The sequence below is a fragment of the Peribacillus psychrosaccharolyticus ATCC 23296 genome (assembly GCF_000305495.1).
GTDB classification, from domain to species: Bacteria; Bacillota; Bacilli; order Bacillales; family DSM-1321; genus Peribacillus; species Peribacillus psychrosaccharolyticus.
In genome coordinates, this window is the sequence record NZ_AJTN02000003.1 from 1 (window position 1) to 42,104 (window position 42,104).

The window sequence follows — 42,104 nt, forward strand, 5'->3', positions numbered from 1 at the left end:
GAACGGCTGAAGCTTTCGTGAAGTATGCAGCGATTTGTTTCCAGTCATTTGGAGATCGGGTGAAACATTGGATTACGTTTAATGAAACGGTTATGTTTTGTGGGTTAGGCTACTTAAAAGGAGCCCATCCGCCTGGTATTCAAAATGATGAGAAGAAGTATTTTCAAGCCACGCATTACGTGTTTTATGCACATGCAAAAGCCGTAGAAGTCTATAAGGAATTAAGACAGTACGGGGAGATTGGCATAACGCATGTATTCTTGCCAGCATACAGTGTCGATGATAAACAGGAAAATGTGATAGCTGCTCGACATGCGAATGAATATGAAACGTTTTGGTACTATGATCCAATCCTAAAAGGGACATATCCCACTTATGTGGTCGAGCAATTAAAGGAAAAGGGCTGGACACCAGATTGGACGGAAGAAGAGCTGAATACCTTACAAAGAAATGCCGAGAAAAATGATTTTATCGGTCTTAATTATTATCAACCGATTCGAGTAGAAAAAAACAATACAGTATTTTCATCCATGGAACATTCACGAGAAACATCTACGCTGGTTCCAGGCAGCCCTTCTTTTGACGGATATTATCGGACTGTTAAAATGGAGAACAAAACCTATACTAAATGGGGATGGGAAATTTCACCTCAAGGATTTTTAGATGGGCTGCATATGTTAAAAGCGCGTTATGGCGATATAAAAATGTATGTTACAGAAAATGGACTTGGGGATGAAGATCCGATCATAGATGGTGAAATCGTAGATGTCCCTCGGATAAAGTATATCGAGCAGCATTTAAAAGTGATTAAGCGGGCAATCAATGAAGGGATTCATTTAAAAGGGTATTATGCTTGGTCCGCTATTGATTTATTAAGCTGGCTAAACGGATATAAAAAGCAATATGGCTTTATTTACGTGGATCATCAGGATAATTTAAATCGAAAGAAAAAGCTTTCGTATCATTGGTATAAGGCTATTATTAAAACAAGAGGCGAAAAGCTGTAAGGGAGATTATATGGCCGTAAAATACAAAGAAATAGCGGATGAGTTAGAAAAGGATATTAGGGATGGAAAGTTTGACGAAACAAAAAAGCTTCCGACAGAAGAAGAACTGATTAAGAAGTATGAAGTGAGTCGAAATACGATCCGAAAAGCCGTTACTCAGTTGGTCAATCGAGGTCTTGTCTATCAAGTGCAGGGCAGTGGAATGTTTTTAAGGGAAAAATCGGAAACGGATTTTATTAATTTAGGCAGTCTTAGAGGGTTAACAAAAGATTTGACCTCGAAAAAAATTGAGACAAAAATTCTGGCTTTACACGTGGTTGAAGCAGATGAAGAAATAGCCAAACAATTACGTTGTGATACAGGAACAAAGCTTTATTATAGTAAGCGGTTGAGACTAGTAGAAAATGAACCGTTCTCGATTGAAATAAGTTATTTTAAAAAAGATATTGTCCCATATTTAAACGAAGATATTGCATCGAATTCAATCTATAGTTATCTTATCGAGGACTTAAAACTAAATATTGGCTTTGCGGATAAAGTCATTAATTGCGAAAAAATTAACGAGGAAAATGCGGACTTGCTCCAAGTTAATCCATTAGATCCGGCCTTAATTATTGAAAACACAGTATGTCTAACGAATGGAACGATCTTTGAATTATCTAAGTCACTTTTTCATTATCAAAAAGCAAAAATCTTAAATCGAATTAACTTTAAGTAAAGTACAGGCTTTCCAATTCGCTAACGTGATGGAAAGCTTTTTTCTTCTTTCAGGTTTATAATAATGTAAACGCTTTCTAGTTAGGAGATGGGAAAATGAAGATTGTGATAGCTCCAGATTCATTTAAGGGAAGTATCTCTAGTATGGATGCTGCATTGTCGATTGAACGAGGGATTTTGCATGCTTATCCTCAAGCGGAAACCGTCCTAGTACCTGTTGCAGATGGCGGCGAAGGAACAATGGAGAATTTAGTTGCAGCAACAGGTGGTCATAAAACCAAAGTCCATGTAATCGATCCTCTGAAAAAGCCATTTGAGGCTGAGTTTGGAGTACTTGGTGATCAGCAAACATGTATTATCGAGATAGCAGCTGCTTCAGGATTGAATTTAGTCAGCATCGGTGAACGCAATCCGTTAAAAGCAACGACTTACGGCACTGGACAACTCATTAAAGCTGCCTTAGATGAGGGATATAGAAACTTTATTCTTGCGTTAGGCGGCTCGGCAACGAATGACGGCGGAGCGGGAATGCTTCAAGCACTCGGTGTTGAATTAAAAAATAGCGCAGGGAAAGAACTAGATGTTGGCGGGGGTGAATTAGGTCAGCTTCAGCAGCTATCTACCGAAAATTTTGACCCCAGAATAGAAGAAAGTCAGTTTACCATTGCGTCAGATGTTGAGAATCCTTTTGTCGGTCCTACGGGTGCAACGTATGTATTCGGTCCCCAAAAAGGAGCGACAGAAGCGATGGTCAAGGTCCTGGATGCCAATCTTTTGCACTTTGCCAACAAAATTGAAGAAAAAATGGGAGTCAGACTTCATGACAGCCCAGGAGCAGGAGCAGCCGGTGGAATTGGCGGAGCCTTTCAGGCATTCTTCCCTTCAACATTGAGAAGAGGAGTAGATGTCGTGGTGGAGTATGCGAGACTTGAAGAACAGTTAGAAAATGCGGACCTTGTCATTACAGGAGAAGGGCAGGTCGATTTTCAAACTGCATATGGAAAAACACCAATGGGAGTAGCTCAATCAGCTAAAGCGAAAAATATACCGACCATCATCCTAGCAGGATCCTATGAAGGAAAGATTGATTCTCTCTACCAATATGGAGTGATTGGGGTATATAGCGTGATGAATAAGCCCATGACCTTGGACCAGGCAATGAAGGATGCGAGTCTATTACTAGAGAAAACAGCGGAACAAGTTTGCCGTACCTATTTTTTTAATAGAGCAGGAGACAGCTTGTGAAAACGTCCTAATGAGAGGCAGAAAAAATTTCCGATTCCTTATCAATATTTAGAAAAATGAGTTGATGCATCTGTAAGCTTTTGGGTACTAGATACCCTGCGCTTACAGATGTTTTTTATAGTTTGAAAGAGGCAAAGATGAATGTGATCTGGTGGAAAAGTTCAAAAAAATAATGTATTTGGTTATGAAGAGAATTATAGATTTTCTTATGATTAAAAGAATAATAGAGCAAAACTACAAAAAAGAGGAAAAAGAACTATGATTTTTTTGTTTTTAAAAACTAAACTCATACAAAAGACATGTTTTTAAAACTAAAATCATTTTAATTTGCTGATTGAGAAAAATGAATAATTCAAAAGTCATGAGAAATCAGTAACTCAAATTTCTTCGAATGAATCAAAAGTACCGGTGTTTGAATGACGGAAATTGGTGGATATTGACGAGGAAAGCAACTAATGATAATTAATATGTATGAGAAATATTCATAAAAATTGGAAATATTGGTTTTAGTTATAAAAATAGTAGGTATATAGAAATTATATGTACCATTTTTCGGAATAAAACGAATGATTATAGGGAATTTGAACTAGATATTGTCGAATTCAAAGCAGGTATTCAATTTTTGTAAAGGAGTTCAACTATGAGGAAAATGGTCATGATCATGTTAGGTGCTGTTTTATTAGCAGGCTGTCAAGATGGCCAATCTGTTGATAAGAAGAAGCCAGGTGAAACGGAGAGTATAAGTACAACTAATAACAGTGAAGATGAGGGGACAAAAGAGGATGAAAAAGTAGAGTTTCCAACCTCATCCACAGATGCTGTTGACATTGTTAAGCAACCTGAAGGGATAAAGGTAAAAGAGACAGATGCTGCTGAAAAGAGTGTTATGGAAAAGTTTCCAGCAGAAAATCTGACAAATGAAGAACTGGTTAATGGTCTCGTGTACTGGTTCGCTATGGATTATTCAAGCATTGATAAGTTGCTTACTGACTATGAGCCGAACTTCGCTGAATATGAAGGCAAAGAACAAGAAGAAAAAATACAGAATGTTGCCATTCATCTCGATTCAAGCGGAAGCATGATTGGTGCAGTAAGAGATGGTGTCAAGATGGATCTCGCTAAGAAGGCAATTCAATCGTTTGGAGAGGATTTTCCAGAGGATTCCTATCTTTCTCTTCGAACATATGGTCATAAGGGGAATAATGAAAATTCGGGAAAAAAATTATCCTGCTCAAGTACCGAATTGATGTATGAGCCAAGTCATTATGATGAAGGAACCTTCAATGAAGCACTTAATAAATTCAAGCCAACTGGGTGGACTCCTTTAGCGAATTCAGTAAAAGCAGGATATGAGGATTTAAAGGTTAAAGCAGATGAAAATACTAGTAATTCGTTATTTATTGTTAGTGATGGTATAGAAACATGTGGAGGTGATCCAGCTGCGGCTGCCAAGGAATTAGCGGATTCTGATTTAAAGGTTAAGGTGTATATTATTGGATTTAATGTAGATGATGAAGGACAAAAACAGCTGAAGGAAGCAGCAAAGGCTGGAAACGGTAAGTATTTTACGGTTAATTCGAAAATTGAATTAGAAAATAGCCTCACTAATCTTTTATCTGAAGCAAAAGCAGGCTATAAACGTAATTTTTCCTTATCTCAATACTATACAGCGACTAACTTTCATTCAGTAAAGTTAAGTAAAGAAGTGGATGAATTAAGAACAGAATTTATTGAAAGAATGCGTGATGAAACAACGTTCTACATAGAAGCAATCAATGAACTGAAAAATCAAGGAAAAATTGACAACGCCCAAGCAGAATCTGTAGAAAACATAGTTAATGAACGTCAGGAAAATGTATTAGCCTACATAACTCAATTAGCAGAAGAAGCCCAGATGAGAATTAAAAAGAAACTAGAAATCTTACAAGCAGAAGCTGATAAAAGATAGAGGAGTGACCTTATGCAAGTTATTGTGGATGAATCCTTAGGAATCCCTCAAGAATATTTGGATCCATCAGTTATTATTAGAAAAACAAAGTTAAAAAAAGATAAGACACTAACCGACTACTTTTCAAAAGAAAAGCAATCATTTTTTTATAGGACCCTGCCTGTATTGAGTAGAACACAGGAGGAAGAATTAGAAGAGGCTGGAGAATGGTTTAGTAAACATAAAGAGATTTTATATATCTATGATTCATTCACTACAGATACTGGGGTTTTAAAAAGATTGAAAAATTGGAATTTTCCAAATAATAGATTAATAACCGTTGACGGAGCAAATAATCGGGCATATGTGATTCACCTCCTGAAAAGTAAAAATGAAAGAGAAGAGCTGTTAACATTAATCTTTATGGATACTCAGACCTTTACCATTAGTAGTTACCCAAATTATAAAAAGAAATCAAAGTATTTTAAGTTAGTAAGAAAGATAAACAAGTATTTTTATTTAATTGATCATTCCTCAAATGAACTTATTGCAAAAGGAACAAAAGAAGAGTTAATGGATAAAATTGATCAACTTTATCCTTCGAAAATAAGTATTATTGCCTCTCCTAGATATCTAAATATTGAGAAGAGAGATAGTGAAATTTACAAAATTAATGAACACAGTTTGCCGTATAGTTCAGATAATATTGATATTTTAATTATGAATCAGCCTAACAGTTAATGAAGCTGATAATGGAGTGACAATTGGATGATAGATTCTAAGAGAAAAGCATTTATATTTTTAAGTATTTCTTTTTTACTTGCATTAGTTACTGCAGGCGTTATTTTAGTACAAATTAATCAAGCACAAGAAAAGCTGGGAAAAACAGTATTGGTTGCTGCCGCATCGAAAAGTATTACATCTTATCATGAAATAAAAGATTCGGACTTTAAATGGGTCGAAATGCCAGTTACAAGTGCATATAGTTCCTTTATTACAGACAAAAACGACTTATCAGAAGCGATTACCGTTATTAATGTAAAAGAAGGAGATTTACTGACTAAAAGTTTGGTCCGAAAAAAATTAGACATTCCTGATAATGAAAGAGTTGTATGGCTCAATGCTACTGAAATTGTTTTAGTTGATCAGCTAGTTGCTGAGGGTGATTTAGTAGATATTATCGTTGCCTATGAAACCCCAGAAGGGTTAAAAACAACCCGGGTTATGCAAAGTGTTCAAGTCGTACAAGTGGAAGAACAAGAAGAAGGCTCCCCTAGAGTAAAGGTATCCTTACCTGTAGATAAAGCAGAACTCTTAATTCATCATCAAAACTCTGGTAAACAAATACGGGTCCTTAGGGTAAATCAGGCACACTGAAAGTAGAAGGATAAGCTAAATTTCATGTTTGGAAGGATGCGAAAGCGTGAGTGTATACAAGGGCTTACTTATTACGAAGAATCAAGAATTACTAAATGACCATATACAGCAGCTAATCAGTGAGGAGAGTATTGATATCACAGTTATTGCTGAATGGAAACGAACCTTCCATGAACAACAATTTTTTCACTATATATTTGTTGACATAGATACGATTGATTTTCCTCATCAACAACAAGCTTCATCAGGCAGTATTTTAATTGCTCTTACAGAAAATCATGAATTTGATCTAGCACGATCTTGGTTAGTGGCAGGAGCAAAAGATGTGATAGTTCTTCCAAAAGAAGCAAGCAGGTTTAAACACCTGATTAGCAGAACGAGAGAGCAATATCAATTTCAGAAAGAAACAGAACATGGAATTGGAACAGGAGAAGTACATGCTTTTTATAGTGCTAAAGGGGGAAGCGGGAAAACCTTATTATCTGCAATCGCAGCGCAATCTTTAAGTATCCATCATGAATCAAAAGTCATCCTGATTGATTTAAATGCTCAATTTGGCAATATAGACGTTATTTTTGGTGTCCAGCCTTTTCGATCTTATTATGATTTAATTCCTGTTATGGGTGAAATGGATATTCGACATATCCAAAATGTATCCACTATTCATCAAGAAACAAAGGTTACGTTATTAACGGGCCCAGCTAATCCTGCGAAGTCCGAAAATTTACCGGATGAATTAATCGGGAAAATGATAAGGGTGGCAAGGAACCATTTTGACTATGTCATTCTAGATCTTCCATCAGCAATGAATAATATGACGTTTACCGGTTTAAATGACGCGACTCATATTCATTATATTATTACACCTGATAGTTTAGGAATGAGAGCTTACCAGTATACAGAGGATCTCTTTGAACGCTTTCAAATTGGCAGAGGTAAAGATTTATCATTAATTATCAATCGGTACCATGCGAAGTCTGAATTAACAAAGAAGGATATAGAAAAGATTGTTAATAAAGAAAGTAAAGGGAAGTTTAGTGCTGATTATTTTGCTATTCAACCTTTTATTAACATGGGTCAGAGTTTTTACAAAAAGAAAAAAGACAAAGGGAATACTAAGGTCTCAAAGGAAATGAAGAAATATATTGATGAACTAAAAAAGGGGTGATTATATGTCTTGGATTGAGAAAGCCTCGAGGACAGCAACTATTTCGATGCGTGCAGATTGGGATGTGAATCGATCTCAAACAGACATATGGATACGCCATTATAAAACAAGGCTTATTAAAGAAACGAATTTAGAAAATATCACGACGCTTGCTCCAATGGAAAGAAAAGTTACGATAGAACGGCTCGTAAAGCAAATGATAGAAGAAGAAAAGGTCATTATCCCTAACGAGCAAATTGATCAGATTATCCAGCAAATAATTAATGAATCTGTCGGATATGGTCCATTAGAAGTTTTGCTCAGAGATGAATCTATAACTGAAATTATGGTAAATGGTCCAAATGAAATATTTATTGAGCGAAACGGAAAATTAGAGAACACAGATGTCCATTTTAAGGATAACGATCATGTCAGACATATTATCGATAGAATAATTGCACCACTTGGAAGAAGGATAGACGAGAGCTCTCCAATGGTAGATGCTCGGCTCCAAGATGGCAGCCGTGTAAATGCAGTTATTCCTCCAATTAGTATTGACGGTCCATCAATCTCAATCCGTAAGTTTAGAAAAGATCCTTATTCTCTGGACGACTTAATAAACTTTGAAAGTTTATCAGATGAAATGGCTAGCTTTTTAAGAATGGCGGTTAAAGCTAAAACCAATATCCTTGTATCAGGTGGAACAGGAAGTGGGAAAACAACATTGTTAAACGTTTTATCTGATTCCATACCTGAAGGGGAACGAATAGTAACCATTGAGGATATGGCTGAATTAAGATTCTCTTATAACAATCTCATTAGGCTTGAAGCGAGACCTCCTAATATGGAAAGTAAAGGTGAAGTAACTATCCGTCACTTAGTGAAGAACGCACTTAGAATGCGTCCTGATCGAATTATTGTTGGAGAAGTTCGTGGTTCCGAGGCAATTGACATGCTTCAGGCAATGAACACTGGACATGAGGGATCATTAACAACTGTACATGCCAACACACCTAAAGATGCACTAGGCAGATTAGAAGCAATGGTTATTATGTCAGGTCTTCCGTTGACAGTAGACGTAATACGTGGATATTTCGTTGGGGCATTAGATTTAATCGTACAAACCTCGAGATTTACTGACGGAAAAAGGAGAATAGTTAATATATCTGAATTAGTAGAAGAAAAGGGAGACATGGTAGCAAAAGATATTTATCGTTTCAATCGTAAGGCTACTCTTTCAGACGGTTCAATTATTGGAGAATTCGTAGCAACGGGGTATATCCCTAAGGTTTATGAACGGTTTTTATCATTTGGTATTGAGTTTCCAAGAGAAAGATTTGAATCGGGGGCTGGAACATGAACCCAGCTTTGTGGCTGCTCGCGTCTTGTATTTTTTTCTTTTTATAAGTATTTACTTCTTTTTAAAAGCTAGAAAAATAAAAGGTACGGCTAAAAGAGTAGATGAATGGTATGAAAATGAAAGTACATTAGAGAGAAAAAGCTTTGTTTTAGTTATTGGCGATAAATTTGATCAGTCAGAGCTAGCGAAGGATTTACAAAGGAAACTCATTCAAGCCAACTTGTCTCTTAAACCTTCAGAATATCAAGGGATTTATATATTACTTTTAGCTCTAATGACTTTTATTTTTAATCAATTTCTAGGTTTGTACATTGTTATGTCACTTCTCATTGCTTTAATTATGATTGCGGTTGGTTCAAAATTTTTCTTGAAATCTAGAAAGAATAAGCGGACAGAGAGCTTCGAAAAACAACTTCCGGAAATATGCAGGATGATGTCAAACGGAATAAAAGCTGGTCAAACAATTCCCCAGGCGATTCAAATGGTGGGCAGGGATATGGATGCTCCAAGTGGACCAGAATTCAAAAAAATGCATGACCAATTTACATTGGGGGACAGTTTGGAGGTAGTAATGAATGACTTTAGAGAGCGGCTCATGAGTAATGACATCAATATATTTGTAAGTACAATTCTGATTCAACAAAGAGTCGGGGGAAACCTTGCGGAGGTACTTTCTACAATGGCAGAAACGCTTGAGGAAAGAAGCCGAGTTCATAAAGAAATCAGGACGGTAACAGCTGAAAGTCAAACAATCGCTTATATTTTAGTAGCTATGCCTTTCTTAATGATGCTGATGATGAATCTATTCATTAAAGGATTTTTAAATGTAATATTTACACCTTTTGGACTCCTATTGTTTGTTGGTTTTTCAAGCTTAGTATTTATGGCCTTTTTGTTAATTAGAAGACTTACTAATATAAGGGTGTAGTGGTATGAAACTAGTCGGTTTATTTTCATTAATTATGATGTTTTTTATTCTTCTTATGCTTTTTTTCGGATTTGTTTATCTCTACTTATTTATAGCTAAAAAACAAAGTCTATTAATCTATCAAGGATATAATTCTAAAAAAAGAAAAATCCAAAAAGACACTTAAAGACAAGATTTTAAGTTTGATAACAAGTTGGTCAGTAAAAGCTGGACCCATCGGTATAAAATACCCGTTTTTCGCCGATATCGATAAACATACTAAAATGCTGAAGGAGGCTGGAAATCCCTTGGATCTCCAGTTGCAGGATTTCTTTGGTTTACGTTTTGTACTTGGGTTTATGGGATTATTCTTCGGTACGGCCTACACAATTATTGGCCTTCCTTTTGGGTTACAGGTTCTTTTACTTTCTATAATTGGAGGGTTTCTAGGTCCGAGTGGATGGCTGCATTTAAAAGCAAAATATAGACAAGAAACAATTAGTATCATGATGCCAGATTTTCTTGATACGGTTAGTGTCACACTGCAAGCTGGTGTTAGTTTAGATGGAGCCTTAAGTCAGGTTACTATGCAATTCGAAGGACCGTTAAGTGAAGAAATTGAACAATTTAATAAGGAGGTGGAACTTGGTGTCCCAAGACTCTCAGCTTATCAAAGTTTAATAGATAGAAATTCCTCTAAAGAATTACACTCTCTAGTTAACAGCTTAATTCAAGGGAGTTCATTAGGGGTTCCTGTTTCAAAAACGTTTAAACTTCAAGCTGATGATTTACGATCTACCAGGGGTTTCACAGCAAAGGAAAAAGCAGCAAAAGCAAGTCCATTAATCACATTAGTTACCACTTTTTTTATTGCTCCGGCGGTATTTGGATTGATTATAGGTTTACTAGTATTGAATATTATTTATAATCCGGGGGCTTTTGGGTTAGATTCATTCTTTTTCTAAAAAATTGAGTATAGGAGTTGGATAATATGATGAAGAAAAGTTGGAATATCCTAAAGAGCAAAGTTGGATATTATGTGCAAAATGAAAGAGGGGCACAAGCTTTAGAATGGGTGGCTTTAGGACTGGTGGTCCTTGCCATTATGGGGGTAATTGCAACAGGAATTCAAGGGGATGCTTCACTTGGTAAAGCGATTATAGGTAAATTATCAGAAATGATTTCAGGATTGTGATTATTTGGTAAGTGAGGGCTGTAACTGAGAGGGTGAGCAAGTTGAAGAAACGAATTATATGCTGCTTAAAGAATGAAAAAGGGTCACAAGCCATTGAATTCCTTGCTATGTTTCCTCTCGTTATTCTGGCGATGCTCATCATTTGGCAGGTAGGGTTAATTGCTTTTTCCTTGGTTGTTGCTGAATCAGCTGCTCGTGATGGTGCACGGGCAGCTGCCATTCACGATCCAAATTGGGCTGAAGTGACGAAAAAATCTGCCCAAGGACTTAAAGTCACTATTTCAGGGGGACCAGGAGCAGAAGAGGCACGCGTGGAAGTTCAAGCGATTGCACCAATCGTATCACTTCCAATTATTAATAATATGGAATTTCCTTTTACAGTTGATGCCGTTATGCCAATGGAGGAAAAGCCTGATGATGAGGATTAGGTGGAATCAATACGTTAGAAATGAAAGAGGAAGCGGTATGACAATTCTTGTTATCGGATTGCTCATGGCTGCAATCTTTCTTACTTTTATTTTCTTTGACTTTTCAAATGTATTTATTAATAAACGAGTTACCCAAACAGGTGCAGATGCAGCGGCACTGGCAGCGGCCAAATCTTCTAGGATTAGCATGAAGGAAGAATTAAAAAAGGAAACCGAAAAAGAATTAGATGAATTAGGAAAACGCTGGGAAGATTTTTTGAGTAGTGAAGATGAAAAAGAAAAGGAAAAAGAAAAGGAAAAAGAAAAAGAAAAGGAAAAAGAAAAGGAAAAAGAAAAAGTTAAGTCAAAAGATAAACCAAAGGATGAAAAAGATGAGCCAGCACCTACTACGGATGAATTACTAGAAAAATTCGTTAAATCTGAGGAGTCAGCTCATGGTGGTCGTACAATGCCAGGGGACATGAAATCTTGGCTTTTAGACCATTCAACAGAGGTGGAAGCAAACTCTGCTATGAAGTTTTTCTTTGACGATGAAGGTGTATCAAAAATTGCTTGTAAAGCTGTAAGAGACAACTTTGATTCAGCAAAAAAAGAGGCGGACAAGTTTGCAGAAGAAAACGATAATGATCGAGTAAAAACGTTAACCTTTATTGCCGACGAATTTAGAGTATTCGCAAGTACTGAGAGGAAAGGTGATTACACCACTGTCTCTAGTGATGCAGTACCTGCTATCAGTTCAGAATCTTCTGCACGAATAGGGGAACCAAAAGGATTTAGAATTTCCTGTGAATAGTAGTAAATAGAGAGATGGTTTTCTTATATTGGATGCCTCTTCTCTATTCAATGGGAGGGTAGAAATGAAGATACATTTAAATAAAAATATTTTTCTGTTCTCTAGCCTGTTCCTTTTACTTTTTGCTTTTATTTTAGTCATGCCGGTTTCTGCAGAAGTTAGTGAAATAGAAACGAATAAAAATACCATCTCTAAAACGGAGATCACTGATGCAACAAATGGAGAACTAATAGAGGAAGATAGTAATTGGTTAAAAGACATATGGAATGGGATAAAAGAAATAGGTAATAAAATTAAGGATCAAGTTAGAGAGGCTGTAGATTGGGTAGTCGATGAAGGAAAAGATTTCTTAGATTGGTGGAAGGAGTCTGGCTGGGAGGGAGTAAAAGACTTCTTTTCTCAGGAATGGGTAAAAACCACCTTGAAAGTAATTGGGGCAATCGTCGCTGTTGCGGGGGTCATTCTTTTGGGAGTATTCATCTTAGCGGCGGTGGGTATTACGGTTGCTGTGAGTGTAATAATTGGAGCAATCGTTTTTGGCATAGTAGGTGTTCTTACAACCTTGCTTGGTGGAGATGATAGTTTTGGAGGAATGCTTGCAGGTGGACTTTCTTCAGGCATTTCCAGTCTGTTGGGATTTGGTGTTTTTAGGGCGTTAAGTTTTTCAAAATTATTGCCGGCAACAGGTATCCTCCGCCAACTTAGTCTTGGTATTTTGGGAGGGTCTGGTGCGGTCGGTTTTACCCTTTTACAAGGGTCACTTCACTATTTATTCACGGGAGACAGTACCTATTTAAAAGAGGCTGTTACGTGGGAAAATATGCTTTTTAACTTAGCCTTTGGAGCAGTGATGGGTCCATTAGCAGCTAAGCTGTTTAGTAAGCCAGGAGTGAATCAAGCAATAAAAGGGCCAGGCAAATGGCTGGCAACCATACTAGCGAAGAAAACAGGAAAACCACTAGGAGCGATTTCGAGTGCCATCAGTTCTGCTTGGCAAACCGTAAAGGCTACCGCCTCTATTAGTGCCATCAGCAGCCTATTAATCGGAGGGTTTGACAGCTTCAAGCAGTATAAACAAAATGGCGAAGTAGATTGGAAGAAAACAGGCCAGCGAACAGCTATGATTTTCACAACGACCTTGGTATTCGGAGTTGCCCTAGGGCTTGGACCCAAGTTCATGATGAAAGGGTGTGCCTGCGATGACCCACCGGTTTCTCAGGTACAGCAGTCGGAGAAGAACGTTACTGAAAAGAGTGTAACTAAGGGTACGGGTAATGTAAACTTAAAAAACATTGATGAGTTTATTGATGGTACCAAAACTTTTGATGATGTTGTTGATGAATTTGCTCGACTATACAGTGAAAAAATTCAAACAAACAAAACTTGGTCATGGAATAAGTCATTTCATGGTGGAGAGTATTTAACTGCCCGCCAGCGAAAATCGATAAAGGAAAAACAATTTCAGATGGCCTGATTCCCAATGTAAATGTTATTAAAGTAGATGGAATGAGGTATGGTTTTGCAGATTTCAAGGGTGCTGGACTTGTAGTAGAGACTAAAGATTTACCAAAAAGTCTCTGGTTAAAGTCTGACGAGGCACAATTTGAATGGCTAGATAACGTAATTGGAGGAAGACCACAAGGTATGACATGGCACCATACTGAAGTACCAGGTAAAATGGAGCTAGTACCTTTTGGAATACACAATATAACTATTCATAATGGTGGCAGATCTACTGGAATGTGGGCAGATGCTCCGAGATAGCATTTAAAGAAAGGAGAAGAGATATGAAAATAAAACAGGACACTATAGTAAGGCCATTGCCTTCAGAGGAATTAATAAAAAATCACGAAAAGTTTTGGAGACTTTCATTACCAGAGTCTTTCTTAGAATTTATAAAACAAAATAATGGTGTAGAGGTTGAGGAAGCAACATTTGAGTGTAACAACCGTGGTTATGCGTTAGAAAGGTTTTTGTGTATATTAGATGATATTGAGAATCATCCAAAAAGAATTTATGACATAGATGTTGTATTTTCACAAATAGGTGAAAGATTAACTGATAACGAAGACTTATTAGGGGCAGAGGTATTGCCAATAGCTAGTGTATTTGCGGGTGACTTTGTATGCTTAGATTTTAGAACAGATAAAAATAATCCATCTGTTTGTATATGGTCTCATGAAGAATCCGGTGAGTTTGAGCCTGTTACATATAATGTGGCAGATAACTTTACCGAATTTTTAAAGACACTTGAATAGAACCAAAAAGAGTACAAGTTGAAAATATATGAAATTAAATTTGATATTAATAATGGATAAATTTTATAGTATAGAAGAAAGCACCTGATTGCCTTCATTGAGCAACAGGTGTTTTTATTAAAGTTTTAGATCTTGGTCAACATAGATGATGTAATGAAATTCATAACTCATGATGGTTGTACCATCATGGCATTCTGTTTTAATACTTGGTTTGTGAAAATTTACATGCCAAGAGGACTTATGATACTGCCAAACCCACAAACTAACGACAATGACAAAGCTCGTGGCGATAAACGGTAGGTTACATAAGAAGGTTCCTAGTTTAGTAAAAGGACAGGTAAAAATTGGGTTGTATTTCTACTAGAGAGGGTCGTATAATACTCGCTATTCGTTTAAAAAGCGTTACATAAATTTTAATTTTCGTAACGGGAGGGTGAAAAGTTGAACGTTGTTGGGTATATACGAGTCTCGACTCAAGGACAAGCAAGAGATGGATATAGCTTGAGATATCAAGAAGCCGAAATTAAAACGTACTGTTAGGAACAAGGCTTGAACTTGATACATATTTCAACATAAAGGGCGAAGTAAACAGCACGGCTCAAGATAACTTTATTAATGATGGATGGGCAAAGGTGTATTACAACTGATCAATATAAAACAGTTCACTTTTAGAACTTATAAATAAAGGAGGGGATTCTAATAATGAGCTATGAATTTATTGATTGTTAAAAACCTTGACGGGCTATATGCCTTTCAAGGTTTTTAAAACTTAAGTCGATTAAATCAATATTTGAAAGAGGCTGTTAAAGTAGGGAAATGTGCTTTTGAACGTACTTTTTTAGTGCAGTGATCGTTAATTAGCAGCTAAGCTGTTTAGTAAGCCAGGAGTGAATCAAGCAATAATAGGGCCAGGCAAATGGCTGGCAACCATACTAGCGAAAAAAACAGGAAAACCAATAGGAGCGATTTCGAGTGCCATCAGTTCTGCTTGGCAAACCGTAAAGGCTACCGCCTCTATTAGTGCCATCAGCAGCCTATTAATCGGAGGGTTTGACAGCTTCAAACAGTATAAACAAAATGGCGAAGTAGATTGGAAGAAAACAGGCCAGCGAACAGTTATGATTTTCACAACGACCTTGGTAATCGGAGTTGCCCTAGGGCTTGGACCCAAGTTTATGATGAAAGGGTGTGCTTGCGATGATCCACAGGTTTCGCAGGTACAGCAGTCGGAGAAGAGTGTTACTGAAAAGAGTGTAACTAAGGGTACGGGTAAAAATAGGCAGATAGACTATACGAGAGGTTTTGACGTAGAGCCTAAATATAGCTCTTATGAACAAAGGGTAAAAACTACCCCCGTTAATAGAGGTAAATGGAGTAACGAACGAGCAGAATCATTATTTATCTCTGATAAGACCGGTGAAATTTAAAAATATCTTGATGAAGCTGGTGTTGATGGAGTTGAGTACAAAAACGGAATCCCAGACTTTTCTCCATTTTCCAAAGGTGAAATTAAATTAGAAAACATGACTAATGATAAAGAATTGGCTAAAAAGTGGAGTACACCAGAACAAAAATGGACAGCAGAAGATATAGCTGATTGGCGAGAAGATAATAAATATACTTGGCATGAACTTAATGACTTGGAAACAATACAATTGGTACCAAGTAAAATCAATAGTGTTTTTAAACATTTGGGTGGAGTTGGCGAATATAATATAAAAGTTAAGTTAGGAGAGTAATTAGGATGACAATGATTAATGATGATTTATTTGGAAGGCTTGAATATAAAAACAACTTCTGGAGAGGAAAAACAACTATTAGAATGTTTGATTTGGAAAAGGAAATACTTTTAAGTGTTGATGCACATGAAAATGCTGATTTTTCGAATGTACAGCGAGAAGCATTTCTTAACTTTATTCAAGATATGAAAAACGTAATAAATGAGGCAGAAGAGCAAGTATATGATTACTATAGTGAGAACTATGAAGAGTATAGAGAGATGTTAGGTAATAAATCAGAAGCAGACAATTTTGCTCCGAAAATTGATTCTATCTCAGATTTAAAAAGATTAGTGAAGCCAACTGAATTAATTGTAAGAAGAGTAAGGAAGAATGGGAAAAGAAGACTAGGTTTGCTTTGCGATGTCTCTTGGGATAATGAAAATGGATTGGGAATAAAAATTGAAGATGAAATTGTAGAAGAAGTAGGTTATCAAGATATTGTACTATAACTTACCAAATATAAATGATGTTAAGATTGACCTTGTATGGCTAACAGCTCATTCAAGGTTTTTTTTACGAATAAATAATAGATGAAAGTAAGATAAAAAATAAAGAAATAACTAACGACAATGACAAAGCTCGTGGCGATAAACAATGAGTAACGTGAAAGAGAGTTGTAATGTTGCCTTCGCTTTTGAATTTTGGGTTGTACTTCTACAAGAGACGGTCGTATAATACTCGCTATTCGTTTTAAAAGAGTTACGTGTATTATAAATTTATGTAACGGGTGGGTGAAAAGTTAAACGTTCTTGGGGATATACGAGTTTCAACACAAGGCGAAGCACGGCTCAAGATTACTTTATTCTAATGATGGGCAAATGTACATTACAACTGATCATTATAAAACAGTTCACTTTACTGGAACTTATAAATAAAGGAGGGGATTATAATAATGGGCTATGAGCTTATAAAGGCAAACCAAGAAAATAGTTTTTATCCAGTGGCTGAAAACGAAATAAAGGAGGTTGAGAAGGAACTCGATTTAAAATTTCCTGAGGAGTTAGTGGATTTTTATATAGAGGTTGGCTACGGGTTTATTAAAGGTTCAGAGTTTAATATTAATCGTATTATGGACCCCTATTCAGTAAGAGATTTTCGGTTAAGAATTAATGATTTTGAGTTCTACCCCGACATAGAAATCTATGATGAATTTGAAAGTGACAAATTAATATTTTTTGAAGGTAGTGAATCCGCTTTAATGTCAATCGAATTGAATGAAAAGAATAGCAGTAAAGTTTACTATTATAATGTTCAAATTGCGACTTCTCTTGAAGAATTTTTAAGAAAAATAGAAGAAAATGATAAATATTACTTGGAATTATTAGTTGATTAAAAACCATAATAAAACTCAAAACTTGATTGGATAAATGCCTTTCAAGTTTTTTTACTTTAATTAATATTAACCCAGCTGATATTTGAATGAGGCAATTAGAAAATGATTTGTTTGAGAATCGAGAGCTCATGGAAGTAAGGTTAGGGAGCCCTTGGAGTGATTACCCTAGATTATTAATTGAAGCAAGTAAAAGAATAAAAAAGCCAGTTTACAAAAGTTATGAAGAATTAGAAGAGATATTAAAAGAGGCATTTCTATTGTATGAAGATTTAAAATTTGGGTTAATCAATTTGTATAATGAACAATAATAGATAAACATAATTTGATAGCAGGCAATACTTTGATAGGTTTGAGTCCTTTCAAGGTTTCTTTTTTAGGGTGGGGCTTAACCAGTGCCGTATAACTTTACTAAATCATGAGAATAGATGTAAACCATAAGAGACCTACATATGTCTTACCAAAGGATATAAATGGATATACATAGTAAGAAGTATTCCTTATTTAATATAGATTTTCTCTTATATAAATAACCCTGGAAAATATAGATACCAGTGTTACTAAGGGGATAGATAATCCAAGAACAAGGTTGCCAAGAACAAATGGTAAATGGGAAGGAGAGACTGATAATGGGAAATGGTATTCAGATAATAATGCAGTCTTAGAGGTTACTGGTGGTAAACCAGTAGAATTTAAAAACAGTAGACCTGATTTTTCTCCTTGGTCAAAGGGTCAGTTAAAATTTAAGGAAGGGCAACTAAACGGTACAGATAGTGATTTCAAATTGGTATATGAAAAATTAATGAAAGCAAAAGGTTTCAATAGTAGAAATCAGGCGAAAAATTGGTTGAGAGAGAAAGGTCTGACTCCTCACCATTTTGATAACAAAACTATACAGTTAATACCTACAAAATTGCATAAGAACGTTCCACATATAGGTTCAGCTTCAGATTTAAGAGGAGGTTACTAAGTTGGAAAACAATAATAGAAATGAAATAGAAAAAGTGTTAACTAAATTGGGAATTGAACAACTTAATGTGATTTCCGATATTCTACGAATAGAAAATTTAAATGAGTTAGAAAAGAGATATACTCTATCCTTTCCAAAAGAATATAAAGAATTTATATTGAGTTTCGATGAAATATTCTTTGAGAATGAAATAGAGTTTAAACCAATTAAACCTTCTCCATTAACAACACACGAGGGTAAACAATATTTTGATGGTTTTTATGGACTAAATAGCCTTTCCGAACAAATAGAATGTTATGAAAGTCGAATACCAAATTGTTTAATTCCTATCGGTGAATGTCCAGGTGGGAACTTAATTTGCCTAGGTGTGAAGGAAGTTGCACTCGGAAAGATTTATTTCTGGAACCATGAAAATGAACTTAGGGCAAAATTATTGGTTGGTGAAGATGAACCTATAGATGATATTAACTTATATTGGAGTAATTTACATCTTGTTGCTGATACATTTATGGATTTCCTAAATAAATTGGAGATTAATCAGGATAATGTTGAAGATGGTGATATTGATGTTGATGATGTTGAATTATGGTTAGATGATGACTTATTAGACAATTAATCCTTAAATTTGATTGACAATTGAGGTCTAGAGATGATTTTAAAATTTAAATTGGCAAATCCAGTAATTGTAGGAGATTTGTGCGAAGAAGATATCTCATCTAATTGGTATATCAAATGTAACGATGGCAAGAATGAATTCTTAACAATTTGACCCATGATAACTTCTTTGACCGTCATGGACTTGTTGGGGTGTCGCAAATTACAGCAACATCATTTTCAGATCTTCTTGAACGATTGATATGCAATAAACGCCAATATTGGTACTGGTTAAGAACTGATTTCAATTATCTTGGCGATGCTTATGATGACGTTGATTAACTAATAATCATTAAACACAATAATTAGAATCATAATTGTCTAGGAAATTCAAAGTTCTTTTCTATAATGATATGAACTAGTACCCGTTACACGACGTGATGAAATGCAACGTTTTTTGAGTTCTTGAAGACTTATTTTAATTGTTAATCATATCAATAAAAGAAAATTCATAGCTATTTAAACCTGTTTTAAAGAGTTGATGAAAAACAAATACTTAAGTTAAAAATTTGATGAAAGATATAGTCTAATATACTACTAGCTTATAAAACTGGGAGGTGTAAACCTATTGATAAGAATGCATAATTTACCAGAAAATATTAAAAATGCATTAAAACCTTACTATAAAGAAGGTGAAAAACCTGATGTTTTTCCAGCGAAGTTCTCTTTTAAAGGAGAACTTTATTACTATTTTACATTTGCTCCAGCAGAAGAACAGTTGATTTTGCGCAATGATGGCAGCGCTCCTTTTTTCGAGGAGATAAAGGAAGGGGCCCTGCTAGCAAATAATTTTAATACTTGTATAGAGAAGTTTGTTCACATTGGGGCTCCATGGGCAGTAGCAAATAGGAAAGGAAACTACGAAAATTACCAAGATATCCTTAATAAAATTGAAAGGAAGTTAGGTCCATTTCCAGAGGATGTTCAAAAAGCTTACCATGTAGTCAAGCAAGTTCCCGGTATTATTATTGAAAATCAACGACAAATATTAGAGGCAGTAAAAAAGGCAGATGAATTGTGGTTAATAAGAAGTCAAGAAGAGCTGGTAACGGATCAAGATGAAGCGTTAATGGAGTCATATTTTGTTGAAATGATTCAGGCACAGGTTAGGCAAAATGATATTCAAATTAAAACAGAAAAAGAAAGAAAAAAGATTAGTGAATTTGTTTCCTCAAAAAAGGGTTTTTTGAACTTAACGGCTATAATATTGTCACTACGGCTAAAACCCTTTGAAAAAAATATGTTTAGCAGCAATCATGAACATGCAGATGAATGGGGGGAATTTAGTAAACTGGTGTTAACGGGTAATCGTAAAGCAGAAGAAGTTAAAGATCACTATAAGGTTTTTAATAAACTTCGAAATCCGAAATCATAAAAGGAGTGAAGGCATGTGCTCGTTTATGTGAAAGAAGCCTGTACACTATATAAACAGCAATTTCTAAGGCTGCTGCTTATTGGGGTTACAGTCATTTTGCCGATACAAGTCATTTATACATTTACGATTAATTATATTGCTGGTCCATTCGAGTTTTTTGGTATTCCCTTTTGGACCAGATTTTTCCAAGTGTATTCATGTTAATGAGTATCTTTATTATGATTTTGCCGATCATTAGCATAGTGGTGCAGGATACTCGTCATGAAAACGTGAAAATAGGGCCGATTTATGGGGACTTTTTTAAAAATGCTTTTTTTATTTATATGTTAAGTATACTGTTTGCTATCGTGACTACACTCGGTTTTCTCCTCTTTATTATTCCTGGAATTTTCTTGTTGGTGCTATTTATGGGAATTCCCTTTGTTAAGGTCATTGATAATGACCCTTTCGAAGTTGTCATCAAACAAGCCTATTTATTTGGAAAACAAAATTTTATGTTGTTATCCAGTTTACTAATAACGTTTGCAATTGTTGACTTTGTATTTACTTACCTCTTTTCCTTTATAGCTATTGTTTTCACTGAACAAATGGCTATAGTAAATTGGACGTTACTACTAATTAATATGTTTCTATTACCTCTTTACATTATTACAGTAACAAAAATTTATTTATCTTGGAATGGAGAAGCGGATTCTATTAAAGAAGCAGATTACATACAACAATTAGCAAAATACCATTAATCTATCCTCCAGTTATTTTTAAAGAAAAATTAAACTAAAATCACAGTTCCCTTCAATATTTCATGAGAAGAGGATTAATTTGAAGAAAAGTCTATTCGCGAAACTAGCATATTTATATTCTTTTATCGTTTTTGCTACATTCCTAATCTATGCAATTAGTGTTGCGGATGATAATTGGACAGTAGATTTTAAAGAACATAAGACATTTTTAACGATATTTTTCGGTTTATTTATAATCAGTGCAATATTATTAGGAATAAATTTAATTAGTAATAAAGACAAAAAAGATAAAATTCAAGGAAAAACGATAGTCAGCGGTCTTACTTTGGTCGTGTTTTTCATTGTGTGGAGAGTTCTAATGGAGATTTTTTAAATTCATTTAACAGTTAGGTGGCATCTTACGCAGGTGTCGCTTTTTCTTATCCGATTTTTTAGATCACTTTTGTAGTGAATGAGACTGGTAGACTTTCTTTAGGTATTTCCAGTCTGTTGGGATTTGGTGTTTTTAGGGCGTTAAGTTTTTCAAAATTATTGCCGGCAACAGGTATCCTCCGCCAACTTAGTCTTGGTATTTTGGGAGGGTCTGGTGCGGTCGGTTTTACCCTTTTACAAGGGTCACTTCACTATTTATTCACGGGAGACAGTACCTATTTAAAAGAGGCTGTTACGTGGGAAAATTTGCTTTTTAACTTAGCCTTTGGAGCAGTGATGGGTCCATTAGCAGCTAAGCTGTTTAGTAAGCCAGGAGTGAATCAAGTAATAAAAGGGCCAGGCAAATGGCGGGCAACCATACTAGCGAAGAAAACAGGAAAACCAATAGGAGCGATTTCGAGTGCCATTAGCTCCGCATGGCAAACAGTAAAGGCTACCGCCTCTATTAGTGCCATCAGCAGCCTATTAATCGGAGGGTTTGACAGTTTCAAACAGTATAAACAAAATGGCGAAGTAGATTGGAAGAAAACAGGCCAGCGAACAGCTATGATTTTCACAACGACCTTGGTATTTGGAGTTGCCCTAGGGCTTGGCCCCAAGTTCATGATGAAAGGTTGTGCCTGCGATGATCCACAGGTTTCGCAGGTACAGCAGTCGGAGAAGAGTGTTAATAAGGGTACTGGTAATGGAACTTATCAACATTTAAAGGACTATAAGAATAATAAATATTTTACTCGGAGTGTAGAGTATAATGCAGGTAAAGATGGCACAGGATTTACTTATAAAGTATATCAAAGAGGAGATATTAATTGGAATATGATCCGAACAAAAGGTGCTAAAAAAGGTCGCGGGTTAACAAATGCTGAAGCATCTGCAAAATACGGACTTGCTCCTATTCTTGATGCTGAAGGTAGTGTTGCAACGTTGCATCATTCACAACAAAAAGGTGTTGGACCATTATATGAAGCTTCAACTAGGTACCATAATATCAGTAATGCTAAAAGAGCTCCACTACATCCTTATAAAGGAAAGTTAAACCCATTTTATCCAATGGATGAGACAACTAGAGGAGCATTTCAAAAAGTAGATTCTATTAATTATTGGAAAATACGAGGAGAAGAAGCTTTAGGAGGAAAATAATATGAGTATTTTGCCTGAGAGACTAGATGAAGTTCTAGGAGAAGAAATATATAAACGTGAAGATAGCAATCTAGTACAGGATGCCTTAATAAGGTTAGGTGTAAACGTGTCAGATAATTTCCAAGAATTTTATACCCAGTATGCAGGACCTTTTTGGGAAGAGCATGTACCGTTTGAATTACTAGATATAGCAGATGAAGAAAATAATATTGAATCATACACACTCATTTCAAGAAAAGAACATGGTTTTCCAAAGCAGTATCTGATTTTAAGTCAAATGTCAGCAAATGCTGTATTAGTGCTGGATACTGTAACAGATAAAGTTTATATAGTTAATTTTGAGGGTGGAGATGAACTGCTCTTAAAAGGAGAGCTAAAGGAAACTTGGTCATCGTTTTTTGATTTCTTGAAGGCATATTTTAATTGTTAATTATGGATCAATAATAGATTATTCATAGATACTTAAAACCTTGATTGCTATTTGCCTTTCAACGTTTTTAAATGACTTTAAGTATCTTTACGATTAAATCAATATTTGAAAGAGGCTGTTACGTGGGAAAATGTGCTTTTCAACTTAGCCTTTGGAGCAGTGATGGGTCCATTAGCAGCTAAGCTGTTTAGTAAGCCAGGAGTGAATCAAGCAATAAAAGGGCCAGGCAAATGGCTGGCAACCATACTAGCGAAGAAAACAGGAAAACCACTAGGAGCAATTTCGAGTGCCATCAGCAGCCTATTAATCGGAGGGTTTGACAGCTTCAAGCAGTATAAACAAAATGGCGAAGTAGATTGGAAGAAAACACGCCAGCGAACAGCTATGATTTTCACAACGACCTTGATATTCGGAGTTGCCCTAGGGCTTGGACCAAAGTTTATGATGAGAAGATTGTTACTCAGGGTACGGATAAAGCTAATTATGTATTTTTTAATAAAACACATAAAGATGCACAACCCAAGCCTAGAGTTCTTGGACCAAATGGAGGTAGATTACAATCTCATCATGGTCTACAGCAGGAATGGGCAAAAACCAACCTTAGTCAATATGGCTATACCCCTAATCTTGCTCCAACAGTTACTCTCGAAACAGGAAAAGGATTACCGCATACAACTATAAGTACTGCTCAAAATGCTAGAAGGAATGCCAGAGTTGCTATGGGAATAAGTGGAGTTCTTCTATACAAGAAAAATTACAGTATTTAGTGGAGGATTTTACATAAGCAGGTTATAATCGTTCAACCATCGAAGGGGTCTTAGAACAACAATATGAAATGCTAGATAAACTAAAAGTACCTTATAAAAGGATTGATTATTAATGAGTATATTTGATAATTTAAATGAAATATATACACTAGAGGCCACGGATAGATCGGCAACAGATGAAGAAATAAAGCAATTGCAGGAATTTTCTCCGGTAAGTTTACCATTGGATTATATTGGTTTGTTACAAGAGTCAACAGATGTAGAAATAACCGTTGAAAATGGGAAATTAATTAGAATTTGGGGGATTTCTGGTATGAATGGTGTTATTGAACTTAATGACGCCTATGAAGTTCAAAAAAACATTTCTAATTCTTTGGTAATTGGTGATGATAGTGGAGATATGGCATTAATGCTTCTTAATGGTAATGAGGGATTTGGACTATATATAACTGGGTTTGGTGACCTAGATCCCGAAACTGCTATAAAGATAGCGCCAACTTTGAATGACTTTCTTATTGATAAAGTCGGTGTAGAAAATTTTTTATGGTAAAAAACTAAAAATTAATAACGTGAAGTAATTATACAGTAATAAGACTTAAGGTTTAAAAACCTTGATTGGCTGTAAGCCTTTCAGGGTTTTTTTATTGACTTTAAATATAAAAATAGTTTACTAGATTAAGAGCAGCCTTCCATCACGATTCCTGTATGAATATAACTGTCCAACTTGTAAGTGTAAACCTTTTCAAACTTTTTTAAATACTAATAATGAATAGATATGTATTTTTTTGTTATAAATGATAGAAAAAAGTTTTGTTTTTGTAGGAAGTGGTATGTATTAATTGGGTTAATATACCTTATAATGATAATTTTGATAGATTATAGTAGTTTTTTGACGATAGTGGTTAACCTCTTTAGTGTCTGAATGTATAGGGGAGTGTTAAGGAACATGGGGAGAAAGAAGCAGATTTTGATTGTGTTAATGAGTATTTTCTTTATTTCTGCATGCAGTGATAAGCCGGTTGAATCGGAAACAGGTAAAGAGGTCGAGACAAAAGAGAAAAAAATGGAGCGGAAAGAAACGACCAAACCAGATGAAAGAGATACAGCTTATCTTCTGTCGGAGCTTCCAGCATCTACTTGGACGGTTCAGGAAATTGTTCATGCACCTGCGGGTGAATTTTCAGGTCAAGAGTTTTCCGATTTAGAGTTGGAAAAACAAAACAAAGCGGTGGCACTTCTAAAAGAACTTCCGAAAATTGGGGAAAATCCAACAGAGGATGAAATTGAACTTTACTGGCGGAAGTCGTTAGAACTCTTTCATGAAGCTTACCCAAATCCAGCGGATGTGTTAGATGAGATAGCGATCGAGTCATTTGGCAATTCTGAAATCGAAGATGAACGGTATCAATTTAAGGATAAACTAAACGTAGAAATTATTCTGGATGCCAGTGGAAGCATGGCGAAAAAGATGAACGGCAAGACGATGATGGACACGGCGAAAGAAGCGATTGAAGAGTTTGCCGGCGCTCTGCCTGAGGGGGCAAATATTGCCCTGCGGGTCTATGGACACAAAGGGAGTAATGAAGACAAAGATAAAGAAATATCGTGTAAAAGTAATGAATTAGTCTATGACATGCATTCATATGACCAAACGAGTTTGCAAGATTCATTGAAACAATTTAAACCAACTGGTTTTACGCCTCTAGCGAACGCATTGACAGAAGCAAAAAAAGATTTAGAAAAACTAAACAGTGATGAGAATACCAATATTATTTATGTAGTTAGTGACGGCGTGGAAACCTGTAATGGTGACCCTGTAGCTGAAGCTAAAAAACTGGCTGAATCGGATATCCAGCCGATAGTCAATGTCATTGGATTTGATGTCGATGGCGACGGTCAAAACCAGCTGAAAGAAGTAGCTAAAGCAGCGAAAGGGCTATATGCGGACGCAAAGAATCAAGAACAATTGAAAGAAGAGTTAGAAAAAACCAAAAAGATCGCGAAACAGTGGGAAGAATGGAAAAGAGACGCCGTGAATGGAGCATCCTCACAACGCTATGAGCAGATGCGTAAGAATATCCCTCGTTTCGGTATTGAGTGGGGCGATGCAAATAGCTTTGAGAAATTTAATATGCGTCAACCACTTAATATGCTGAAAGACGAGGGGCATATCAGCCGCACTGCTTTTCAGCTCTTATCTGATAAAACGAGTGAGCGGTTCAGTCATATAATGGAGTTACGAAAAGAAGTGGAGAAAGATTTGGATAACTTAGCTGATCAAAATTTTGAAGAGGCACGAGAAGAAATTAATCAGAAATATAATGAAAAGAGTGAATAAATGAAGGAGTCAGTGCATCACTAATGTCAAGGAGATGTCCTTCAAAATAAGTTTGACGACACGATATAAGGTGTCGTCTTTTTTGTTTTAAAAAAACGATGAAAAAAGTTTATCTTCTTAATCGTTTGGATTTTTATCCAAACTTTGTTATCCTAATATAAGAATGTGGATAAAACCACTGATATATGTAGTGAAGGCCCATTTATATTTTGTTCGTTTAGCTGTGCAGGTAGTTTCCTCTTTTATCATATCACATCGTTTTTTCCTACAAAAATTGTTCAATTAATTAGATACGGATGTTTATTAGTACGTATGGGAAATATACCTCTACGCACAGTGCCTTATGTAAGCGTGGAAAACTCCTTTTAGGCAATAGCAAGTTTACTATAAATGAAACCAAGTTTCATTCCTTTCTTAACAAACTGTATATGCATATTCCCTCAGTTGTTTTAGTTCCATCTCCGGTGAACTTAATTAATCACATATTTTATTCTTTCAATATAATCTTAAATTGAAAAATTATTCTTCCTTGTGGTTCGTGACGGCTGAAGTCTTTCAGCTGATTCATTGTCCATTTCTGGTGTTAGTTACGTTCCAACATCAATGTGATTAGTAAGGGTAAGCTGCTAGTGCAAGTGTAGCGAAATTCATTAGAAAAAAAGGAAATACAGCATAACTGAATATCATCTGGGCAACTATTAGAATGAGGTGACTTAATGAAACCAAATGTAGAAGTTAGAAATGTCTCGAAAATATTCGGAAAATCTCCAAAAACAGCTGCCGATTTGTTGGTCCAAGGCAAATCAAAGAAAGAAATCTTGAAAAAAACCGGACATACAGTTGGGGTTAATAATGTGAATTTCGAAATATATCCTGGTGAAATATTCGTCATCATGGGATTGTCGGGAAGTGGAAAATCAACTTTAATCCGTATGTTTAATCGGTTGATTGATCCGACGATTGGTGAAATTCTTATTGATAATGAAGATATCGTTAAGATGAATTCAGCTCGATTAAGAGAAGTTAGGCAAAAAAAGATTAGTATGGTCTTTCAAAACTTTGCTCTTTTTCCTCATAAAACGATTGTCGAAAATGCTGAATATGGACTTGAAATTCAGAAAGTTGATCCAAAGGTAAGACGGGAAAAAGCAACGAAGGCACTCGAAGTTGTTGGACTAAAAGGGTACGAAAATCAATTGCCTTCACAATTAAGCGGCGGTATGCAGCAACGGGTGGGTCTTGCTCGTGCGCTTGCAAGTGATACCGATATCTTGCTAATGGATGAAGCCTTCAGCGCACTTGATCCATTAATTCGTAAAGATATGCAGGATGAATTAATTGAAATTCAAGAGCAATACAAAAAAACGATTATTTTTATCACTCATGATCTTGATGAAGCATTAAGAATTGGTGATCGAATTGCTTTAATGAAAGATGGCAGTGTAATTCAATTGGGCACGCCAGAACAAATTATGATGAATCCTGCCAATGAATTTGTTGAGAAGTTTGTTGCAGATGTGGATCTATCTAAAGTATTAACTGCGTCTCACGTGATGATTCGACCAGAAAAAGTAACGGTAGACAGAGGGCCAAGGGTTGCCTTAGAAATCATGCGTAAACAAGGGTATTCAAGTATATTTGTTGTGGATCGTAAGCAGAAGTTATTAGGGGCTTTGTCTGCTGAACAAGCACGTCAAGCCATGGAACATAACCTTTCTATCTCTGAAGTGATGTCAACGGATATCCCGACGGTTCCAGAAGATCAATTGCTAGCTGATCTTATGGATGTAATTGCAACCTCGTCTGTACCTATATCTGTGATTGATGATGAACATAGAATAAAAGGAATCGTCCTTCGCGGGCCAGTTATTGGTGCTTTAGCGGGGAATAAAGATTCTTTAAATGAATTGGAGAGTGAGTAATTCAATGAATATACCGAAAATCCCACTAGGAGCCTGGGTAGATTCTTTAGTGGATTGGATGACTATTGCATTGGCTGGATTATTCTCACTTATAACCAATACGATTGAGGGCCTCTTAAATATTTTAGTGGATGTTATGAGTGTAGGTCCTTCTATTATCTTAATTGTTATTTTAACGCTATTGGTTACTTATACAAGTAAGTGGCCGCTTGGACTATTTACTTTAATCAGCTTATTATTAATTGATAATCTGGGTTATTGGGAATCAAGTATTCAAACACTTGCCATCGTTATTTTATCAGGTTTCCTGACCATTTTAATTGGGATCCCCATTGGGATATGGTGTGCCCAAAATAAAACGGTTAGAAAAGTAGTAACACCTATTTTAGACTTCATGCAAACGATGCCCGCCTTTGTCTATCTTATTCCAGCCATTTTATTTTTTGGAATAGGCGTAGTACCAGGAATCATCGCATCGTTTATTTTTGCTATTGCTCCGACGATACGTATGACCAACTTAGGGATACAAGAAGTACCTAATGAACTAATCGAAGCATCTGATGCCTTCGGTTCGACAACGAGTCAAAAGTTATTTAAGGTACAACTTCCGATTGCCACACCAACCATCTTAGCAGGGGTAAATCAAAGCATCATGCTTGCTCTGTCTATGGTCGTTACAGCATCATTGGTTGGTGCACCTGGACTAGGGGCAGATGTTTACCGAGCAGTTAGTCAAATTAATGTAGGACAAGGTTTTGAAGCGGGATTATCGATTGTTATTATTGCGATTGTTCTCGATCGTATTACACAGAACCTGCGTAAGCCGGCGTATGAGCACATCATTAGCCGAAAACTAATTTCAATCATTATGGTTGTCCTTGTAGTTGGTACAGCACTCTTTACTATAATTTCTAAGGAAGCTGCCATAACAGGGGATAAAGATAATATCGGTGCTCAAGTCGATTATGAAATCATTGGGATTGAACCTGGTGCCGGATTAATGAAACAAACGAAAACAGCATTAGAAGATTATCAGCTAGATAATTGGCAGCTTGTTGAAGGGTCTTCAGCAGCAATGGTAGCCGAATTAAAAAAGGCTATCGATAAAAAAGAACCAATTGTTGTTACCGGTTGGTCGCCGCACTGGATGTTCTCAGCATATGATTTGAAATATCTCGACGATCCGAAGAATTCGTATGGCGGTGCTGAAAATATTAATACCGTAGTGCGAAAAGGTCTGGAACAGGATGTACCTGGTGCTTATACGATTCTGGATCAATTCAACTGGAAAACGGCTGATATGGAAGATGTCATGGTCAACGTTTCTGGAGGAATGTCTCCTGCAGAAGCAGCAGATAAGTGGATAAAAGCGCATCCGGACGAAGTAGCTGAATGGGTAAAGGGTGCCAAAGCAGGTAATGGTGAAAGCATCCAACTTGTGTATGTGGCATGGGATACTGAAATTGCTAGTACAAATGTGATTGCCAAGGTTCTTGAACAAAATGGCTATGACGTGACAATGAGTCAAGTTGAGGTTGGTCCAATGTTTGCTGGGGTAGCTAACGGCAGTGCAGATGCTATGGTGGCTGCATGGCTCCCAAGTACACATCTAGAATTTTACAATAAATATAAAGAGGATATCGTTGATCTGGGACCAAACCTGAAAGGAACGAAAACTGGGTTGGTCGTACCAGAGTACATGGATATTGACTCTGTTGAAGATTTAAAATAAGAAAAGATAAAGTCCCAAAAAGTCATTGGAAACTGACTTTTTGGGACATTTTTTTATTTATACACATAAAGTCAGCTGAAGGTTTGCAATTGGATAAAATAGGTATTAGTAATAGATGTGGATACATAAGAATCACGTAGGGGTATTAATGTCTTCAGGGGGAATCTGAAAAATATTTAAAGGAAATTTTGGAAAACGAATGAATATATAGAGGAGAAGTAAATTTAATCAATCGATTGATTAAATGAGTGTGAAAGGAGTGGGTAAATGAACAAGCCTTTAGAAAGAACCGATCTTGAAAAAAGAAGACAAGTCTTTCAACAGGAATTGGATACCCTTTGGGAGAAACGGTTAATTCCAAAAACCGATTATATTCGCATCGGGAGTGTTTATGACCGGCATTATCAGCAAATGGTCCAGCGTCTACATAGTCAGCAAACCGTTAAGGAGAAAGAAGCAGTTGTACTAGATCAACCTGTTGGAATAGAAGAAACTAACCCAGAGAGAATAGAATTATCTACATCTTCTGGTGAGGTAGTTGAGAGGCAGGAAGAACACTCATCTGAAGCTCGATCAGATACAAAGGCACCTGTTTATCAAGCTGAACCGATTAATGAAAAAACACAGGAACAGATTAGAGAAAGAAATATTACTGCTGTGCTAATTACAGGTGTTATTCTTTTATTGTTTGGAGGTCTGATATGGGCAACATCTACATGGGGAAGTTTAAACTCACTTCTTAAAGTGTTTTGTATTAGTGCGGTTTCAGTCTTCTTTGCCGGAATGGCATACCTTGCTGCGAGGCTGAAGATTAGACAGACGTCTTTTGCCTTTTTAACTTTGGCTAGTCTGTTTGTTCCAATTGCACTCCTTTCAGCTTCTTATTATCAGATTTTCGGTCCTTACTTATCTCTTAAAGGAGACGGGCGCAGCCTCTTCGGATTCTTAGGGGGTCTGCTTTGTTTGGCCATTTATTACAAAATAGCTTCTCGATTTACATCGAAATTATTTATCTTTATTGCATTAGTTACTTTTGTTATCACGTTCATCTTTGGCTTTAACTATTTGGCCCCTACATTGGAAGTGCTTTGTCTCCTTATTACGGTGTTCAACCTGTTATTACTTTGGAAAATGGACACGATTCGTGACTGGCCTTTTCTCGCAGTATTTCGACCGTATTTTTTTGCTTTTGTACAGTTTAAGATCTTCGCAGAAGGTTTCATCGTGTTTACCCTATTTAGCAGCACTGTTATTTATTCGATTAGCTTATTACTATCGTCCTTGTTGTTTTTGATTTTGGCGGTAAAGTATAAAAAACGTTATTATAACTTTGTGTTCAGTGTACTCTTCACTTATGGTTACACTCACTTTATTTACAATACCATTTTGGAAGAAACGGCTGTCATTGCGTTTGCCTGTCTACCATTGATCTTTACAGCCTTACATGTATGGCTGGTACGTACCAATCCCTATCTCGGGAAAAGCTTTGCTTATACGAGTATGACGGTAAGCCTGCTTAGCTTTCTATATATCAATGCCTTATCTTATCAAGAGCATTATGCTCAGATTGTTTTAGCTCTGTTGATTATTGCTGCTCAGTACATCTTCTATGCTGATCGGGAGCAGAAAGCTGTGTATACCTATCCAGTCATCGGTCTGGTTAATTTAGCTTTGGTCTATCTAGGTCTGGCATTCGATGTATCCTTGGAATCAATCTTCACTTCATTATTTTTAATTCAAGTGTTCAGCTATCTAGGTTTCTATCTATTTAATAATCTAGATCAATTAAAATTATATAAGAAGGGTGCTTTACTTTATTCGAGCGGGATTATGGTCTTCATTTTGCTGATTAAGTTTGCTCAAATGGATTGGCTTATTGTAAGTCTATTCTTAGCAATCGTTTCAGGCCTATTTTTACTAACGGATTTTAAAGACCAATCGGGTTGGAGTAAGCAAGCAGGTCCTTTTGGTTTTATCATAGCGCTGACGGTTTCTTTGATTATTCTCTATCAGTATGCTGTTGAAGTCAGTCTATGGTACGAAGAGACGATCATCATAAGCGTTCATCTAGTTGGCATCTCACTTATCATGCTGATGTTAGGCTATTTATTACGGAATTATACCAAGCGATACTTTCATGTCGGATTTTTGACTGGGCAAGTAATTGCTATGTTAGCCTATATTTCGGTCTATATTGGTGAATCCCATCCATTTGTTATTACAGACATCATGCTGATTGTCACAGCAATCAATCTTACTTCTGTGTATCTTTATCGGAAGCATCCTTTATGGTTAGCAGTCATTTTCACGAGCTTTGGCGTCTATTTCTCCCTATTCGATTTGATTGGTTCAACCAATAAAGAATTTATTACTGCGTTCTGTTTATTTGCTTCATTATTTTTCATGGTGGTTTCAGAGGTTATCGGGAGATATTCGGAAAGTGGCCGAACCTATTATTTTTGGTTTAGTCATTTAGTGAATATTGTAGGTGTTATCCTTGGAATTGGTCTTATTTATAGTTTTGATTCTTCCCCTTTCTGGTACTTAATGCCGCTAAGTCTTTATTGCATTAGTGCTGTAAGAGCTAAGATAAATTGGGAGCAATATAGTTTTACTTATATAGGCTTCTTAACGCTATTTGTTCAGACAATGTTGTTCTTTAAAGATATCCAAAATACAGCCTACTTGACAGCGTATGCTTTTGCCATTTCAGCTGGAATCATTAGTGTGTTGTGGATGTTGGGAAATTGTAAATGGAAAGAGATCATTGGCTACTACTTAATTCCTTATTTGCACTTTTCTATTATTGTCTATATTTCAGAATCCTTTATAAATGGTTTTCCAAGTGATTGGGCATTGGTTTTTTGGATCATCAGTGCGGTTTTGCAGCTTGTATTTGCAGGGTATTTATTGTTGAAACGTAAATGGAGCCATGCAATTGCGGGGACACTGTTCCTTAGTTTTCTTTTCTTTTCCATGTATGTCCAAACATTATCGCTTATGGCATGTCTATCAGTACTCTTAATTTTAGCTGCCTTGATGACAGGATTGAGCAGTAGATGGGTAAAGGGACTGGTGGTTCAAAAAGGTGAGGAAACCCTTGTAGATTTTTATAGGATATTCGGTTTGATTTATCTTATTCAATTAAATTATCAGTTGATTAACATCGAGTCCACTAATGCTGGATTAGACATTGGTGCAGCTTGTTTAATCCCACTTTATTTCTTAGTTATTCGCACGTTTACAAGTAGGCAGGCAGAAAAACAGGGTTATCTCTCGGCAGCGCTGATTTTGAGTCTTTTTCCGTATCAAAAAATATTGGAACAATTCACGATACCTGAGGTCATTCAAGCAGAAGTATGGATCCTTCCGCTACTCATCATTAGTTCACTCTTGCTAAGAAAGCTCTACAACATGGGAGAAACCACTCAACAAATAGAAATAGGCGTTGTGGCTTTTTTCTTTTTCTCTTAATTCTTGATGCGGTTCGAGGAGATACGTTGAATGATGCCTTAGTTATTGGAACGATTTCTCTAGCAGCAATTTTATTTGGCTTTATTAGAAGATACAAATCTTATTTCTTGGCTGGAATAGGTACCATTTTATTAAATATTTACATGAATACAAAGTCTCTATGGGGTTATCTTCCATGGTGGTTGTATTTAATTATCGGCGGTTTACTTCTTATCTCCATAGCGAGCTATTTTGAATGGAAAAAACAAAAAGAAAATCGTACATCTAAAGAGATTCTTGAAAAAAATAAGCAACGATTTATGAAATGGTTTCATCAATGGAAGTAAGACAAAATGAATGCCCTAAAGCAGGCAGCTTTAGGGCAGTGAAATTATGAAAATGTCATAATAAATCCTAAAACAAGAGCGATTAGGATAACGGTTATAAAGAATTTTTTGAACATGATTCCTCCAGATGATGTATTCGTATGCTTGCTAGTATATCATGTTTTTAACATTCTTAACCCACGGTAGAGGAGGTCAGTTTCAATCCTCGTTTTAATTGGGATCGTTGTCTACCACTCTCAGGGTGATGACCTTAAAGTGTTCATTATAGTGGTTTTCAGTATCTTCTTTTTCTTTTTTCTTAGTCTATATGCCTTCTGCTTTATATTTCGCGGCAGGTGCACTTGGTTTTAGAAAGTTGATTCAGGATCAAGGAGATAAAAATGTATAGAGTTTGGATGCCCCTGGAACTTACGGTTCTAGGGGTTTTCTCATATTTCCAGATTTTCCGACAGATTTAGAGAAGGTTTTGAGGAATATAGGTCGAATAGTATGAGTAGTAACAGCTAGTTACAGAAGCTTTAAGGAGGAAGAGAATGGCCTACGAACATAAACATCCAAAATTGAAAAAAGTAATCGATAATATTGAAAATGTCATTATTGGTAAAAGGAATATAGTTGAATTAAGCTTAGTTGCTATGCTTGCAGATGGTCACGTGCTTCTTGAAGATGTACCTGGAGTAGGAAAAACAATGATGGTTAGATCATTGGCAAAATCGATTAATGCCAGCTTTAAACGAATTCAATTTACCCCGGATTTACTGCCGTCTGATGTGACTGGTGTTTCCATATATAATCCTCAATTACAAGAATTCATCTTTCGTCCAGGTCCTATTATGGGCAATATTATTTTAGCCGATGAAATCAATCGAACATCTCCAAAGACTCAAGCTGCATTACTTGAGGGGATGGAGGAAGCAAGTGTGACCGTTGACGGTGTGACGAGACAATTAGAAAAACCGTTTTTTGTTATGGCAACGCAGAATCCTATCGAATATGAGGGAACGTATCCTCTTCCTGAGGCGCAATTGGACAGGTTTTTGTTGAAAATGAAAATTGGCTATCCAACGATGCAGGAGGAAATGGAAGTGTTAAATCTGGCGCGTAAAGCAAAGCCAATCGAAGAACTGGAGCCAGTTATTTCAATGGAAGAGATAAGGGCATTGCAGGAAGAGGTCCTTGAGATACATGTAGAGGATACAATAAAAAGGTATTTAGTTGATTTGTCTGGGCGTACACGGATTCATCCAAATGTGAATTTAGGAGTCAGTCCCCGCGGCACGATTTCGTTAATGAAGGCAGCACAGGCTTATGCGTTGTTAAACGGCAGAGATTATGTGTTGCCTGACGATGTACAATACCTAGCTCCGGCAGTGCTGTCCCATCGGATCATCCTTAAATCAGAAGCGAAATATGGCGGAATTGATGCAGAGAGTATCATTCAGGATATTGTGAGGAAAATTCCGGTTCCTGTTAAAAGGCAAGTGAACTAATGATGAATCGGGTAGTACATTTTTTTAGGAAATATGCTAGGATGACAGGTTTGTTATTGTTGACGATTACGTCATTTATATTTGCCATGTTTCAAGGTGGATTTTTAAGTTGGTTCCTATTCTATACGTTTCTCCCTTTTGCTTTATATTCTTTTACGTTAATCGGGTATTCATTGGATAAGTTTAAGGTAGAAAGAATGATTAGTAAGAGTCAGTACCAGGCGGGAGATCATTTAGAAGCAAGAATTATCATTTCAAGAAAAAGCTTGATGCCGCTGTTTTATTTAATGGTGGAAGACGAGATTCCAGACTCTTTATTACCCCTAGCCCAACAAAAAAAGAAAATAATCGTTTTTCCTTTGCTCAAAAGAGAAATTAAGCTCAACTATCGGTTTGACCATCTTCCTCGCGGGGAGCACTTCCTGGAAACCATTCGACTACAAACAGGAGACTTCTTTGGATTGTATCAAAAGACGTCCATCTATACAGTGCCTCAAACGATCATCGTGTACCCGGCTATCATTCAGCTTCCTTTTCAACAGCTTGAAAAAGCATATGATCAAGGCAATGGGGGATCCATTAGAAAGCTGCTGCACGATCATACGCTCGCTTCAGGGGTAAGGGACTATCAACCTGGAGATCAGATTTCTTGGATTAATTGGAAAGCGACAGCTAAGAAAAACGAAATGATGACGAAGGAATTTGATGACCAAAAGAGTCATGACCTTTTTTTGATTTTAGACGAGCAGCAGACGTCTTTATTTGAAGAAATGGTTGTTTTTACGGCCTCTTTTTCCCATGCGGTTTTAAAAAAAGGGATTCAAATGGGATACCTTGGATCAGCATTTCAAGAGCCGTTTCTTCCTATTAGGGGTGGAGAACATCAAAGACAAGATATATTGTACAAACTAGCTCGAACAAAAGCATCAGCTATGGAGAGGCTTGAGGTATCCCTCGAAAACCACCAATCGATACTACCGTTAAATGCTGCATTAATCATTGTTACGGGGAAACTATCTCGAACTACTATGGAGTTTATTGCCGGCTATAAATTAAATCGAGCGGTAACGGTGTTTTGTATGAAAAATGGCTCCTTTTTGACTGCTGAGGAGATAGCAGTTCGTGAGTCAGCTAAGAAAAAGGGCATAAGAGTGAATTATTTGGATCAACATCAATATGAATCTGAAATAATTGAGGTGGCAGCCCAATGATGCAGAAGAAAACGCTGAATACGAGTATTCGTTGTCTGTTATATTTCTTTGGGATGCTGCTTGTTTGGGAATGGGTGAGGCCGGTCGGTCAACTCACTAATACAGGTAATTTATCTGTTTTTCTTGTTTTTGTTATCTTCTCTTTGCTGTTACATTATTTACAGCTGAACTGGCTTGGTCGTTTTGCGTTCTTATCAGGATATACCATCCTGTCACTTCAATACCTTTATTATGATGTCTCGTTGTTTAATGTTATCTGGATTTGGGACATGATAGAAGAGTTTAAAAATAATCTGCGTAGCATTTTTGCGGGTGAGTGGTTAAATTTATCGAATCCATTTCGTTCCTTGTTATTTTTTATTTTAATTTGGTTAGTTACTTACCTTATTCATTATTGGATAACCGTTAAGAAAAAGATCTTTCTGTTTTTTTTATCAACTGTAACGTATCTTTCTTTTCTTGATACCTTTACCATTTACGATGCAGATCAGGCGATTATTCGAACGATTATAATTGGCTTCATCTTTCTTGGTCTGTTGGCTTTTTTCAGGCTGCTCGACCGGGAAGGTCTTGAGATTTCAGCTGTTAATCTTGGGAATTGGGTACTCCCTCTTGGTCTTATGCTGGTACTAAGTACACTTTTCGGCTTTGCTGCACCCAAGCTTGATCCACAATGGCCTGACCCTGTGCCCTTTTTTAAAACCCAATCTGGAAAGGAAGGGTCTGGTGGGAACGGAAAAAACGGTATTAATCAAATGGGGTATAGTGAAAATGATGACCGGCTTGGCGGGTCCATAGAAGGAAACGACACCGTCATCTTTTCTCATAACGCCAAAGATAATCCGTATTGGAAGGTAGAAAACAAGGATATATATACCGGTAAGGGCTGGAAAGACACAGCTTATTTTGAAATGAGTGAGTTTACAGATAACCAAGATATTTCTGCCCAAATGCTTCCTAAAGACACCTCCAATATAAAGTTAGATGAATATAGCGTAGATATAACGGTTAAAAAAACCTATAATCATGTCGTGCTTCCAGAGCCTAGCTATCTGAAAAAAATTGATACTAAGGATGAGAGTTCTTTTCGTTTTGATGAGCTGACAGAGAAGCTGCACTCTTGGTCAGCAGATGGAGTGGATAAGGTTAAATTGAATCAATATACCTTAGACTACCTCGTACCATCCTATGATTTGGATTCCTTAAAGAAAGTCACTGATGAACAATTATACGAAGAAGTACCAATGTGGAGTGAGTACACACAGCTTCCCGAAATCCCTGAACGAGTCAGGGAACTTGCCTATGAGATTACGGCAGAGAAAACAAATTGGTATGATAAAGTGAAAGCAATTGAAAATTATTTTGATCGTCCAGAGTTTGTCTACGATAAGACAGATATTCCTTATCCAGAGGGTTCTCAAGATTATGTTGATCAATTTTTATTTGAAACTCAAAGAGGGTACTGTGATAACTTTTCAAGTGCGATGATTGTTCTTCTACGGGTTAATGGCATCCCTTCGCGCTGGGCAAAGGGATATACCACGGGTGTTACATCCACCTACAAAGGAAACCAAGTTAAAAAAGTAACCAATAATAATGCTCATTCCTGGGTTGAAGTTTATTTTCCGGGTACGGGATGGATATCGTTCGAACCGACAAAAGGATTTTCAAATTCTGCCAGCTTTTATGATTCCTCTGTTGATAGTACTAGCACCAGTCAAAATGACATGCCTGATCAAAATGCAGATGAATTAAAGAAACCTGATGCAGCTGAAGGCAAAACACCTGCAAAAAATTTGGATGAACCTGCATCTTCTGGTAGTAGTAGTACAGATTCCAATTGGTCGTGGATTACTTTCACTATTGTGGGGATAGGGCTTGGACTTATTGGTTTTTATGTATATAAATCACGGCGAAAATGGCTGCCATGGATTTACATTCGCCGATACAAACAGATGAAGAATCACGCTGTCTTCTCTAAAGCCTACTTGACATTGTTAACGCAATTGCAGCGTGCTGGAATCAAACGTCCAGAAGGTCAAACGCTGAGAGAGTATGCGGTTTCTGTCGATTCACGGTATGGTGTGAATGAGGCGCATATGCAGAAGTTAACAAAAGAATACGAAAGAATTATCTACCGCGGGGACACTGAAAAAGAGAGTCTGAAAAAGAATTTTGAATTATGGGAAAAATTAATTAAAAAAACTACCACTTGACCTTGTTTTTAACCTGTTGTTACAATTGAATAAACTTATATGCAACACCTTCATATATCCTCGATAATATGGATCGAAAGTATCTACCGAATCACCGTAAATGATTTGACTATGAAGGCAGTTTTTTCGTATAGTAGCTGGAATTCTGCCTTCTTCGTTTATTCGAGAGGCAGAATTCTGGCTTTTTTTATTATTTTCGAAGAATTTTGTAACAATAAAAGGAACCATTACTTATTTCAGACATGAATTGAGTGAAATTCAACAGTAGAGGTGACGATTGTGCCGGGTAAAGTAGAATTGCAAAACCAAGAAATGATTTTAGTACTTGATTTCGGAAGTCAGTATAACCAATTAATTACGCGCCGTATTCGTGAGTTGGGTGTTTATAGTGAGCTGCATCCTCATACGATTACTGCAGAAGAAATTAAAAAAATAAACCCTACTGGAATTATCCTTTCCGGAGGCCCTAATAGCGTTTATGATGATACAGCTTTCAGCTGTGATGAACGTATTTTTGAACTAGGCTTACCTATAATGGGAATTTGTTATGGCATGCAGTTGATGACTAAGCATTTTGGCGGCAGAGTGGAACGTGCTAAGAATCGTGAATATGGAAAAGCTACATTGAAAATCCAACATTCATCAAGCATTTTCACCGGCCTTCCTGAGGAACAGATTGTTTGGATGAGTCACGGTGACCTAGTAATGGAGACACCAGAAGGATTTTCAGTCGATGGAATTAATGCATCGTGTCCAATAGCAGCTATGAGTGATGAATCACGTAAGTTATATGCTGTCCAATTCCACCCAGAAGTTCGTCATTCAGCGTACGGAACCGAAATTCTAAAGAATTTTGTATTTAACGTATGTGAGTGTACAGGTGATTGGTCAATGGAAAACTTCGTTGAAGTTGAGATTGAAAAAATTCGTCAAGAAGTCGGAGACAGAAAAGTTCTTTGCGCATTAAGCGGTGGTGTTGATTCATCTGTTGTTGCCGTTCTAATTCATCAGGCAATTGGTGACCAATTAACCTGTATTTTTGTCGATCACGGTCTTCTTCGTAAAGGCGAAGCTGAAAGTGTCATGAAAACATTTAGTGAAGGTTTCAACATGAATGTAATCTTGGTTGATGCAAAAGAACGCTTTTTCTCAAAATTAGAAGGTGTTTCTGACCCAGAGAAAAAACGGAAAATCATTGGGAATGAATTTATCTATGTATTTGATGATGAAGCTACGAAACTTGAAGGGATAGACTTCCTTGCACAAGGTACGTTGTACACAGATATTATCGAAAGCGGTACAGCAACGGCACAAACGATTAAGTCACACCATAATGTCGGAGGCTTGCCTGAAGACATGCAATTCACGTTAATTGAACCCTTAAATACACTTTTCAAGGATGAAGTGCGTGCTTTGGGAACAGAGTTAGGGATTCCTGATGAAATTGTTTGGCGTCAGCCATTCCCAGGCCCTGGCTTAGGGATTCGTGTTTTGGGTGCCATTTCTGAAGAAAAATTAGAAATCGTTCGTGAATCTGATTATATTCTACGCGATGAAGTGAAAAAAGCCGGCTTAGAACGTGAAATATGGCAATACTTCACGGTACTTCCAGATATCCGTAGTGTAGGAGTAATGGGCGACGCGAGAACCTATGATTATACAATTGGTATTCGTGCAGTTACTTCCATTGATGGGATGACATCCGATTGGGCAAGAATTCCTTGGGAAGTCTTAGAAATTATTTCTACTAGGATTGTTAATGAAGTGGATCATGTTAACCGCGTTGTGTATGATATTACGTCTAAGCCACCTGCAACGATTGAGTGGGAATAGATTTTTCATAAGAAAGGGGTTTTTAGCTTAATCAATATCGGATTAAGCTGGAAATCTCTTTCTTTTTTATTTAACACGAACAATAATAAAATATTTTTTAATATTATTCGTAAAATCTATTGACGAACATTTACGTTGGTTGTTACAATGGTCCTATAATAATTGAAAAATTCATAATACATATATTCATCGTATAATCTTGGGGATATGGCCCAAAAGTTTCTACTGAGCTGCCGTTAACAGCTTGACTACGATGTAAAGGATAGGTCTCTTTAATGACTGTCTCTTTTGCATTTATGTAGTTAAGCCGCGTTCGGGAAAGAACGCGGCTTTTCTTTATGTGGCAAAAACATTTTAAGGGAGACGAGAAAAATGAAGAAGTACTTTCAATTCGAAGAACTAGGTACTAATTTCCGACGTGAAATACTGGGCGGGCTAACAACCTTCCTAGCAATGGCATATATTTTGGTGGTCAATCCTGTAACATTAACATTGAGTAGTGTAGAAGATCTGCCGGATGCACTTCGCATGGATTATGGATCTGTCTTTGTTGCAACAGCATTAGCCGCAGCAATTGGATCTATTTTAATGGGAGTAATTGCTCGATATCCAATTGCCTTAGCACCTGGAATGGGTTTGAATGCATTCTTCGCCTATACAGTCGTGTTAACCTTTGGAATACCGTGGGAAACAGCTTTAACAGGTGTGTTAATTTCTGGGGTCATTTTTGTTCTGTTATCTCTATCCGGTATACGTGAAAAAATAATAAATGCCATTCCTGCTGAGTTGAAATATGCAGTAGGGGCAGGTATTGGACTTTTTATAACATTTGTAGGGTTTCAAAATTCTGGAATCATTGTTAAAAACGATAACGTTATTGTTGGGATTGGCGACCTCACTTCAGGTAATACCTTGCTAGCTATATTCGGAATCCTAGTTACAGTGATGTTGTTAACTAAAGGAATAAAAAGTGGTGTCTTTGCCGGAATGGTGATCACTGCGATAGTAGGCATGATCTTCGGCTTAATTGATGTTCCTACGAAAATTATCGGATCCATGCCAAGTCTATCCCCAACATTCGGAACAGCTTTTAATGCATTTGGAAATCCAGGTGAGTTATTCACCGGTCAGATGCTGATTGTAATCTTAACCTTCCTGTTTGTCGCATTTTTTGATACCGCGGGTACATTAGTAGCTGTGGCTCAACAAGCAGGGCTAATGAAAAATAATGTCCTTCCAAGAGTAGGAAAAGGTCTTCTTGCTGACTCATTATCCATCGTCTTCGGCGCTGTACTTGGTACGTCAACAACGACATCTTATGTAGAGTCTACTTCAGGTGTTGCAGCGGGTGCGCGAAGTGGTTTTGCGGCTGTTGTTACTGGGTTACTATTTATTCTATCAATTTTCTTCTTCCCGTTACTATCGGTCGTAACTTCAGCAGTCACAGCCCCTGCATTAATTATTGTCGGTGTCATGATGGCTGCTTCATTGAAAAATATTGAGTGGGATAAATTCGAGATTGCGGTCCCGGCATTCTTTACCGTCATTATGATGCCTTTAACTTATAGTATTGCAACAGGAA

The 42,104-nt window shown here is 36.7% G+C and carries 40 protein-coding genes, 3 pseudogenes and 2 riboswitches; all 43 genes and pseudogenes read left to right on the forward strand.

Going from position 1 to position 42,104, the window contains the following annotated elements:
* The coding region (locus WYK_RS00405) for a glycoside hydrolase family 1 protein (RefSeq protein WP_040372347.1) at window positions 1-1,007 on the forward strand (1,007 nt) is incomplete at its 5' end.
* A gap of 10 nt (window positions 1,008-1,017) precedes the next feature.
* Entirely contained in the window at window positions 1,018-1,725 is a 708-nt protein-coding gene (locus WYK_RS00410) for a GntR family transcriptional regulator (protein WP_040372348.1), read from the forward strand.
* 95 nt (window positions 1,726-1,820) lie between these two features.
* Window positions 1,821-2,969 carry a glycerate kinase gene (locus WYK_RS00415; RefSeq protein ID WP_040372349.1) on the forward strand — a complete coding sequence of 383 codons (1,149 nt, stop codon included), beginning with the start codon at window positions 1,821-1,823 and terminating at the stop codon, window positions 2,967-2,969.
* A gap of 640 nt (window positions 2,970-3,609) precedes the next feature.
* Window positions 3,610-4,917 (forward strand): VWA domain-containing protein, encoded by a 1,308-nt coding sequence (locus tag WYK_RS23090; RefSeq protein ID WP_051387229.1) that lies wholly within the window; start codon window positions 3,610-3,612, stop codon window positions 4,915-4,917.
* Window positions 4,918-4,929: 12 nt separating this feature from the next.
* Window positions 4,930-5,637, forward strand: coding sequence for a hypothetical protein (locus tag WYK_RS00425; protein WP_040372350.1), 708 nt, complete (start codon window positions 4,930-4,932; stop codon window positions 5,635-5,637).
* Between the two features lie 27 nt (window positions 5,638-5,664).
* Window positions 5,665-6,273 carry a CpaB family protein gene (locus tag WYK_RS00430; protein WP_040372351.1) on the forward strand — a complete coding sequence of 203 codons (609 nt, stop codon included), beginning with the start codon at window positions 5,665-5,667 and terminating at the stop codon, window positions 6,271-6,273.
* 46 nt (window positions 6,274-6,319) lie between these two features.
* Entirely contained in the window at window positions 6,320-7,441 is a 1,122-nt protein-coding gene (locus tag WYK_RS00435; protein ID WP_040372352.1) for an AAA family ATPase, read from the forward strand.
* Window positions 7,442-7,445: 4 nt separating this feature from the next.
* Window positions 7,446-8,780: a CpaF family protein gene (locus WYK_RS00440; protein WP_040372353.1), complete on the forward strand. Its 1,335-nt coding sequence runs from the start codon at window positions 7,446-7,448 to the stop codon at window positions 8,778-8,780.
* Window positions 8,758-9,708, forward strand: coding sequence for a type II secretion system F family protein (locus tag WYK_RS00445; RefSeq protein WP_051387230.1), 951 nt, complete (start codon window positions 8,758-8,760; stop codon window positions 9,706-9,708). The genes WYK_RS00440 and WYK_RS00445 overlap by 23 nt, the downstream gene beginning before the upstream one ends.
* 287 nt (window positions 9,709-9,995) lie before the next feature.
* Window positions 9,996-10,652, forward strand: coding sequence for a type II secretion system F family protein (locus tag WYK_RS00450; protein WP_051387231.1), 657 nt, complete (start codon window positions 9,996-9,998; stop codon window positions 10,650-10,652).
* A gap of 26 nt (window positions 10,653-10,678) precedes the next feature.
* Complete coding sequence (locus WYK_RS00455) at window positions 10,679-10,882, forward strand: hypothetical protein (protein WP_040372354.1); 204 nt, start codon at window positions 10,679-10,681, stop codon at window positions 10,880-10,882.
* 41 nt (window positions 10,883-10,923) lie between these two features.
* A complete protein-coding gene (locus WYK_RS23095) occupies window positions 10,924-11,310 on the forward strand; it encodes a TadE/TadG family type IV pilus assembly protein (protein ID WP_051387232.1) in 387 nt (128 codons plus the stop codon).
* Entirely contained in the window at window positions 11,297-12,103 is an 807-nt protein-coding gene (locus WYK_RS00465) for a pilus assembly protein TadG-related protein (protein ID WP_040372355.1), read from the forward strand. The genes WYK_RS23095 and WYK_RS00465 overlap by 14 nt, the downstream gene beginning before the upstream one ends.
* Window positions 12,104-12,167: 64 nt before the next feature.
* The gene (locus WYK_RS25305) at window positions 12,168-13,577 is read left to right on the forward strand and encodes a cell division FtsX domain-containing protein (RefSeq protein WP_235782401.1); all 1,410 of its coding nucleotides are present in this window, start codon (window positions 12,168-12,170) and stop codon (window positions 13,575-13,577) included.
* 170 nt (window positions 13,578-13,747) lie between these two features.
* On the forward strand, window positions 13,748-13,867 hold the full coding sequence (locus WYK_RS25310; protein ID WP_235782402.1) for an HNH endonuclease signature motif containing protein: 120 nt from the start codon (window positions 13,748-13,750) through the stop codon (window positions 13,865-13,867).
* A gap of 23 nt (window positions 13,868-13,890) precedes the next feature.
* On the forward strand, window positions 13,891-14,361 hold the full coding sequence (locus WYK_RS00475) for an SMI1/KNR4 family protein (RefSeq protein WP_040372357.1): 471 nt from the start codon (window positions 13,891-13,893) through the stop codon (window positions 14,359-14,361).
* Window positions 14,362-14,802: 441 nt separating this feature from the next.
* Window positions 14,803-14,898 (forward strand): annotated as a pseudogene (locus WYK_RS25315) (recombinase family protein); the annotation flags it as partial.
* 350 nt (window positions 14,899-15,248) lie between these two features.
* Window positions 15,249-15,788: a hypothetical protein gene (locus tag WYK_RS25320; protein ID WP_051387233.1), complete on the forward strand. Its 540-nt coding sequence runs from the start codon at window positions 15,249-15,251 to the stop codon at window positions 15,786-15,788.
* A gap of 45 nt (window positions 15,789-15,833) precedes the next feature.
* Window positions 15,834-16,100 (forward strand): annotated as a pseudogene (locus tag WYK_RS25325) (HNH endonuclease); the annotation flags it as partial.
* A gap of 5 nt (window positions 16,101-16,105) precedes the next feature.
* Window positions 16,106-16,591: a DUF6985 domain-containing protein gene (locus tag WYK_RS00485; protein WP_040372358.1), complete on the forward strand. Its 486-nt coding sequence runs from the start codon at window positions 16,106-16,108 to the stop codon at window positions 16,589-16,591.
* Window positions 16,592-17,034: 443 nt separating this feature from the next.
* Window positions 17,035-17,475 carry an SMI1/KNR4 family protein gene (locus WYK_RS00490; RefSeq protein ID WP_040372359.1) on the forward strand — a complete coding sequence of 147 codons (441 nt, stop codon included), beginning with the start codon at window positions 17,035-17,037 and terminating at the stop codon, window positions 17,473-17,475.
* An 86-nt stretch (window positions 17,476-17,561) separates the two neighbouring features.
* Window positions 17,562-17,783, forward strand: coding sequence for a hypothetical protein (locus tag WYK_RS25075; protein ID WP_040372360.1), 222 nt, complete (start codon window positions 17,562-17,564; stop codon window positions 17,781-17,783).
* 278 nt (window positions 17,784-18,061) lie between these two features.
* Entirely contained in the window at window positions 18,062-18,442 is a 381-nt protein-coding gene (locus WYK_RS00500; protein ID WP_051387235.1) for an HNH endonuclease, read from the forward strand.
* A 1-nt stretch (window position 18,443) separates the two neighbouring features.
* Window positions 18,444-19,058: an SMI1/KNR4 family protein gene (locus tag WYK_RS00505; RefSeq protein ID WP_040372361.1), complete on the forward strand. Its 615-nt coding sequence runs from the start codon at window positions 18,444-18,446 to the stop codon at window positions 19,056-19,058.
* Between the two features lie 45 nt (window positions 19,059-19,103).
* Window positions 19,104-19,378 (forward strand): annotated as a pseudogene (locus WYK_RS25330) (SMI1/KNR4 family protein); the annotation flags it as partial.
* A 286-nt stretch (window positions 19,379-19,664) separates the two neighbouring features.
* Entirely contained in the window at window positions 19,665-20,471 is an 807-nt protein-coding gene (locus WYK_RS00515) for a hypothetical protein (protein ID WP_152526361.1), read from the forward strand.
* Between the two features lie 15 nt (window positions 20,472-20,486).
* Entirely contained in the window at window positions 20,487-20,675 is a 189-nt protein-coding gene (locus WYK_RS00520; protein WP_040372364.1) for a hypothetical protein, read from the forward strand.
* Between the two features lie 14 nt (window positions 20,676-20,689).
* Window positions 20,690-21,211, forward strand: a complete 522-nt coding sequence (locus WYK_RS00525; protein ID WP_152526362.1) for a hypothetical protein — start codon at window positions 20,690-20,692, stop codon at window positions 21,209-21,211.
* Between the two features lie 79 nt (window positions 21,212-21,290).
* Window positions 21,291-21,584 carry a hypothetical protein gene (locus WYK_RS00530; RefSeq protein WP_040372368.1) on the forward strand — a complete coding sequence of 98 codons (294 nt, stop codon included), beginning with the start codon at window positions 21,291-21,293 and terminating at the stop codon, window positions 21,582-21,584.
* A gap of 74 nt (window positions 21,585-21,658) precedes the next feature.
* Window positions 21,659-22,783, forward strand: coding sequence for an HNH/ENDO VII family nuclease (locus WYK_RS25335; RefSeq protein WP_235782403.1), 1,125 nt, complete (start codon window positions 21,659-21,661; stop codon window positions 22,781-22,783).
* A 1-nt stretch (window position 22,784) separates the two neighbouring features.
* Window positions 22,785-23,213: an SMI1/KNR4 family protein gene (locus WYK_RS00545; protein WP_040372370.1), complete on the forward strand. Its 429-nt coding sequence runs from the start codon at window positions 22,785-22,787 to the stop codon at window positions 23,211-23,213.
* 356 nt (window positions 23,214-23,569) lie between these two features.
* A complete protein-coding gene (locus tag WYK_RS23580; RefSeq protein WP_235782404.1) occupies window positions 23,570-23,980 on the forward strand; it encodes a hypothetical protein in 411 nt (136 codons plus the stop codon).
* A gap of 112 nt (window positions 23,981-24,092) precedes the next feature.
* Window positions 24,093-24,530 carry an SMI1/KNR4 family protein gene (locus tag WYK_RS00555; protein ID WP_040372374.1) on the forward strand — a complete coding sequence of 146 codons (438 nt, stop codon included), beginning with the start codon at window positions 24,093-24,095 and terminating at the stop codon, window positions 24,528-24,530.
* A gap of 396 nt (window positions 24,531-24,926) precedes the next feature.
* A complete protein-coding gene (locus tag WYK_RS00560) occupies window positions 24,927-26,318 on the forward strand; it encodes a VWA domain-containing protein (protein ID WP_040372376.1) in 1,392 nt (463 codons plus the stop codon).
* 716 nt (window positions 26,319-27,034) lie between these two features.
* Window positions 27,035-28,240, forward strand: a complete 1,206-nt coding sequence (locus WYK_RS00565) for a quaternary amine ABC transporter ATP-binding protein (protein ID WP_040372377.1) — start codon at window positions 27,035-27,037, stop codon at window positions 28,238-28,240.
* A gap of 4 nt (window positions 28,241-28,244) precedes the next feature.
* Complete coding sequence (locus WYK_RS26090; RefSeq protein ID WP_040372379.1) at window positions 28,245-29,972, forward strand: glycine betaine ABC transporter substrate-binding protein; 1,728 nt, start codon at window positions 28,245-28,247, stop codon at window positions 29,970-29,972.
* Window positions 29,973-30,239: 267 nt separating this feature from the next.
* Window positions 30,240-33,446, forward strand: a complete 3,207-nt coding sequence (locus tag WYK_RS00575) for a hypothetical protein (RefSeq protein WP_040372381.1) — start codon at window positions 30,240-30,242, stop codon at window positions 33,444-33,446.
* Between the two features lie 26 nt (window positions 33,447-33,472).
* Window positions 33,473-33,772, forward strand: coding sequence for a hypothetical protein (locus WYK_RS00580; RefSeq protein ID WP_040372383.1), 300 nt, complete (start codon window positions 33,473-33,475; stop codon window positions 33,770-33,772).
* 533 nt (window positions 33,773-34,305) lie between these two features.
* Window positions 34,306-35,262, forward strand: coding sequence for an AAA family ATPase (locus WYK_RS00585; protein WP_040372385.1), 957 nt, complete (start codon window positions 34,306-34,308; stop codon window positions 35,260-35,262).
* Window positions 35,263-35,303: 41 nt separating this feature from the next.
* Window positions 35,304-36,473, forward strand: coding sequence for a DUF58 domain-containing protein (locus tag WYK_RS00590; protein ID WP_051387236.1), 1,170 nt, complete (start codon window positions 35,304-35,306; stop codon window positions 36,471-36,473).
* The gene (locus WYK_RS00595; protein WP_051387237.1) at window positions 36,470-38,689 is read left to right on the forward strand and encodes a DUF4129 domain-containing transglutaminase family protein; all 2,220 of its coding nucleotides are present in this window, start codon (window positions 36,470-36,472) and stop codon (window positions 38,687-38,689) included. The genes WYK_RS00590 and WYK_RS00595 overlap by 4 nt, the downstream gene beginning before the upstream one ends.
* Window positions 38,690-38,719: 30 nt before the next feature.
* Window positions 38,720-38,821, forward strand: a riboswitch (purine riboswitch).
* A gap of 147 nt (window positions 38,822-38,968) precedes the next feature.
* Window positions 38,969-40,522: a glutamine-hydrolyzing GMP synthase gene (gene guaA, locus WYK_RS00600; RefSeq protein WP_040372387.1), complete on the forward strand. Its 1,554-nt coding sequence runs from the start codon at window positions 38,969-38,971 to the stop codon at window positions 40,520-40,522.
* A gap of 169 nt (window positions 40,523-40,691) precedes the next feature.
* A riboswitch (purine riboswitch) is annotated at window positions 40,692-40,793 on the forward strand.
* A 101-nt stretch (window positions 40,794-40,894) separates the two neighbouring features.
* On the forward strand, window positions 40,895-42,104 hold a 1,210-nt coding region (locus WYK_RS00605; protein ID WP_040372389.1), incomplete at its 3' end, for an NCS2 family permease.

Bases quoted from the DNA above. Each gene is read 5' to 3' on its own strand.
- WYK_RS00415 (WP_040372349.1), top strand. From the start codon at position 1,821: ATGAAGATTGTGATAGCTCCAGATTCATTTAAGGGAAGTATCTCTAGT.
- WYK_RS00490 (WP_040372359.1), top strand. From the start codon at position 17,035: ATGGGCTATGAGCTTATAAAGGCAAACCAAGAAAATAGTTTTTATCCA.
- WYK_RS00425 (WP_040372350.1), top strand. From the start codon at position 4,930: ATGCAAGTTATTGTGGATGAATCCTTAGGAATCCCTCAAGAATATTTG.
- WYK_RS00485 (WP_040372358.1), top strand. From the start codon at position 16,106: ATGACAATGATTAATGATGATTTATTTGGAAGGCTTGAATATAAAAAC.
- WYK_RS26090 (WP_040372379.1), top strand. From the start codon at position 28,245: ATGAATATACCGAAAATCCCACTAGGAGCCTGGGTAGATTCTTTAGTG.
- WYK_RS00575 (WP_040372381.1), top strand. From the start codon at position 30,240: ATGAACAAGCCTTTAGAAAGAACCGATCTTGAAAAAAGAAGACAAGTC.
- WYK_RS25310 (WP_235782402.1), top strand. From the start codon at position 13,748: ATGACATGGCACCATACTGAAGTACCAGGTAAAATGGAGCTAGTACCT.
- WYK_RS00410 (WP_040372348.1), top strand. From the start codon at position 1,018: ATGGCCGTAAAATACAAAGAAATAGCGGATGAGTTAGAAAAGGATATT.
- WYK_RS23090 (WP_051387229.1), top strand. From the start codon at position 3,610: ATGAGGAAAATGGTCATGATCATGTTAGGTGCTGTTTTATTAGCAGGC.
- WYK_RS00555 (WP_040372374.1), top strand. From the start codon at position 24,093: ATGAGTATATTTGATAATTTAAATGAAATATATACACTAGAGGCCACG.
- WYK_RS00440 (WP_040372353.1), top strand. From the start codon at position 7,446: ATGTCTTGGATTGAGAAAGCCTCGAGGACAGCAACTATTTCGATGCGT.
- WYK_RS00430 (WP_040372351.1), top strand. From the start codon at position 5,665: ATGATAGATTCTAAGAGAAAAGCATTTATATTTTTAAGTATTTCTTTT.
- WYK_RS00545 (WP_040372370.1), top strand. From the start codon at position 22,785: ATGAGTATTTTGCCTGAGAGACTAGATGAAGTTCTAGGAGAAGAAATA.
- WYK_RS25075 (WP_040372360.1), top strand. From the start codon at position 17,562: ATGAGGCAATTAGAAAATGATTTGTTTGAGAATCGAGAGCTCATGGAA.
- WYK_RS00525 (WP_152526362.1), top strand. From the start codon at position 20,690: ATGATTTTGCCGATCATTAGCATAGTGGTGCAGGATACTCGTCATGAA.
- WYK_RS00455 (WP_040372354.1), top strand. From the start codon at position 10,679: ATGATGAAGAAAAGTTGGAATATCCTAAAGAGCAAAGTTGGATATTAT.
- WYK_RS00585 (WP_040372385.1), top strand. From the start codon at position 34,306: ATGGCCTACGAACATAAACATCCAAAATTGAAAAAAGTAATCGATAAT.
- WYK_RS00565 (WP_040372377.1), top strand. From the start codon at position 27,035: ATGAAACCAAATGTAGAAGTTAGAAATGTCTCGAAAATATTCGGAAAA.
- WYK_RS00590 (WP_051387236.1), top strand. From the start codon at position 35,304: ATGACAGGTTTGTTATTGTTGACGATTACGTCATTTATATTTGCCATG.
- WYK_RS00475 (WP_040372357.1), top strand. From the start codon at position 13,891: ATGAAAATAAAACAGGACACTATAGTAAGGCCATTGCCTTCAGAGGAA.
- WYK_RS00560 (WP_040372376.1), top strand. From the start codon at position 24,927: ATGGGGAGAAAGAAGCAGATTTTGATTGTGTTAATGAGTATTTTCTTT.
- WYK_RS00465 (WP_040372355.1), top strand. From the start codon at position 11,297: ATGATGAGGATTAGGTGGAATCAATACGTTAGAAATGAAAGAGGAAGC.
- WYK_RS00595 (WP_051387237.1), top strand. From the start codon at position 36,470: ATGATGCAGAAGAAAACGCTGAATACGAGTATTCGTTGTCTGTTATAT.
- WYK_RS25305 (WP_235782401.1), top strand. From the start codon at position 12,168: ATGAAGATACATTTAAATAAAAATATTTTTCTGTTCTCTAGCCTGTTC.